The organism is candidate division KSB1 bacterium (assembly GCA_034506395.1).
GTDB lineage: Bacteria > Zhuqueibacterota > Zhuqueibacteria > Thermofontimicrobiales > Thermofontimicrobiaceae > Thermofontimicrobium.
In genome coordinates this window covers 57,672-115,342 of the sequence record JAPDPQ010000011.1, presented here as the reverse complement: position 1 = coordinate 115,342, position 57,671 = coordinate 57,672, and the positions used below count along the sequence as shown (strand labels likewise).

49 protein-coding genes (1 of these 49 only partly in view) are annotated in these 57,671 nt (G+C 43.8%); 40 read left to right on the top strand and 9 right to left on the bottom strand.

Annotated features, from left to right (window positions below; all coding sequences use genetic code 11):
- The 4 genes in view from ONB37_09320 to ONB37_09305 are tightly spaced (at most 42 nt apart) and all read left to right on the top strand, a layout consistent with a single transcriptional unit that may run on beyond the window.
- Positions 1 to 1,060, top strand: the final stretch of a protein-coding gene (locus ONB37_09320; protein ID MDZ7400349.1) for a GAF domain-containing sensor histidine kinase. The gene continues 1,673 nt to the left of window position 1, outside the view; 1,060 of the gene's 2,733 nt are visible here — the last part of the coding sequence; its start codon lies beyond the left edge, outside the window; the stop codon is at positions 1,058 to 1,060.
- Between the two features lie 15 nt (positions 1,061 to 1,075).
- Positions 1,076 to 1,456 carry a response regulator gene (locus ONB37_09315; GenBank protein ID MDZ7400348.1) on the top strand — a complete coding sequence of 127 codons (381 nt, stop codon included), beginning with the start codon at positions 1,076 to 1,078 and terminating at the stop codon, positions 1,454 to 1,456.
- Positions 1,457 to 1,498: 42 nt separating this feature from the next.
- Complete coding sequence (locus ONB37_09310) at positions 1,499 to 2,416, top strand: response regulator (protein MDZ7400347.1); 918 nt, start codon at positions 1,499 to 1,501, stop codon at positions 2,414 to 2,416.
- A gap of 4 nt (positions 2,417 to 2,420) precedes the next feature.
- Positions 2,421 to 3,788 carry a sigma-54 dependent transcriptional regulator gene (locus tag ONB37_09305; protein ID MDZ7400346.1) on the top strand — a complete coding sequence of 456 codons (1,368 nt, stop codon included), beginning with the start codon at positions 2,421 to 2,423 and terminating at the stop codon, positions 3,786 to 3,788.
- On the opposite strand, the gene ONB37_09300 is transcribed toward ONB37_09305, so the two are convergent.
- Complete coding sequence (locus ONB37_09300) at positions 3,772 to 4,578, bottom strand: radical SAM protein (GenBank protein ID MDZ7400345.1); 807 nt, start codon at positions 4,576 to 4,578, stop codon at positions 3,772 to 3,774. The genes ONB37_09305 and ONB37_09300 overlap by 17 nt on opposite strands.
- A gap of 191 nt (positions 4,579 to 4,769) precedes the next feature.
- The gene (locus tag ONB37_09295) at positions 4,770 to 5,711 is read right to left on the bottom strand and encodes a YitT family protein (protein MDZ7400344.1); all 942 of its coding nucleotides are present in this window, start codon (positions 5,709 to 5,711) and stop codon (positions 4,770 to 4,772) included.
- A gap of 490 nt (positions 5,712 to 6,201) precedes the next feature.
- Between ONB37_09295 and ONB37_09290 the strand changes: the two genes are divergently transcribed.
- The 23 genes from ONB37_09290 (at position 6,202) to ONB37_09180 (ending at position 31,996) form a co-directional block, all read left to right on the top strand.
- Complete coding sequence (locus tag ONB37_09290; GenBank protein MDZ7400343.1) at positions 6,202 to 6,411, top strand: hypothetical protein; 210 nt, start codon at positions 6,202 to 6,204, stop codon at positions 6,409 to 6,411.
- 39 nt (positions 6,412 to 6,450) lie between these two features.
- Complete coding sequence (locus tag ONB37_09285; protein ID MDZ7400342.1) at positions 6,451 to 8,160, top strand: TIGR04190 family B12-binding domain/radical SAM domain protein; 1,710 nt, start codon at positions 6,451 to 6,453, stop codon at positions 8,158 to 8,160.
- Between the two features lie 16 nt (positions 8,161 to 8,176).
- A complete protein-coding gene (gene menA, locus ONB37_09280) occupies positions 8,177 to 9,091 on the top strand; it encodes a 1,4-dihydroxy-2-naphthoate octaprenyltransferase (GenBank protein MDZ7400341.1) in 915 nt (304 codons plus the stop codon).
- A gap of 231 nt (positions 9,092 to 9,322) precedes the next feature.
- Positions 9,323 to 9,664 carry a hypothetical protein gene (locus ONB37_09275; protein ID MDZ7400340.1) on the top strand — a complete coding sequence of 114 codons (342 nt, stop codon included), beginning with the start codon at positions 9,323 to 9,325 and terminating at the stop codon, positions 9,662 to 9,664.
- A gap of 433 nt (positions 9,665 to 10,097) precedes the next feature.
- The gene (locus ONB37_09270) at positions 10,098 to 10,520 is read left to right on the top strand and encodes a hypothetical protein (GenBank protein MDZ7400339.1); all 423 of its coding nucleotides are present in this window, start codon (positions 10,098 to 10,100) and stop codon (positions 10,518 to 10,520) included.
- Positions 10,507 to 10,938 carry an RNA polymerase sigma factor gene (locus tag ONB37_09265; GenBank protein ID MDZ7400338.1) on the top strand — a complete coding sequence of 144 codons (432 nt, stop codon included), beginning with the start codon at positions 10,507 to 10,509 and terminating at the stop codon, positions 10,936 to 10,938. The genes ONB37_09270 and ONB37_09265 overlap by 14 nt, the downstream gene beginning before the upstream one ends.
- 22 nt (positions 10,939 to 10,960) lie before the next feature.
- Positions 10,961 to 11,776 carry a zf-HC2 domain-containing protein gene (locus tag ONB37_09260; protein MDZ7400337.1) on the top strand — a complete coding sequence of 272 codons (816 nt, stop codon included), beginning with the start codon at positions 10,961 to 10,963 and terminating at the stop codon, positions 11,774 to 11,776.
- Between the two features lie 798 nt (positions 11,777 to 12,574).
- On the top strand, positions 12,575 to 12,982 hold the full coding sequence (locus tag ONB37_09255; GenBank protein MDZ7400336.1) for a hypothetical protein: 408 nt from the start codon (positions 12,575 to 12,577) through the stop codon (positions 12,980 to 12,982).
- A 17-nt stretch (positions 12,983 to 12,999) separates the two neighbouring features.
- Complete coding sequence (locus ONB37_09250) at positions 13,000 to 14,253, top strand: divergent polysaccharide deacetylase family protein (GenBank protein MDZ7400335.1); 1,254 nt, start codon at positions 13,000 to 13,002, stop codon at positions 14,251 to 14,253.
- Positions 14,254 to 14,702: 449 nt separating this feature from the next.
- A complete protein-coding gene (locus ONB37_09245; GenBank protein ID MDZ7400334.1) occupies positions 14,703 to 15,416 on the top strand; it encodes a pyridoxine 5'-phosphate synthase in 714 nt (237 codons plus the stop codon).
- 84 nt (positions 15,417 to 15,500) lie between these two features.
- Positions 15,501 to 16,346, top strand: coding sequence for a hypothetical protein (locus ONB37_09240; GenBank protein MDZ7400333.1), 846 nt, complete (start codon positions 15,501 to 15,503; stop codon positions 16,344 to 16,346).
- A 618-nt stretch (positions 16,347 to 16,964) separates the two neighbouring features.
- Positions 16,965 to 17,528, top strand: a complete 564-nt coding sequence (locus ONB37_09235; protein ID MDZ7400332.1) for an HD domain-containing protein — start codon at positions 16,965 to 16,967, stop codon at positions 17,526 to 17,528.
- A 317-nt stretch (positions 17,529 to 17,845) separates the two neighbouring features.
- Entirely contained in the window at positions 17,846 to 18,526 is a 681-nt protein-coding gene (locus ONB37_09230) for an HAD family phosphatase (GenBank protein ID MDZ7400331.1), read from the top strand.
- A gap of 651 nt (positions 18,527 to 19,177) precedes the next feature.
- Positions 19,178 to 20,167: a hypothetical protein gene (locus tag ONB37_09225; GenBank protein ID MDZ7400330.1), complete on the top strand. Its 990-nt coding sequence runs from the start codon at positions 19,178 to 19,180 to the stop codon at positions 20,165 to 20,167.
- Positions 20,167 to 21,612, top strand: a complete 1,446-nt coding sequence (locus tag ONB37_09220; GenBank protein MDZ7400329.1) for a hypothetical protein — start codon at positions 20,167 to 20,169, stop codon at positions 21,610 to 21,612. Before ONB37_09225 ends, ONB37_09220 begins: the two co-directional genes overlap by 1 nt.
- A gap of 43 nt (positions 21,613 to 21,655) precedes the next feature.
- Positions 21,656 to 22,642 (top strand): hypothetical protein, encoded by a 987-nt coding sequence (locus ONB37_09215; protein ID MDZ7400328.1) that lies wholly within the window; start codon positions 21,656 to 21,658, stop codon positions 22,640 to 22,642.
- A 52-nt stretch (positions 22,643 to 22,694) separates the two neighbouring features.
- Positions 22,695 to 23,609, top strand: a complete 915-nt coding sequence (locus ONB37_09210; GenBank protein ID MDZ7400327.1) for a PorV/PorQ family protein — start codon at positions 22,695 to 22,697, stop codon at positions 23,607 to 23,609.
- A gap of 392 nt (positions 23,610 to 24,001) precedes the next feature.
- Entirely contained in the window at positions 24,002 to 24,772 is a 771-nt protein-coding gene (locus ONB37_09205; GenBank protein ID MDZ7400326.1) for a DUF3108 domain-containing protein, read from the top strand.
- A 59-nt stretch (positions 24,773 to 24,831) separates the two neighbouring features.
- Positions 24,832 to 25,878 (top strand): glycosyltransferase, encoded by a 1,047-nt coding sequence (locus ONB37_09200; GenBank protein MDZ7400325.1) that lies wholly within the window; start codon positions 24,832 to 24,834, stop codon positions 25,876 to 25,878.
- Positions 25,879 to 25,883: 5 nt separating this feature from the next.
- A complete protein-coding gene (locus ONB37_09195; protein MDZ7400324.1) occupies positions 25,884 to 26,858 on the top strand; it encodes a radical SAM protein in 975 nt (324 codons plus the stop codon).
- Between the two features lie 282 nt (positions 26,859 to 27,140).
- Positions 27,141 to 28,757 (top strand): CehA/McbA family metallohydrolase, encoded by a 1,617-nt coding sequence (locus ONB37_09190; protein ID MDZ7400323.1) that lies wholly within the window; start codon positions 27,141 to 27,143, stop codon positions 28,755 to 28,757.
- Between the two features lie 342 nt (positions 28,758 to 29,099).
- Positions 29,100 to 29,576, top strand: coding sequence for an SWIM zinc finger family protein (locus ONB37_09185; GenBank protein MDZ7400322.1), 477 nt, complete (start codon positions 29,100 to 29,102; stop codon positions 29,574 to 29,576).
- Positions 29,577 to 29,956: 380 nt separating this feature from the next.
- On the top strand, positions 29,957 to 31,996 hold the full coding sequence (locus tag ONB37_09180) for a LysM peptidoglycan-binding domain-containing protein (protein MDZ7400321.1): 2,040 nt from the start codon (positions 29,957 to 29,959) through the stop codon (positions 31,994 to 31,996).
- On the opposite strand, the gene ONB37_09175 is transcribed toward ONB37_09180, so the two are convergent.
- Positions 31,959 to 32,621 (bottom strand): endonuclease III, encoded by a 663-nt coding sequence (locus ONB37_09175; GenBank protein MDZ7400320.1) that lies wholly within the window; start codon positions 32,619 to 32,621, stop codon positions 31,959 to 31,961. The two genes, ONB37_09180 and ONB37_09175, sit on opposite strands and share 38 nt — an antisense overlap.
- A gap of 178 nt (positions 32,622 to 32,799) precedes the next feature.
- Here ONB37_09175 and ONB37_09170 point away from each other — a divergent pair, with 178 nt between their 5' ends.
- From ONB37_09170 to ONB37_09160, 3 genes are all read left to right on the top strand, one after another.
- On the top strand, positions 32,800 to 34,026 hold the full coding sequence (locus ONB37_09170; GenBank protein ID MDZ7400319.1) for an aldolase/citrate lyase family protein: 1,227 nt from the start codon (positions 32,800 to 32,802) through the stop codon (positions 34,024 to 34,026).
- The gene (locus ONB37_09165; GenBank protein ID MDZ7400318.1) at positions 34,019 to 35,578 is read left to right on the top strand and encodes a citrate lyase subunit alpha; all 1,560 of its coding nucleotides are present in this window, start codon (positions 34,019 to 34,021) and stop codon (positions 35,576 to 35,578) included. Before ONB37_09170 ends, ONB37_09165 begins: the two co-directional genes overlap by 8 nt.
- A gap of 572 nt (positions 35,579 to 36,150) precedes the next feature.
- Positions 36,151 to 36,426, top strand: a complete 276-nt coding sequence (locus ONB37_09160; protein ID MDZ7400317.1) for a hypothetical protein — start codon at positions 36,151 to 36,153, stop codon at positions 36,424 to 36,426.
- Between the two features lie 367 nt (positions 36,427 to 36,793).
- Here the strand turns inward: ONB37_09160 and ONB37_09155 are convergent, their stop codons facing one another.
- The 5 genes from ONB37_09155 to ONB37_09135 form a co-directional block, all read right to left on the bottom strand.
- Entirely contained in the window at positions 36,794 to 37,300 is a 507-nt protein-coding gene (locus tag ONB37_09155; GenBank protein ID MDZ7400316.1) for an SRPBCC family protein, read from the bottom strand.
- Between the two features lie 217 nt (positions 37,301 to 37,517).
- Positions 37,518 to 39,938, bottom strand: coding sequence for a DUF4397 domain-containing protein (locus ONB37_09150; protein ID MDZ7400315.1), 2,421 nt, complete (start codon positions 39,936 to 39,938; stop codon positions 37,518 to 37,520).
- Between the two features lie 428 nt (positions 39,939 to 40,366).
- The gene (locus tag ONB37_09145; GenBank protein ID MDZ7400314.1) at positions 40,367 to 41,236 is read right to left on the bottom strand and encodes a helix-turn-helix domain-containing protein; all 870 of its coding nucleotides are present in this window, start codon (positions 41,234 to 41,236) and stop codon (positions 40,367 to 40,369) included.
- A gap of 200 nt (positions 41,237 to 41,436) precedes the next feature.
- A complete protein-coding gene (locus ONB37_09140; GenBank protein MDZ7400313.1) occupies positions 41,437 to 41,919 on the bottom strand; it encodes a mitochondrial ATPase complex subunit ATP10 in 483 nt (160 codons plus the stop codon).
- 169 nt (positions 41,920 to 42,088) lie between these two features.
- Complete coding sequence (locus tag ONB37_09135) at positions 42,089 to 42,679, bottom strand: hypothetical protein (GenBank protein MDZ7400312.1); 591 nt, start codon at positions 42,677 to 42,679, stop codon at positions 42,089 to 42,091.
- 930 nt (positions 42,680 to 43,609) lie between these two features.
- Here ONB37_09135 and ONB37_09130 point away from each other — a divergent pair.
- The 6 genes from ONB37_09130 (at position 43,610) to ONB37_09105 (ending at position 52,102) form a co-directional block, all read left to right on the top strand.
- On the top strand, positions 43,610 to 44,896 hold the full coding sequence (locus ONB37_09130) for a double-cubane-cluster-containing anaerobic reductase (protein ID MDZ7400311.1): 1,287 nt from the start codon (positions 43,610 to 43,612) through the stop codon (positions 44,894 to 44,896).
- Positions 44,897 to 45,481: 585 nt separating this feature from the next.
- Entirely contained in the window at positions 45,482 to 46,222 is a 741-nt protein-coding gene (locus ONB37_09125; GenBank protein MDZ7400310.1) for an acyl-CoA dehydratase activase, read from the top strand.
- 298 nt (positions 46,223 to 46,520) lie between these two features.
- The gene (yedE, locus tag ONB37_09120; protein ID MDZ7400309.1) at positions 46,521 to 47,639 is read left to right on the top strand and encodes a YedE family putative selenium transporter; all 1,119 of its coding nucleotides are present in this window, start codon (positions 46,521 to 46,523) and stop codon (positions 47,637 to 47,639) included.
- Positions 47,640 to 47,917: 278 nt separating this feature from the next.
- A complete protein-coding gene (locus tag ONB37_09115; GenBank protein MDZ7400308.1) occupies positions 47,918 to 48,127 on the top strand; it encodes a sulfurtransferase TusA family protein in 210 nt (69 codons plus the stop codon).
- A gap of 1,265 nt (positions 48,128 to 49,392) precedes the next feature.
- Positions 49,393 to 51,726: a TonB-dependent receptor gene (locus tag ONB37_09110; protein MDZ7400307.1), complete on the top strand. Its 2,334-nt coding sequence runs from the start codon at positions 49,393 to 49,395 to the stop codon at positions 51,724 to 51,726.
- 139 nt (positions 51,727 to 51,865) lie between these two features.
- The gene (locus tag ONB37_09105; GenBank protein ID MDZ7400306.1) at positions 51,866 to 52,102 is read left to right on the top strand and encodes a hypothetical protein; all 237 of its coding nucleotides are present in this window, start codon (positions 51,866 to 51,868) and stop codon (positions 52,100 to 52,102) included.
- A 416-nt stretch (positions 52,103 to 52,518) separates the two neighbouring features.
- Here the strand turns inward: ONB37_09105 and ONB37_09100 are convergent, their stop codons facing one another.
- Positions 52,519 to 52,806 (bottom strand): helix-turn-helix transcriptional regulator, encoded by a 288-nt coding sequence (locus ONB37_09100; GenBank protein MDZ7400305.1) that lies wholly within the window; start codon positions 52,804 to 52,806, stop codon positions 52,519 to 52,521.
- Positions 52,807 to 53,083: 277 nt separating this feature from the next.
- On the opposite strand from ONB37_09100, the gene ONB37_09095 reads away from it, so the two are divergent.
- From ONB37_09095 to ONB37_09080, 4 genes are all read left to right on the top strand, one after another.
- On the top strand, positions 53,084 to 53,944 hold the full coding sequence (locus ONB37_09095; GenBank protein ID MDZ7400304.1) for a lysophospholipase: 861 nt from the start codon (positions 53,084 to 53,086) through the stop codon (positions 53,942 to 53,944).
- A gap of 296 nt (positions 53,945 to 54,240) precedes the next feature.
- On the top strand, positions 54,241 to 55,209 hold the full coding sequence (locus ONB37_09090; GenBank protein ID MDZ7400303.1) for an aldo/keto reductase: 969 nt from the start codon (positions 54,241 to 54,243) through the stop codon (positions 55,207 to 55,209).
- 211 nt (positions 55,210 to 55,420) lie between these two features.
- Positions 55,421 to 56,131, top strand: coding sequence for an SDR family oxidoreductase (locus ONB37_09085; protein MDZ7400302.1), 711 nt, complete (start codon positions 55,421 to 55,423; stop codon positions 56,129 to 56,131).
- 465 nt (positions 56,132 to 56,596) lie between these two features.
- Positions 56,597 to 57,025 (top strand): hypothetical protein, encoded by a 429-nt coding sequence (locus ONB37_09080; protein MDZ7400301.1) that lies wholly within the window; start codon positions 56,597 to 56,599, stop codon positions 57,023 to 57,025.
- Positions 57,026 to 57,671: the final 646 nt, after the last annotated feature.

Below are 57,671 nucleotides of genomic sequence, written 5' to 3'. Positions count from 1 at the left end.
TTATGATCAAAAAATGTTGATTGTGAAAGCCTTTGCAGGAGATGAGGCGTATCAAAAAGATTATCTGAATAGAAAAACTTCATTGGATGAAGGCATTTCGGGCGAAGTGGTGCGTACCCAGCGCCATTATCTGTGTGCCGATGTGAAAAACGATGATTATTATTTGGAGGTTAATCCGCATGTTCAATCGGAGCTTATTGTACCGATCATCTATGATAATCAGGTGACTGGTTTAATTAATGTCGAGAGTTTTAAAAAGAACGATTTCGGTCAATATGAGGTCCATCTGTTGCAGCAATTGGCCAATCATGCTGGGATCGCCATCGAGAATGCCCGGCTGAATGAAGAATTATCCGATATTCAATTCCAAGTTAGTGAAGCCGTTGGTTTGAGTGCAGTAACCGATGTCTTGTCTGGACTCACCCACGACATTCGAACCGCATCTTCATTGATCTCTGGTGAAGCGCAGTGGATTGAGTACCTACATGAGAACCAAAAATTGGAATCTTTCACAATTCTCGAATCGATGAAAAAAATTCAGGCGCAGGTGGATCGCATTGAGCGGATGACCACAGAGATCATGGAACGCTCGCGCTCGATGCCGATCGAATTTGAACGCGCCAACCTGGCTGATATTACACAAACCGTGATTTATCTTACCTCTGGTTTTTCGCGGCGTCATAAAGTCGAATTTCAGATTGATCGTGCCTCGCTAAATTTCACCGCTATGGTTGATCCGCATCGGCTCCATCGGGTTTTTATCAATATCATCAAAAATGCAATTGAAGCTATGCCCGATGGCGGAATTATCACTATCCGGGCTAAGCGTTTTAAAGATTATTTTGAAATCCATTTTCATGATTCTGGGAAGGGGATGGAAGAATCGGCGCGAAAAAAAGTATGGGATCCTTTCTTTTCCATGAAACAGGGGGGCTTTGGATTGGGACTTCCAATATGCAAGCGAATTATTGAACTTGAACATAATGGGAAAATCACATTGCGCAGCGTGAAAGATAAAGGTACTAATGTGAAAATCAGATTACGTTATGAACAAACATGAGAAGGAGTCATGATAATGGCAACAACACAGAAACGCATTTTAGTGGTAAATGATGAACGGGAAATGTTGGATCAAATTCATCGGTGGTTGACTTTAGCCGGATATGTGGTGAAATGTACCAATACAGCAGAGGATGGCATTCGGATATTTAGAGAAACTCATTTTGATCTCGTATTGTTAGATTATAATTTAAAGCAGGAACGCAATGGCGCCAGAACAGCAAAAACATTCATCCCAAGATTTAAACAGCTTAATCCGACTATTCCCATCATCATTATTTCCGCTACCGAATCCCGTCTGGATAAGGATGAACTGGGAGTCGCAGGTGTAATGATCTTGCATCAGGCGATTTGGAAAGAATTAGCCAACGAAATTGCAAAGATAATCCCCACTTAATCTTCTACCAAATTCATTTCGAATTGCAAGGGAGAAGCATAAATGTCCCGATCTAAGAAGATCTTGATCATTGATGACGAAGTTGGGTTTCATTCTTTGTTTACAAATTTGCTGACATCGCAAGGTTATGAGACGATTTCGGCCTATTCGGGTGAAGAGGCGATAGAGAGACTTCATACCCAGCATTTTGATTTAATAATTTTAGATTTGGTTCTACCGAATGGAATGTCTGGCATTGAAACGCTGGAGATGATCCGAAAAATGAACACTGAAACCTGTGTGATCATCACCAGCGCCCATGCCACGCTTGAGCAGGCCGTGGAGGCGGTTACTGAAAAGGGTGCCCAGGCATATCTCAAAAAGCCGTTTCGCTTCGAAAATATTATTCAAATGGTCAAGAGCGGTTTGAAATGGCGACCCGATTCAGTGCCAACTCCTGATCCAGAAGTGCATTCGGCGATTGAATTGCGACGCAAAGGCATCATGAAGCGGTGCTTTTTAACCGGTTCGCCTTTTTGCCCCTGGCCAATTGAAGAAGACGATAAAATGGTTTTTGTCGGGATGCCTTTTATCGATAAGGGTCAAATTTCATTCAGTCAAATCTATCGAAAGGGAATAAAAGCCGCTATTACTGCGCTAGGCATGATCGCTTGGCGAGCGGATGAGAAATTGAATAATGTGGCCATCATGTGCAAAATTTGTCGAGGCATTCAAGCATCGCGCTATGCGATTATTGATATCTCCGAGCGGAATTCCAATGTCATGTTTGAATATGGATTAGTATGTGGCCTGGGGAAGCGTGGAATTTTGTTGAAAAACACAGCTTGTGATGTGCCATCAGACCTGCGCGGTTTAGAATACATCAGTTATTCGGATAATTTGAATGAATTGAAAATGAAACTTATAGAACATTTGCAAAAATTGATCCATAAGAAAGATCCGCAAAATTTGAGGGATTAAAATTATGCCCAAAGCAAAAATCCTTATTGTGGATGATGATGCTGATGATCGAGAGCAGATTATTCGCTGGCTCGCAACCGACGATTACCAATTGGAGGAGGCGGCATCTGGAGAGGAAGCGCTCGAGAAAGTGAAGCAAAGCGATTTTGGTGTGGTACTGCTGGATTGGAAGCTGCCTCAAATGGATGGCTATAAAGTGCTGACGCAGCTGAGAAAGGAATATCCAGATATTTGCGTCATTGTCCTCACAGCTTATGGCGATGCGGAAATAACGAAAAAAGCGATGAACGCCGGTGCATTTGATTTTTTTGACAAACCGCTCAAATACCGGCTATTGCTACCACGAATTGAAAGTGCAGTGGAGCGATTTAAACTATCGCGGGAGCGGAAGTATCAGGCTGAGGAAGAACAACGGAAATTCACACTGGATAAAATCATCGGTAAAAGCCCGAAGATGCTGGCGATGCTGGAGCGAATTGAAAAAGTGGCTAAAACCGAAGCGCCGGTTCTCATTCTGGGCGAGAGCGGCACCGGCAAAGAACTGGTGGCAAAAGTCATCCATTACAATAGTCGGCGACAAGATAAGACCTTGATGATAGCAGATTGCTCGACCATCACCCCTTCGCTGATTGAAAGTGAATTATTCGGCCATGAGAAAGGTGCGTTTACTGGGGCGATCAAGCGGAAAAAGGGCAAATTCGAGCGCGCGCATGAAGGCACCCTGTTTATCGATGAGATCGGCGAGCTGGACCATCACTTGCAGATGAAGCTGCTGCGGTTTCTCCAGGAAGGAACTATCGAACGCGTGGGTGGCGAAGAAGTGATCAAAGTCGATGCCCGAATTTTAGCAGCCACAGCAGTGGATTTAAAAAAGGCGATCCAGGAAAATCGTTTCAGATCTGATCTCTATTATCGGTTAAATGTCGTCACCATAGAGATCCCGCCACTGCGGGAGCGAAAGGAGGACATTCCGCTGCTCGTAGAGCATTTCATCAAAATTTACAGTCGCAAAAATCTCAAGACGATCCGTTCGATCTCCGAACAAGCAATGAACCGTTTAATGAATTATGACTTTAGAGGTAACGTTCGAGAGTTGGAGAACATTATCCACCGCGCCATTGTGTTGAGCGATGGAGATGAAATTGGCCCAACAGAGATCGGATTTGATCTTATTGGTTCACAGCAATCGACGCTCGCTCAGTATTTCGATCTGTCGATCAAACAATTTTCTGATGCTTGTGAACGAGATTACATCCTTTTTCATCTTGACAAGCATCACTGGAACGTGAGCAAAACAGCCGAGGCAATTGGGATCGATCGATCGAATTTAATTATAAAAATGAAGAAATACGGCATCAGCAATCAGCGGTGAAAACCTGCTTCAGTGCCGACTGGCATTCTGCAACATAATCTGGCTGTAACGCATACTCCAAATGATGCTGATAATAGATGTTTCGGCTTTTGGCAACGTAATTCATCGGATCGATAAAATAAAAATCGATGAAATCTTTCACTTGACCGGCCAAACGATAGGGATCCATTGGCAAAATTGGACCTATAAAGACGTAAGTTTTAATCCCCCCATTATGTAATTTTTTCAGGGTCTCCATTCGAACCGCAATACTTGGGGCATTTGGTTCGAAAATTCTTCGAATGTCCTCCCGATCCGTTGTGATTGTCACACCGACCTCAATCTGCTGGAACTGTTTGATCAGATCGATATCTCGACATATCAGGGGCGATTTGGTCAAAATCGTCACTGGGATTTCATGGCGCAATAGGATCTCAAGACAGCGTCGCGTGAGTTGATATTTTTGCTCCACCGGTTGATAGGGATCGGTCACGGTGCTCAAGCTCACTAGTTTTTTATGCTCAAGATCGATTCCTTTATCATTCTTCAATGCAAAAAGTGATGGAATACAAATTTTTTTTTGGCTGGCTCGGTGCAACTCAATAGCTAACATTTTCGCAATATTGATCTTCACATCCACAAAGCTGCCCCACGGCTCATGATGACCGCTGAAACGTCGCATAAAATCGGCATAACAATAGCGGCATCCATGAGCACAGCCCCGATACGGGTTCAGGGCGAAGTCGATGCCTTCGATCCGCGAAGGCGTCAGCGCTGATTTCGCAAGAATTTCTCTAACGGTGATTGACATAAAATCAGAAGTTCTCTTTGCTGAAAAGGATGCCAACAGTTGAAAACCAAATTGAATAGCTCAAAAGTATTTTTACCGAATCGAATTCAATCCAAAGTATGACGCTTCTTAAAATTGACTAAACTGTCCGATTTCTTTCAAACATAAAACTGATTGTCATGAACGATTAGATTTCTAACGGACGATTTCAATCATATCCGTCTCCGAAAGCCATGACCCAATACTTCATGGACATTATTGATGATCACAAAGGCGTTCGGGTCGATGGCCTTAACAATTTCTGTCAATAAGCCGATTTCCTTTCGGGAGACAACAGTGTAAATGACATCGCGGTCCTGATTCGTGTAAAGTCCTCTCCCTTTGAGAGCTGTTGCGCCGCGGCTGAGATCATCCATAATGGCCGAGGCAATGTCCTCGCTTTTCGTCGAAATTATAATAGCGGCTTTGGCATAGTCCATCCCCTCGATAATGATATCGATTAACTTCGAAGAGATGAATAGCAATACAAATGCATATAAGGTCAGAGTAAGAGCTGGCTTGAAGGTTGATATCTTCATCCAATGAATGACCAACCCAGCAGTGGTGATGACCAAAGAATCGCTGACCAAAAAAGCTTGTCCTGGTTTCCACCCATGTTTTTTTTGCATGATTGCGGCCACGATGTCGGAGCCGCCAGTAGAGCCACGAAATTTGAAAATGACCCCCAATCCGACACCTAATAGGGTCGCCCCAAACATCACAGCCAAAATGAAATCATGGCGATAGAGGTCCTGGATCGCAGCAGAGTTTTGCAACTGGATAAATCCAAATCCTGGGACATTGCCGCGCAACAGATCGATGAAAAACGAACTCAGAGAAAATCCCACGAAAGTTCGAAAGCCAAATTGTTTACCCAGCTCTCTCAGTCCCCATAAATACAGCGGGATATTCAGCAACCACATGGTGAGCCCCACAGGAATTTTTCTCCCAGAGATGTAATGAATGACCATCGCCAGGCCGCTGACACCTCCAGGGACCACCTGTGCATCCGTTAAAAAGGCACCGATTCCGAGCGCCATGATAAAAGCTCCGATCGTGATGGCCCCATAGTCGCGGATTTGCCCGGTCAGAGACGGATGGAATTTAATATTCATAAAAATTTCCTTTCCAAAATTGTTTCGATGTTCAAGGTATTAAGCCAAAAGTCTCCTCAATCTGCCTTTTGTTTCCTAGGCTGAAAAAATCATAAGAATCCACAACCGATCATGATCTTGACTTTTCAAATCCTTTTTGCGAATGAAGATTCTAGTCGGTCCAAGCTGGCTCCAATAGAAATGAGAGTTTCATTAGTAATCACAATCCATCAGTTGCTGGTGTGTTCGTTAAGGCGAATCAAATTGGTCATCTCTATAGAAATTGTTTTTGAAATTTCTCAGGCAATTTAAAAGATTAGAGATTCAAAATCAATAGCAAAGATTTTGCTCACATTTAAGCGGTAACCTGTATCTTTAATCTTGCGGTTAGAAATATCCGATGTACTGACCATCTCATAATTTCTCAAAATCGCAGACAAAATGCTTGAAATTTTCAGTTATTAGAATTATATTAAAAACTTTGAAACAATTCAAATAGGGGGAGTTAGCTGTGCAACGGCGGCGTCGGCAACCCGTTCGGGAACAAAAACCGATTATTGGTGCGTTAGATGGTATCCAAGAACTCAGCAGTTTACTTGAATTTCGATTAAATTACCTCCAATTAAAGGCTGATCTCGATTTGATGAAAATTGATCAGCAATTGAGCCAACAAATTCAAATTTTGCAGCAGCGGCGATTGAAGCAACTGAATAATATATAAAGCTTCATGGATCTGTTCTGCACTGTTCTAAGGAGTGGCATGTTTAAAAAGCCTGATCTAATCCTATTACATGCACCTGCGATATACGATTTTCGGAAGCGTCCGAACCTTTTGGGGCCGATCAGCGATGTCGTGCCCTCGACCCCAATTTTCGAGATGTATCCAGTGGGATTTTCATCATTAGCGGAACATCTCGAACGCCATGGTATCGGTGTTCGCATCGTCAATTTGGCCTATCGGATGTTGAGCGATCCAAAATTCGACGCAGAGAAGATGATCGCCTCCATGCGCCCAGTGGCTTTTGGTATCGATTTGCACTGGCTCGTTCATGCGCAGGGCAGCCTGGAGGTCGCCGCCATTTGTAAAAAATATCATCCTCAAATTCCAGTCATTTTTGGAGGATACTCGTCAACCTATTTTCATGATCAGCTTATTCGGTATCCCCAGGTAGATTTTGTGGTGAAGGGGGATTCTACGGAAGAGCCAATGCTCCAGCTGATGATGGCGCTAAAGCAAGGTTTGGATTTTACTGCTATTCCTAATCTTACTTGGAAAAATCAGCAAGGCGAGATATTTTCTCATCCAATCACTTATTTGCCCGAAGACTTAAACAGCTTTACCAATAATTACAAAAAACTGTTCAAACTAGCAGTCAAATACTTTGATACCAAAAGCATGACTGCCATCCATGATTGGTGGCGCTATCCCATCACTGCTGTGATGACTTGTCGAGGCTGTATTCACAATTGCATCATCTGCGGTGGATCAAAATATGGGATGAAGTACTATTGTAATCGGCTCCGCCCATCATTTCGGGATGCCGAGCGGATCGTTGAAGATATTCGGGAGATCAGCCGTTTTACGAACGGTCCTATTTTTATCATCGGTGATTTGAATCAGCCTGGTTATGATTATGCTGATAAGGTTATCTCAGGGCTAAAGAAGTTAGATATTGAAAATCAATTGGTGTTTGAGCTATTTGAGCCAGCCCCAGAGAATTTCTTCGAGAAACTCGGTTCTGCGGTCGCCAATTTTAATATTGAATTCTCCCCAGAATCCCACGATTATGGCATTCGTCGCAAATGTGGCAAGAGATATACAAATGAAGCGATTGAACTCAATATTCAATGGGCATTACAGCGAGGTTGCAAAAAATTTGATCTGTTTTTTATGATCGGTTTACCCCATCAAACGGCAGAATCGGTGCTGGAAACCGTTTCATATTGTGGTGAGTTGCTCGAAAAGTTCGGCCCGCGAGTCGTGCCATTCATTGCTCCTTTAGCTCCATTTCTTGATCCTGGAAGTATTGCATTTGAAAATCCGGAAAAGTTTGGCTACAAGATATTCTATCATACGCTCGAGGATTATCGCCAGGCGCTTTTAAAGCCCAGTTGGAAATATTTTTTGAGCTATGAGACTTGCTGGCTAAGCCGGGACGATATCGTCTCCATTTCCTATGAAGCTGGCAAGCGGCTTTCAGAAATCAAATATCGGCATGGTCTGATCAGTGAAAAAGAATACCATGAAATCATCGCCCGAATTGATCGAGCGATCGATTTAATACATAAAATCGATGAGCTCTGCCCTGATCCAAATCAGGCGGATTGTTGGGAAAAAATTCGGTCGCTGGAATTGCGCATGGAACGGGACAGCATTGCCACGATCAATAAAAAAGCAGAAATTCAATGGCCAATTTTGAACGGCAAATTTAAACCACTGAACATCATCAAGGCGATTTTGTTTGAATAACTGGAGGAATGAGGAAATGCAAAAGGTGAAGTACTTCCTGCTGGAGGTTCGTGCTCCCTTCTTTAGCGCCACAATCGTGCCGATCGTGTTGGGTTCGGTCATTGCTTTTAATATGACACAACAGTTTCATTGGGTCCATTTCATCCTGGCGCTCATCGGCGGCATTTTTTTGCATGCTGGAGCCAATGTGATCAATGATTATTTCGACCACCTTTCGAGCAATGACGTGATCAATGAAGAGTACGTCCGACCTTTTACTGGAGGGAGTAGGCTAATTCAACAAGGCCTGCTTACCCCCAGAGAGGTGTTGGTAGAAGCGATGGTATGCCTATTTCTCGGCAGCTGCATTGGTTTATATCTTGCTTATAGACTTGGCTGGGTGATCCTAGCGATAGGTGTTTTTGGGGTTTTCTCTGCAATTTTTTACGTTTTCCCCCGCATCAACCTGGTAGGCCGCGGCGTGGGCGAGGCACTGATCGGAATAAATTTCGGTATCCTGATGACCTTTGGTGCATTTTATGTCCAAACCGGCATTTTTTCTTGGGTGCCGATCATTGCATCACTCCCTGTCGCCTTGCTAATAACTGCGGTGCTCTACATTAACGAATTTCAGGATGCCAAAGCTGATCAAGCGGTCGGCAAAAATCACCTTGTGGTTCGACTGGGAAAGAAGCAAGCGGTTTCTGGCTACATCTTAATCATGCTATTGACCTACGTGATTGTGGTCGTTGCTGTCGTTATAGATATACTTCCGCCAATTTCATTAATCGCCCTGCTCACCATGCCATTAGCCTTAAAGTCGATTCGAATAGCACAACAAAATTATAATAATAGTTTGAAATTGGTACCAGCTAATGCTGGAACTATCATGAATCATCTGTTCACCGGTTTGCTATTAATTATCAGCTTTTTCCTGGACCGGATCATCTAACAAGAATTTTTTAGCATTTCAAACCGATAGGTATCCATTTTCGATAGACCGGTCGTTTCTGAAAATAGCGATTTAACAGCACCAACGACCGGTCCGCCATTTTTTGGTTATATATTAGGTAGCACAACGCTCATTCAGTTCATTTCTTTTGAAGGTCGAATCAATTCTCGGATCGGACTTTCAAAACCGGACCGATCAAATTTCTAACTTAAGACAAATCGATTCACACAGATGTCTGACAATCAAAAAATCATTCTTGAGAGACTTGGGAAAAATCGCGATATCATCAAGATCAAATTTCTGCCACCGATCAATCATAAGCTCCTAACGCCCTATTTGACTGCGGCCTTTAGCAAATGTTTTAAGAATTGCTATTATAAAATTCTCCTTGATATGACCCATATTGAAGATCCTTCGCCAGATTTTATTGCCACAATTATCGAAGCAACTGCTAAAGTCCGTTCAAAGGATGGAGATGTGAAAATCATTAATGCATCCGACCGTGCCGTACAAGCCCTTGCTGGCTTCAATGCCTATGCTTATCTCACCATCGCGAAAGAAGGTGAAAATTGAGTCAAAAGCGTTCTTTTTTTTCATCCCAATTGACTGCTGAATGATTTCTCGGTCTGGATAACCTCTTTCTACAATTCGTACATTTGAACAAGTGGATGCTTTTAACGCTGGGGCAAATATTTTAGACAAAATGAGATTCAGAGAACACGAATAGTAAGAGACAATTTTCGATCTTGGTCGAAAATTTGACCGCAATTGGGCGCATCAATTCAGATTGCCAATTCATCATTTCAATTCGCTACATTCCACCAATAAGAACTCCACCAATCCATTGGTTTTCTGCTTTCTATTATCAATTGCTTGCTAATTTATTTGATTTTTTAATTGAGCAAATTGTCTCCGCTTATTAATTTTATCATCAAATTAACACCAGTGTGATTTCGCTTTCAAATATTTTTCTTGCTTTTTTGAATTTTTTTTGTAAAATACGAATATGTTAAATACAACAGAAATGAAACAACTTGTCAGTGCTGCTGTTGCGGGGGATGCCGAAGCGCAGAGAGAATTTTATCAAAAATTATCAGTAAGATTCTCTAAGTTAATCGCACTGGAGTTGCGGAAGTATCCGATATTGATCAATGAATTTGATCATGAAGAGATGACAGACGAAATATGTCGGTATGCTATCCAAGAAGTGCAGAAATGGTGTCCGCTCTGCAAGCCCAATTTTTCATTAGTCCAAGTCATGAATGTTCTTCATCACGTATTCGATACTTGCATCACTAATTGGTTGGCCGCTATTGCAAAACGAGGCAATAAAGAGGCAGAGCATTTGCTCCTGACGATTCTTCGAGACAAGCTGATCGAACGAGCTACCAAAAAAAGAGGAAAACACAGTCAATATGCGAACGAATGAGGATTACGTTCAAGAAGCTCTTATCATCATCTATGAAAAGTATCGTGGTATTGATTTTGAGAAAGGAATTTTGCCCTGGGCTTATGGGATTTTAGACCGGGTGATGAATGGAGATTATCGGACGAAAACTCGGCGACAAAATATTTTAGGTGAACATTTAAATGAGGTAATGAAACTGCATCAAACGGTTCATTCGACGGAAGAACAGGTAGCATCGGTGGAATTATCCTCAGAACTGTGGCGAGCTTTAAATGAATTAACTGATAAAGAAAAGGCAATTTTTCGATTAAAACTGGAAGGGTATACAGGAGAGGAGATCCAGAAAAAACTGGGTATCTCTCGCACGGCGCTCGATGTGACGGTGTTTCGGGGACGGAAGAAGCTACGAGAAAAACTGGAGAAACGAGGAGCCATTTAAGATGAAATGCAAAGATCCAAAAATGCGCCGATTGGTAAGTCTTTATCAATTCAATCTATTGGAAGAAGAAGAAAGATTTCGGGTTGAGGAACATCTCTTAGATTGTGATGCCTGTTTTGAAGAGGTCTATCGAATGAGCGAAGTCTCAGCATTGTTAGAGCAAGAACCTCATCTATTTTTAGATGCTGTGCAGTCAAGAGAATCAAATCTCACATTGGTTCGGAAAGCCTACAGCATAATTATAACGTCTCTAATGGAATTTTTAAAATACGTGTGCGAGCTGTTTCAAAATTGGATAAAAATTCCAGCGGTGCGGGTGTTAGTCCCAGTGACAGCAGCGGTGCTTTTCATTTTAATCGTCGCAAAACCATTTAAGAAAGATTTTTCGCGCTTAGCAATCATAGAAAGTGCATCCTATATCGGCGGAAAAGCGAGCGAATTTGCGGATGAATTCTCATCGGCACAAACATTATATGATCAAGGGATGAAATATTATCAAGAAAAGAATTATCAATTGGCAATTCAGAAATTGGATTCCTTTGTCCGAAGAAAGACAGATGATCCTTTCGGCCATTTCTATTTAGGGGTGAGCCACCTAATGCAGAACGACTTTAAAAATGGTGTCAGATATCTTGAAATTGCGGCAGATTTAAGCCAAGAACAAAATAACCAACTCTTGTTAGAAAAATCAAATTGGTATTTAGCAAATGCCTATCTGAAGATCAATGAGGCTGAAAAAGCGATCAAATTGCTAACAGATCTCTCGATGATTGAAGGAGAATATAAGGAGCAATCGAGAAATTTATTGATGAAATTATCGGAACTTAGAAATGAGTAAATTTTGTGCATTAAATTCCTAATAAAGTAAATCCCGCCTCAAATATAAATTAATCTCCTCGCATGGATGAAATGCCAGGAACCATCACCGGGGCCTGGCATTTTTATTTCAATTGAGCAACATAATTGCATTCAAGTGGATTCGCAACTTCAGACCAGACAAAGAGCCATTTGATAGAATTGGCGTTTGTTGGAGAATTGTTGTTGATGAGTATAGAAACAGAGATTCAGTCAACAGGCCAAGATTATCAAAAATGAAAGATTTGATAATTGTCAATTTTGTGCTTGCTAAAGTTATCGAATTATTTTATATTATTGAGCCGAAAAAATGCGATAATCAACTCGGATTACCCCAGGGAAAAATTGGGCGACACCATAAGGATTGTTCCATTGGTGAATTGATAGGGCGTTGTCAAATATTGTGAAACAGATGAGGGTCAAATTCATTGCGTCAGCTTTCCCATGAACATGAGGTTTGGCTAAGATTCGTGGGAGGAAATTTATAGTAACATCGAGCGACCTAAGATCGACTCTGTGCAAAAATCGAGAAATTGTGAATAAAACTTACTGAAGCGCCTCTTGCAGAATCAAATGGGGCTTTATGAAAAAGATAAGATTAGCTATATGGATAGTAATGTTTGGGTGTGGGGTTCTCATAATTTCATGCCAGAATCCATTTGCGACTCGAGAGGCTGAGCCTCCCACTCAAAGTCGATCGACTTGGCAGTTGCCGACGGATCCAATCATTGTGCTGCAAAATATGCGGACAGCGATTCAGGAGAGAAACGTTGAAAATTACATGAAATGTTTGGTCGATTCGGCAAGTTTATTTCGCTTTATCCCAGATCAGTATCAAGCCACAGTGAATGCAGGAATATTTGAACAATGGTCGCTCGCGCATGAGCAATCATACATCAATAAATTGCTCACCGCAATCCCAAACGATTCATTGCGCGCATTGACATTTTCCAATATTCAGCGCAATGAATTTCCAGATTCGGCAATGATTCGAGCGGATTATGTGTTAGAGGTTCATCATCAATATGCAGCAAGCTACCCGATGACTGCCCGAGGCCACGCCAATTTTGTCTTCATCAAACGTTATGGATATTGGATGATCAGTCGTTGGCACGATTTTGAAACTCAGATCGATCCATCCAGCGCGCGGATTCCGTCCTGGAGTACGATTAAGGCAAATTTCATTTAAGGACAAAGAGACAGCCGATGAGAAAGAAATATCCTGATCGACGAAAAATTAGTAAATCCACCGCACGGAAGCGAATCACCCGATTGGCGTCAAAGAAGCATCGTTCAGATCAAAAAGCAGCGCTTTTGGAGACAGTGGCTCGAGCCATCCGTTTACTGGTCATCATCGCGATCAGTGTTTTTATCATCTATCGTTTATTATGGCATCCTACCAAACGCGAGGCGCCCCCAGTTCAGCGGCCAAGTCGCAAGGTTGCCCCAGCCGATACTATTGCTATTATCCCGCAGCCTCCAGAGATAAAGCTCAATAAGCTTCCAACCGATCAAGCGCTTGACCAATTGCTGAAAGATGTATTTCGCTCGTTCAATCTCGAAAGCGGATGGATTAAAAAGTCGGGCAACACAACAACTGTTCAGCTTCCATCTGATGTTGCTGCTGTATCCGTCATTTGGGAGATCATCCAGCGGATCAAAAAGTTGAATCTTGAAGTGCTCAAGTCCGAGGAAGATTTGAAGGCAGAAAAAGCCACGATAGTGATCGGTCGGGGTGAAAAAGTGAATGCCACGGTTGTTTTCATGAAGAATCCCAGTTTGGAGCGAAAAGTGGGCAAAATAGCCATCATTATCGACGATTTTGGCTATTACGACAACAGTACCGTCGATCAATTTTTGAATTTGGATTATGATATCACTGTTTCAATCATCCCAGGGCAGAAGCATTCAAATAAGATAGTCGAATTGGCAAGAGCGCAGCAGAAGGCCTACATGATTCACCTTCCCATGGAAGCCGAAGAAGAAAAAGTCGAACAAGGCGATTTTACCATCTTGACCAGCCTGCCAGATACAGTCATCGCTGAGCGAGTAGAAAACGCCATTAATGCGATACCAGGAGCAGTGGCCATTAATAATCACATGGGGTCGCGTGCCACGGCAGACGCACGGGTGATGGGAGTCGTTCTAAAAAAAGTCAAAGACAACCAAAAGATTTTTATCGATAGCCACACTTCTGCTCATAGCGTGGTTCCGAAAATTGCGTCACAAAAAAATGTTAAATACGAAGTGAACAACGGCTTTTTGGAACGAAAAAGAGGGGAGGACAAGGATTATATAAGGGGGAAGCTTGCCGCTATTGCAAAGATTGCGCAAAAGCGAGGCAAGGCGATTGTGATTGGACATCCATATGAAGAGACGATTAAGGTGTTAAGTGAAGAGCTTCCCAAATTAGAAAAACAGGGTTTTAAAATTGTTCCAATTACTGAGGTGATCCAGTAAACTCGAACAATTGCTGAGCTAGCGGCTTAGTGCTAAAATTTTTAGTGGAAAATGAATCTATTTTAGATTTAGCCTTTTGCAAAGTGACAATGTTTTATCTATCGCTAATAACTCGTCCGCCATGGGATTTAAGAAATGGTTGAAAAAAGTAGCCCAGGATGTCACCACATGCGCAAATTAAACGAACTTTTGGTTCATAATCAATTCTTGATGCAGAAGCCTTTTAATATTTTTGATGATAATTAATTTTAAAAATTGATAGCATGAATTCGGCCGGGATAGGGTGGACAAGAAAAAAATGGTTTTCGAGCGCCTGCTGCGATTGGTGCTCTATCGCTCGCGGCAAATTGAATTAACCAGTTTTTTGCGTGGAAAATTGGATCCTCAACCCGAGCTAATTAAGTGGATTTGTTCAGCGATTATACCCGACCAAAATTTGGGAGGTAATTATGGTGCGATTAGGCGTGAATGTTGATCATGTTGCGACGATTCGAGAGGCGCGTCGGGGCCGAGAACCTGATCCTGTCGCTGCAGCAGTTTTGGCGGAATTGGCTGGAGCGGATGGGATTGTGTGTCATTTGAGAGAGGATCGCCGTCATATAAAGGATCGCGATTTATCATTACTGCGGCAAGTTGTGAAGACCCATTTAAATTTGGAGATGGCACCTACGGAGGAAATGGTGAAAAAAGCGATCTCGGTTTTGCCTGATATGGTCACCTTGGTACCAGAGCGCCGACAGGAGGTGACAACCGAAGGCGGTTTGGACATCACAGCCAACTTTGATCGGCTTGAGGAAGTCACCTCTACTTTGCGCGCCAACAATATTGTCGTGAGCTTTTTCATCGACCCGGACGTATCTCAAATCAAAGCAGCGGCCAAATTGGGAGCGGATTACGTCGAACTGCATACTGGTAATTATGCCAATGCGACCGACTTGAATCAGGTTGTCGAAGAATTGGAACGGATTCGTTCAATGGCCATGACCGCTGCCAAATTGGGACTGGGTGTCAGCGCGGGTCATGGATTGAACTATCAAAACGTGGTCGATATCGCCCGAATCAAGCAAATCGAAGAGCTTAATATCGGGCACTCCATCATTTCGCGGGCTGTATTGATCGGCATGGAGAAAGCGGTTCGGGATATGATCGCTCTGATTCGATAAAATAGAATTTGAAATTTAATGAATGGATTTGACGTTAGTATGAAGATATCCGAATGATGAACGAATAGGTGAGGAGACGGCAACATGGGAAATGCAACTTTGGCTATCGATGGACATGTTCATCTGTATGATGTATATGATTTGAAAACCTGTGTCGAGAAAGGGATCGAGAATTTAGCGAGTAATTCAATAAGCAGGAGTTCCTCTGTTATTCCAATCTGGCTATTGGTCGAACGTTCCGATGCAAATTTTTTTGACCGAATGTATCATTCCCCAGCGCGCTATAATTGTGATGGAATTCAATTCGAACCATCTCGAGATCGACTCACCATCATCGTGCGAAAAGACAACCAGCCCAGATTGTACCTTTTTGCTGGGCGTCAGTTGGTGACGAAAGAGGGGCTGGAGGTGCTTTCGCTGATCTCAAACTACAAGATCGCCGATCGAGAAAAAACAATGGATGAGGTGATAGAAGCGGTAAAGGCCACTGGTGGAATCCCTGCTTTAAATTGGGCGCCTGGCAAGTGGTTTTTTCAAAGAGGCAAGGTTATCGAGCAGCAATTGCAGCAACGGTCGGTCGAGGAGATCTTTATTGGGGAAACCTCGCTGCGTCACAATCTCTGGCCAGAACCGAAATTGATTCGATTTGCTCGGAAAAAAGGATTTTCCATTATTGCTGGGTCAGACCCGCTGCCGTTTCCTGGTGAAGAAAGAGGAATTGGCAGTTTTGGCTTTGTGATTCAAGGCGATTTCGATGAGAAAAATCCTGCAATTTCTCTAAAAGAGATCATGAAAAAAAATCGGCCTTCTATCCAAATAATCGGCCGGCGCAACGATATTTTTACTTTTGCCCGACGCCAGTTCAAAATCATGAACGAAAAAAGGACGAGACACTCAACAGGCGATCCGAAAAATGAAAAAACTGACTGATCGCTAACCTGTAAGAGCAGTCCAATTCGTTGAGATTTGATCCATAGTCAGTAGAGTTCGTTCGGAATTAGTGATTTTTCTAAAAAGTGCTCATTCCAAAGGAAGTGATGAATCTGGAAATCCCAGGTTTTCAGTCATTGATAGATTCCTCGCTTCGCTCGGAATGATGTTTTTATTAGAAATATTTAGCAGTCGGAGGGACTCTAATTCGTAAGCGACGGATCAGTGCCTATTTTCGGACATCCTTTAAATCGCGGTAACTCAGTTTCAATTCAAAATACCATCGTGGACTTGGTAATCGATTCCATAAGCGCTTTACAGCTCAACGAGGCTTGAGCGAGCGCGAACCATGCTGGGATTAGCCGATGTTGGTTCTTGCACATAAACATGGTTAATTTGAACTCCAATTTGGACTTCAGCAGCCTTTGCATCATTTGAAATTCTGATATTATGTTTACGGAGGCAAGCATGATTGCCCTTATCGTTTTATGAAATCAAGGAGACTTCTGTATCCGAAGGAGCGACCGCTATTCGTGCAATTGCTATTCGTTTTGCAGAAATCTAATTTAATTGAAATGGATAATGTAGCAAGATGTCTCAAAATAATGGGAGCTGAAGATGAAACAGGATCTCTTGAAGATATTGCCTGAATTCAATCTGATCAAAGATGAAGAGCTTCGGAATAAGACAGTGGCGGTGTGGGAAGATGCCATAAAAATAGGTGGATGGAATGTGGCAGATCTGGAAGAAATTCCATTCACACTCCTAATCGCAAATTGCCCGATCAATATTGTCGATCATACCAGAGGCGTCACTCAAGTGGCGATAGCAGCAGCACAGAAGCTTCGCCAGTTCAACAACAACAGCTATGAGATTGATGACGATATTTTGATTTCTGGTGGCCTCTTACATGATGTTGGCAAGATATTGGAGTACAAACACACGCCTGAAGGGGTGAAAAAAAGCGATACTGGAAAATTGCTGAGGCATCCATTTAGTGGTGCTGGCCTGGCGATGAAGCATGGGCTGCCAGATAAAGTGGTCCATATCATCGCAGTGCACGCCAAAGAAGGGGATGGCGGTTATCGTTGCCCCGAGGCCGTCATCGTCCATCATGCCGATTTTATGAATTTTGAACCAATCAAAGGAAAGGTGGATGGCAATTTAGGACCGCGATCATAAGCGATTCAAATTTTCTGGTGAACGGAATTTGAAAATCTGATTGCTGATGAACTCATATTACATGATCTTTTGGCCCACGCATATAATAATATCGATTTTGATTATCTTTCCAGCGATGGTGGGCAAATATGATCTCCCTAGGTTATTTCGTTTGATAAGGATTATCGATTGGATGCTCGATTGGTTGCTGAAAAAGCCTTCTACTCAAGTAGAAAGATGGGCTTGCTAAAAACCATGCAATGCTTCACTTCGGTCATAAAGAAATTTTTCATCTAAAAATTGTTTGCTTAACCAATAAAATTCAGGAGTCCGATTACTTGACGATCAAAGCAGTGCTATTTGATTTCGATGGTGTGATTGCGAATACGTTAATCTATCATGTGCAGGCCTGGCAACAGGTGTTTTGGAGCTATGGTGTAACTGTCGTTCCAGAAGATGTGTATTTGCTTGAGGGGCAGTTGGCGGAGCAAATTGGTCGGCAGTTGGCTCAGCAAAAGGGTTTGTCCCTGGATGAAAAGACTTTGACCGAGATGGTTCGAAAGAAGCGAGAGATATACAACCAAATCACTCAAGCGGTGATTTATCCAAATACCCAGAAAGCGATTGAATTTTTAAAGAAAAATCACGTGAAAATCGGCTTGGTAACTGGGGCAATTCTCAAAAATATCGAGCCAGTAACTGGAAGAGAATTTTTAGCTCTGTTCGATACAATCGTCACTGGTAATGAAGTTGCGAATACCAAACCACATCCTGAACCATATCTTACCGCAGCCAAAAAACTTGCAGTTGAGTCAAAAAATTGTTTGGTGATCGAGAATGCGCCCTTGGGGATTCGGGCAGCTAAATTAGCTGGAATGTTTTGTATCGCCCTGAAGACCACAATTCGCGATGAAAAATATCTAAAAGAAGCTGATCTGATCGTAGAAGATATTTCACAAGTTCACTGGGAACAATGGCTCCCCCCGGCTGAAAATGGTAAACCTGACTTTCATCGTTGAGCACTCGGTAGAGTCAACTATCGTTCATTGGATAAGTCGAAATGATGAAATGCTTTCTTTGTGCAAAATCATCTCCTGATTTTCAAGACGAATAATCTGTGAGCCGAATCAGAAGAATAAGAACTATTCCATCTTGGGATTAGCGCCATCAGATTATGTGGGTCATCAGGAGAAAGAGAGAGCAGGATGTTGACAAAATTTCATGGCGCAGTTGGTTATAATCGGGGAACTTTTGGGATGAGGCAAACATAAAACTTCTGAGTTATTAAATAATGCCTGAACGAAACCTCACCTCCCTATCATTTCGACCGCAGGGAGAGATCTTTAATAGAAATAGTCTCAGGATCACCAGATTCCTCACTTCGTTCGGAATGATATTTAGTTGAAAATTTAAAAGCTTTCGTTCAAGCTCTAAATTGAAAGATGCCTGCTGATTCGCCGAGTGGTCAGATGAAAAACAGCTCGGCTTTTCATTTAACTCAAGGGTGTACAAATTTGAGTTATTTAAGATATTCATGGATAATTTTCCTCCTTTTCATTTTTTGTGAATCGAATGGTCCTATCCAACCAGAGCAATTTTCTCCGACTTTATCAAACCTTTCGATTCCTGACACGGTGCTCACTGGGGTCGATCAGAGCTACATTTTTTCTGTGAAGTGTGAAGATCAGAATGGCCTTGAGGATATTGATAGCGTTCTATATCGCATCGTCGCGTCCGCAGGTGGGCAGGTGATTTCCGGAATGATGTTCGACGATGGGGACTATGCACTTCACGGCGATAATGTGCCCAAGGACGGGAAATATAGTGTTCGATTGAAATTCAGCATAGCGCCGGGTCAGTACGAGTTTATTGTTCAGGCCGTGGATCGGGCGCAACTTCGGAGCCAGATACTCGGCGGGCGATTCCATGCTCAAATTGGAGAAGTGAATCATGCGCCGATCATTGTCAAGCTTCGGATTCCCGATAGTGTATGTGTCGATCAAATTGTCCCATTTTCGTTGAGCGTGACAGTGATCGATCCCGATGTTCAGGACGCAGTGAGCCGGGTAGTCTATCAAATCTTAGAGCCAAACTTGACCAATATTGCTGAACAGGGGGAGATGAACGATCGGGGCATCAATGGCGATAGCCTGGCTGGTGATAGAATTTTTTCGATTGAGACGACAACCGCGTTCGCTAATTGGAAGTTTGGAAATTATTATGTGAACATTCAGGCGTTCGATAGTCGCAACAAGGCAAGTGACCCTGTCTATCAGATCATCTATTGGAAAAAAAATCAGCTCGGGCTGCCGCCGCAACTCCTCAGCATTGCAGCACCAGATACGATCCAACTTCCTGCCTCTGGCGATCGATCCTTTCTGTTGACTGCAAAGGTCAGCGATCCCGATGATAACCGCGACATCAAAGAGGTGTTTTTCAACACATTCAAACCGAATGGTTCCCCTTCAAGCGGCAATCCCTTTAAGATGTATGATGATGGTACCAGTGGTGATTTGGTAGCAAACGATTTTACTTACTCGCTGACGATCTTTATTACAGCTCAAAATTCACCTGGTGATTATCGTTTTGAATTTCAAGCCAAGGATTATTCCGATTTACTCAGTGAAAAAATTATTCACATAATTACGGTGATCAAGTGATGAAAAAAATCACTCTATTATTGTTGATCTTGAGTTGTTGGATTGGTCCAATTGTTGGGCAATCTCTGTTCAAAAACGCCTCGAGGTACCAGATGCTGCCCATCCCTGGGTTAAAAAGCAACAGCATAACCGATATTGCCATAGTCGATGAGAATACAATTTGGCTGGGTACCGGTAATGGGCTGGCCAAGACCGAAGATAGTGGCAAAACTTGGCGGACGTTTACTGAGAAAGACGGGATCGGCCGCGGGGGTGTCTCAGCACTTGCGGTGACCAAGGAGATCATTTGGGTGGCTACGGCATTCGATACCTTGATCCAGGGCGAACATCAAGCGGCTGGGGGAGGGCTGAGCTATTCTGTCGACAACGGCACCACATGGAATTACATCCCGCAACCATTTCCGCGCAGCAATTGGACAGTAATCAATAATGTGACTTATGATATTGCTCTGATCGATTCCATCGTCTGGATCGCTAGTTTCGGGGGCGGCTTGATGAAATCATCCGATCGAGGTAAGACTTGGGTGGTACAGCCGCCAGATAATTACAATTTCAACCCTGATCAATATCTAAACCATCGGGTCTTTTCGCTGTTAGCCGATGGAGATACTTTATGGGTGGGCACGGCCGAGGGCATCAACGTGTCTTATGATGCAGGAAAAACCTGGACCACTCAGTTTACCCACCAAAATCAACAGCAGCCGATCTCTGGCAATTTCGTGGTTTCACTCGCATTGCAAAAAATCGGTAATCGTCGTATCATCTGGGCTGGAACGGCCAATGCCGAGGACCCAAACGAGGTTCGCGGGACCTCCTGGAGCGCTGATGGTGGTCTGACCTGGAAAACTGGCTTGCAAGGCAAGTTCGCATGGAATTTTGCCTTTGATGGGGCGATCGTATATGCCTGTACCGATAGTGGCTTCTGGAAATCACCCGACGCTGGAGAGACCTGGGATGTATTCCCCCAGATCATCGACGAACAAACCAGGGAAAAATTTTACACCGTGGAATATTATTCGGCGGGGGTCGCCCCGAATAAACGGCTCTGGGTTGGTAGCGCTGATGGATTAGCATATAGCGATAATAACGGTTTTAGCTGGAACATCTTGCGGGCGTTCGTCCCCCCGGGTGAAGCTGGCGAGCCGCGCGTTTATGCCTATCCGAACCCATTCACCCCATTGCGACATAACCAGATCGGCGGAGATGGTTTTATCCGATTCCAATTTAGCACGAACATCCCCACGCGCGCTAAGGTGCGCATTTTCGATTTTGCAATGGATTTGATAACTACGATCGAGGGCGACCAAGCTTATCCGCCCGGGAACTGGTCTATCGCTTGGAACGGAAAGACAGCCGATGGGAAATTGCTGGCCAATGGGGTCTATTTTTACCAGTTGGAGCTTGATAATGGGAAGCACTGGGGAAAAATTTTGATCGTTGACTAATTTAGAAAACTTGTTCAGATCTGTTTAAAAAGGACGCTCATCGATGGTAACTAATTCGAAAAAAATAGCCCTGCTATTGGGAATAATTCTTATTGCTGGTGCTCGAAGCATTCATGCTGAAGATGGCATCCTCGCTGGTGCTTTCATGAGAATGGGCTTGGGAGCTCGTGCTAATGCCATGGGAAACGCATTTACCGGGGTCGCTGAAGGCAGCGTGGCCGCCTATTACAATCCTGCTGGAATCCCCTTCCTGGAATCCCGGCAGCTTTCATTGGAATATCGATTGCTGTCCCTGGATCGGAAATTCAATTATGTTGGTTTTGCCACTGGTATCCGTCCCAAAGTCGATGCGGCTTCTGGGGAGCAACCGCTGAATGCTGGGATAGCGATCAGTTGGATTCACGCTGGAGTGGATCATATCGATGGTCGGGATTTTGAAGGAAATCATTACCAGGACTTTTCGAATGCTGAGAACGCATTTGCGCTGTCGTTTGGCATCATGCCGATTCGAAACAAATTGGCTATTGGGTTGACAGGGAAGGTTCTCTACAATCGGATCCCCGACATCGGCGACAACAATGCAGCCATTTCTGATTTCGGTATGGGAGTGGACGTGGGATTGTTGGCTAAACCATGGACGTTTCTTTCGATTGGTATTTTGGCAAAGGATATCAATGCAAAATATGATTGGAAGACCGATAAAGTCTGGGAGAAAGATATTGACAAAACCGATCGATTTCCTACTACCATTCGATTGGGCATTGGGCTGCGCTATCCCTACCCATGGCTGCTATTTGCCTTTGATTTGGAAAAGAATGATCAACAGAATCTGAAATATTTTATCGGAACTGAGGCGGTGTTTCAAAACAAATTTGCTGGGCGAGTTGGGTTGAATAATGGCAGTCCGACTTTTGGAGCTGGCTACCAATTCGAACTGTTCAAGCGAGCTGTGCAGATTCAATATGCCTTTGTTTCCAAAAAATATGATGTCGCTCCTGAGCATATTTTTTCATGGGTATTCAATCTATAAATCTGGATGGACAAATTTTCGGCTTTTCCACCATCCACGAAAGGGATGAAAGATGAAAACAAAATTCTGGTATGTTTTTGTATTGATAATTACCCTATTTGCGGCTTCGGTCTTTGGCAGCACCAATCCAGCCAGCACGGGGCTATCATTTTTGAAAATCGGCGCTGGCAGCCGAGCCATAGCCATGGGCGAAGCTTATACGGCTGTTGCGAACGACCCAAGCGCCACATATTGGAACCCTGCAGGGCTTGCAGCTCTCAATAGAACCGAAGTGCTGTTCACGCACAATAAATGGATCCAAGACATTACCAATGAATTTGCAGCCTTGGGAATCCGATCGGGCAAAAATGGATTCGGGATCGGCGTTATGGTCAATACAATTCCCGGGATTGAGCGTCGCGTCATTCCCTCGAACGAGCCGTTGGATGTACTCACCGCCCATGATGTAATGTTCGGGTTCTCTTACGCCAGAAAGTTGACCGAACATATTCATGTCGGTGCCACCCTCAAATATCTGTATCAGAAAATTTATATCGAAGAATCTTCTGGTTTCGCTTGCGATTTTGGAATGCAATATGATACGCCACTGCAAGGAATGAAGGCTGGACTGGCGCTTCAGAATTTTGGTGCCATGTCCAAATTCAAGGAACAAGCCGCTCAATTGCCCCGGACCGTTCGATTGGGATTTGCATATCAATTGCCAGTTCAGATAATCAACTGGGATCTGTTGATTGCGGCTGATTGGATGAAAATTCTGCAAAGCACTTCACATCTGAATTTTGGTCTGGAGTCCAATTTCACTAAATATTTTGCACTCCGCATTGGTTATCAAACTGGATTTGCAGACAAAGGAATCCACACTGGATTCGGTATCCACTTCCATCGTTATCGATTAGATTATGCCTATGTGCCGTTTGCTTCCGATTTGGGAGACTCGCATCGGATTTCGCTGGGATTCGGATTTTGAAAGCTTTTTCTTTGAAAAAATGGCATTAGTTGAGTCAACTGAATTTCTCTATGAATTCATCGATTGAATAAATCCACCACTATCGGAATGCATTCTGAATGAGCGACCAATGATTAGAAATCACACCTCGATTCTCTCGCCCGGTTCAAAAAAATTTCTTGATATTTTAAAAATTAATTTCTATTTTGAAGGCGGCAGGTGTATGATTAATATTTAAAGTGGGCATTGCGAAATTCAGGCAGTGTGGAATAAATTTATCGCGGTTGCGAATGGAGGTAGCTCTATAGTGCCTGTGCAAACCAAATAAGCTGCCGCATTTGCAGAAACTGCGGTCTGATATCTATTCCTTCTTTGCTTTGCAGCACCATTTCACATTTTCAAATGAATTGAATATGAAAATCTTCTGTCTGATCTTTGCTCTTTTTGCGATAATGAATTTAGGACAGGATGAAGGAAAATTGCAATTGGATTTCCTTGGCGAAAAGTTATCCTTCAAAATGGAATATCTCAATCTGTCTGTTGCCAAGCTCGATTTTGATATATTGGATGCCGAATCCGGCAATTATCTCGTACGGGTCCATGCCAAATCCACTGGCTCAGCGAGCCTCATGTTTAAATTGGATAATGTATATGAGACCTATTTTGATCGGCAGAGTTGTTTGCCAAACAAAATAGTCAAAAAAATCGCTCAGAAGAACATCCAGCATGAGCTAAAATTTTTGTTCGATCATAAGAACGGAGTTGCTAATTTAGGTGATTCGATTTCTTGGAAAATTCCCGAGGACTGTTTCGATTATTTCTCCATGCTGTATTTTCTTCGAAGGCAACGGTTGCAACCTGGCGATATCGTTCGCTTTCACCTCGATTCTGAATATATTATCTCGAAAGTGGAGGCGAGGGTGCTTGCCGCTCAAGAATCTATCAAGGTGCCCGCTGGAAAATTCCGTGCGATTAAGCTGAATATAAAATTTACCAGGATCAGTCCGCACTCTCGTCCCTGGCGCACCGATCTGCTCACCAATCGGCTGGCTTCCCCTGGCTCTGAGCTCACGCTTTGGCTAAGCGATGACGATTCTCGCCTGCCGCTGAAAATCGCTTACCATCAATCGCAAATGAAAACTCAAGTCGTATTAGATGCATTTTCGCGAGGTCGGCGGCAGTGAGCATCCCCTGGATTTTGCTGCTTTCAATTCCATTCGTTCTTTATTTGATCAGCTCGATTATGCTTCGTTTTGGCCTAACTCGAAACTATAGCGAGGTTCCTGCTAAAAGTGTTTTTGTTTCAGTGATCGTAGCTGCCCGCAATGAAGCGGACACGATTCTTGATTGTCTCATCTCTTTGGCTCAATTAGATTATCCTGAAAATCTCATAGAAATCATCATTGTCAACGATCGGTCTGAAGATGCAACCGAAGCGATTATCGATCAGTTCATCGCTGAGAAAGCTTGCTTTAAAAACATTACGATCGCCGAGCCGGTCTCAACATTATCTGGAAAAGCCAGCGCCATTTCCCAGGCGGTTGAGCAAAGCCAGGGTGAGATCATCTTTGTCACAGATGCTGATTGTATCGTTCCAAGCGATTGGATCAAACAGATGAGTCGCTATTTTGCTGAGGATGTGGGGATGGTAGCTGGATTTACTTTGTTGAGAGATACCGTGGGGTGGTGGCATCTGATTCAGAATTTGGATTTAGCATATTTGCTTGGAGTCGCAGCCGGTGCAGCCAGGCTAGGTATCCCATTGACCTGTATGGGCAATAACTTCGCATTTCGCCGCTCGGCTTACCAACAGATAGGTGGTTATCGTGGGGTGGGTTTTAGCGTGACCGAAGATTTCGCCCTGCTTCGCTCGATGAGCCGAAAAACTGATTGGAAAATTCGATTCCTGGTCGATCGAAATAGCCTTGTAAAAACCCGACCAGTCATGAATTGGCGGGAATTTCTCAACCAGCGGAAGCGATGGGCAGTCGGCGGCCGAAACGTCCATTGGTTCGGCAAACTGCTCATTATGATCAACCTGATGTCAAGCGCCATTTTAGTCGCATTGATTTTCTTGGGAGAAAATTGGGGGCGCTTTTTCGGCTTTAGTGCGTTCATCTTCGCGGGGGATTACCTGCTATTAGCTGCAGTTGAAAAACGTCTCGATTCCCAATTAAATTTGGCCATGATCCCGCTCTATCGATTGTTCTTCATCGCATATTCAGTTATTTTAATTTTCAATCTTCTGCTTAATCGAAAAGTGACCTGGAAGGGTATTGAATATCGCTAAAAAATATGGCACCGATTGTCTGCAATTATTACATTACCTATCGTTGTAATGCTCGCTGCAAGTATTGTGATTTTTGGAAGAGAAGAAAGTTTCGGCAGGCCAACGATTGTTCTCCCTTTGATGTAGCGCAAAATTTATCTGCGCTTCGTAAAATTGGCATCCGATTTATCGATTTCACAGGCGGGGAGCCCTTATTGCATCCTGATTTGCCCGAACTTCTGAGGCTGGCGAAAGGTCATCGGTTTTGGACCTCGGTAACCACCAACTGCCTGCTCTATCCAGAGAGGGCACAGGAGCTAAGAGGTCTGGTCGATTTATTACATTTTTCGCTCGATTCGATAGATCCACATGTGCATGATGCTCTGCGGGGGTGCGAATCGTATGAAAGCGTTATGCAAAGCATCGAGATTGCCAGAAGTTTGGGAGAATCCCCTGATCTCCTTTTCACGGTTACCCCAGCGAATGTACATGCAATTGAAGCTTTGATAAGCTTTGCACAGAGCCAAAAATTGATCTTGATTGTGAACCCCATCTTTCGGTACAGCAATCAAGAGGTATTGGATTTCGAGGCATTGGATTATTTGGACCAGTTTTGTCATGAAAAGTATGTTTATATCAATCGTGCGTTTCATCGCTTGATCCGAAATGGCGGCAATCGAACATCACAGCCCAGATGTCGAGCGATGTCTGCCTCAGTCGTCATCTCCCCTGAAAATGAGCTTCTGCTGCCCTGCTTTCATCATGCGCAATGGGCAATCCCACTCAATAATGACCTAATTCAAATAGTTCAATCTCAAACCTATCGGAGTTTAATATGGCACCAAGGAACTTTTCCATTCTGTCAGGGTTGTACCATCAACTGCTATTTCGACCCGTCGTTTCTTTATAAGCTGGATCGCTATTTTTGGCTTAGCTTAATTTCAAAAACAAAATATGCGATTGACAAATATCTTGGTCGGGTATTGTCAAAAATTAAATGATTATCTCTGGCCTGAATGAGTTATCGTTCGAGATCCAGAAGACATAAAGACTTTTTCAAAATTTGTTCAATCTGCTGGATAAAAAAATTTTTAACTTCCAGAGATCCTTGCTAATGCTCTGCTGCGTTTGAATCTCTGAGCCTCATGAGCAACCATAGTGGAGGACGCAAGCAAAATTGGCATACAAAAACTAATCTTCTTCTTCGATCAATAATGCAGGACGAGATATATAGACTTGATCACTGCTTTTTGTTTACTGTTTACTAATTATTAGCTAAGCTTATGTTCGATTTGATCCATGTACCGATCGTGCCATTTTTTCTCTATGCTGAAACGCATTACAAATTCAAAGGGATTTACAGCCGATTATTTAAGAAACAGCCCGAAATCATCGCCGATGCGCCACTTCGCGTGGAGCCGGGGCAGGCGATCCCGATACTAATATTGGTCAAGGATGCCCATCGTTTCCCAATAGAAATTTTGGAAGTGATAATTGAGATCAAACAATTTGGCCGATTATTGACCAAACATTCATTTGTGTTGAACCTGTTGGTGGATCGAGATCCTTTCTGGCAGCGGATTTTCTATCTGGAAAGGCCAGCTGAGGCCTCTGGCCTAGTAGCGATCGATGTCCAGATCGTCATCAAATGGCATGGGAAGATATGCATATATCATAATGACAATTACCGGATTTCCTCTCATTTGCCGCTGGAAGTTTTTCTATCGGACCATGATTGGCCGAAATTTGACAATTGGTATTTTGGAGATTTCCATTATCACAGCAATTACACTGAGGATCAGGTGGAATTTGGCGCGCCGCTATCTGCAACTGTGGCAATGGCGCGCGCCTTAGGGTTGGATTTCGTGGCAGTGACCGATCACTCTTATGATTTGGATGATCATGAAGGGCTTTGGGTTCGTAATGATCCAGCATTGAATAAATGGCGAAAATTTCGCGCAGAAGTAGAGGCTTTCAATAGCAATAGGGAGGAGATAGTTGTTCTCCCAGGAGAAGAGGTTTCTGTCGGAAATAGCCGCCACCGCAATATCCATCTATTGGTGATCGATCATCCAGAGTTTCTTCCCGGGCAAGGTGATAGCGCTGAACGTTGGTTTCATACCTGGCCCGATCTCCCACTGACGACAATTCTGGAACGTTTACATCCGCAGGCTCTGGCAATTGCGGGGCATCCAGAGATGGCTACGCCTTTTTTGCAATGGCTCTTGATTCGTCGAGGCGATTGGGAGGTATCCGATCTCGGACTTTCCCGATTGGATGGGTTTCAAATCTGGAACGGGGAATTCGATCGTTCATTTCATCATGGCTCAGCAAAATGGGTGAAACTTTTATTGGCAGGCAGCAGATTGAGCCTGATTGCTGGCAACGATGCCCATGGGAACTTCAACCGGTTTCGACAAATTGGTTTTCCGTTTTTCACCTTTCGAGAAGGTAATTTTCAACGATTCGGTATGATGCGCACTGGAGTATGCATCGAGGGCGATGCGAATCGGTCAAGTATCATCCAGGCTGTCAAATCCCATCGAACGCTGGTAACTTCCGGGCCGATCATCGATATGATGGTTCATAATACCCAAAACGACAAGGCCACAATTGGCTCTGAAATTTCTGGTGAAGAATTGTTGCTTCATGTGCGTGCTAAATCAACGCCCGAATTCGGTCGACTGAAATCGTTGAAAATCTATCGAGGAGATTTGGTTGAGAAAAAGGAAAAACTTGAAATTCAATGCCAAAATTTCTTGAACAGTTACTCTTTGCAGTGGGAACAAAGGATCATCGAATCAAGTAACAGTAGCTACCTTCGGGCTGAGCTGGTGACCCAAACAAATGCTGGGGCAGAGCACCGCTGCTTAACAAGTCCGATATGGATCAGCAATTGATTTTCTTTTCATCAAAAAGAGATTATTGCAAGTATTTGACTTGTTCAATGATGCAGTGGAAGCGACAGGCGAAGCTAAATTGGCCGAATCTTGAGCAGATCTAGTTTTATCGATCTATGAGCCAGCTCTCTTTTCTCGTTAGGCCACCGGCAATTTAATCTGTTTTCATTTTTTTCATCCGATCGATCAAGGGCAAAAATTGTCAGCAAAAAGCTAAAAAATCCGTTGCTTTTTTGTTGAGCGACTTATATATTTTATATGGCACTCAAGGAGATTGCGATTGAATTGGGTGCTCAGTTATTTATGTGAAAAATTTGGATTCTAAAAATTGTGGTTACAAAAATGGCTTTTCAAGAAGAAACTTATGCGATTGCACCAGAATTGAAGGAAATCACAGAGCGCCAGATCGGAATTCTGGATCAGGAAAATACGAATGGTGAGGGATGGGATTATTATTGCAATGGTCAAATTGTTCGAGCTGCTGTTGCTGGCAATCGGATTTCTGGTACCGTTCGAGATTATCTCGAAGAATTTAATGTGATTGTACGAGTGGACGAGCACGAGATCACCACTTCATGCACATGTGGCAGCCGACAGGGGGTCTGTAAGCACATCGTCGCATTACTTTATTCCTGGATTCACGATCAGGCGGATTTCATCAATATCGGTGATCAGATCAAACGCTTGCATCAGATGAATAAGCAGCAACTTATCGATGTGATCACGCGGATCATTGAACATGATCCAATCAATATTCGTTTCTTTGAGGATCGTTCGATGGAACTTGATGGGGTGGATGTCGACGGGCTGTTAGAATAATCCCTTCGGCGTAATTATGCCGCATCAGAAGGCCTGATGATAATCCAGCTTTACCATCTTCCCGCTCTATTTCGAACAAATTGCGAAGCTAAAACGAGCGATTCAGCGAGAGTTGCATCGGCAGAAGGACTATTTGGGGGGTGGAATGGATTTTTTTGTTAGATTGTTGGTTCTAGCCTATGTGACTGAAGGTGCCCTCTCAGGTTTTGAGTAAACCTGTGAGTCGATTTTTTGTTATAGATATTAATATGGGGTTTGGAGGCTTTCAGATCGATGCCTGCTTGATGCTTGTGGCGTTGAAAGATGGCCTCCCAGGAAATGTCACGACGAGAAAATGATCTGGACCTTTTGCGTACTATAATTTTATGAGAAGGCTAGCTATGATCAGAAACTGGATAATACGTTATAAAGGCTGCATATTCGGATTATGGATGTTGCATTTGGCAGTCGGATTTGTTTTTGGTCAGGAGCTGAATCAAACCAGTGTGTTATTTCCAATTCCAGAAAACATTAAGCCGAACGTGGCGTTCTGGAAAAAAGTGTACACGCAATATAGCAGCAATCAGGTGATGATTCACGACATGAATGATTTGCGGATCATTTATGAAGTCGCGACTTTCGATGTCCCAATGAACGAATCTAGCCCGGCTCGATTGCCGTGGGGGGGAGTAGAGCAAATCAAAGAGAAATACCGGACCATCTTGAGGCGACTGGCCCAACTTGAGAAAATCGTTCCTGAGGCGCTGACACCAGAAGAGCGGGCTGTGTATCAATTGTTCGGTGATAAGGCAAGTCCTTCAGTATTTCTCAAAGCAGCGGAGAGTGTCCGCGCTCAACAGGGATTGCGAGATGAATTTCGACGCGGCTTGATCCGTTCGGGCAAATATGTGGATCACATCCTCAAGGTTCTGGATCAATACAATATCCCTCGCGAATTGGTGGCGCTACCCCATGTTGAATCGTCCTATAATTATCGCGCCTACTCGAAATTTGGCGCAGCCGGTATCTGGCAATTCACACGCGGCACTGGGCGTCGCTTTCTGACTATCGACTATTTAGTGGACGAGCGATTCGATCCGATTAAGTCGACCGAAGCTGCAGCCAAATTGTTACTGGAGAATTACCTTGAACTGGGCACTTGGCCATTGGCCATCAATGCTTACAACCATGGGGTAAATGGATTGAAGCGTGCAGTGGCACAATTAGGTACGACAGATATCGGTGTGATCATTGAAAAATATGAGAGCCGGAGCTACCAGTTCGCATCGCGAAATTTCTACGCTGAATTCCTCGCCGCGCTGGATGCCCGGAATAATTATCAAGCATATTTTGGTGACTTAACTTTCGATCAACCAGAGAACTTTATCGCTTTTAAGCTGCCCGATAACATCCGACTCTCCCTTTTAGCAGATCGAATGGGGTTCGATGTGAAGGAGATCGAGCGGTTGAATCCGAGTTTGCGAAGCACTGTACTCACTTCGAAGCGGCAGTTGCCAAAGGGTTTTGAAATCAGACTCCCGTGGCGAGAAAATTTCGATCCAGCCCTGGCGTTTGCGAAGATTCCTGCGGCCGAAAAACGACCCGAGCCCATTGCCACCGACTGGTATCAAGTGGAAAGCGGGGACAATCTTCAATCCATTGCACGACGCTTCAAAACCACCGTGTCTGAGCTGATGGAGCTCAATGATATCAATAATCCACATCAGATCTATGTTGGGCAAGTGATACGAATTCGGCAGGAAGTCCCAGTCGTCGCTCAAGCCACAGAACCCGCTCCAATTGAAGGCACCCCGACAATCCAACCTCAGCCATCAACGCCAGCTCTGACGAAACCCGAAATGACAGACCAGTCACCGCAGCGCACGATTTCCTCTGAGGACAAAATTGCCCAGCGAAGCGAAATGACTAAAAAGCCAGCTTCAACGCCAGTACCAGAGATTGAAAGTGAGGTGGTTTCCCCTAATGCCGAAGTGACGGTCCAGCGCCCAGCAAAGCCAACCTTCGGCAAGATCTTTGTCCGCCCTGAGGAAACGCTGGGCCATTATGCAGATTGGTTACGTGTTCCCACTCAAGTGATTCGTAACCTTAATAACCTTAGACCGAATCAGGATATCCAGTTGGGGCAGGAAATCAAGGTGGTGTTCAGCAATGTCACTGAGAAGGAATTCGAACGAAAAAGGATGGAATATCATCGTGGCATTGAAGAGGATTTTTTTGCCAGCTATACTATCGAGGGCGTTTCAATTCATAAGGTTAAAAGTGGCGAGAATATCTGGTATCTGTGCAATCAGGTCTATGAAATCCCCTATTGGTTGCTTCAAAAATACAATCCTAATAAGAATCTGGAACGGCTTTCGGCTGGGGATGAACTGGTCATCCCAATCATTGGGCAGCCAAATAATAATCGCAATGCTGGCTAATGGGACATTCTGAGCATCGCGGTTTACGGGCCAGGCAAATCGAGCGTCCCAAGTTCAGCAAATTGATATGAAAAGAGAAGGATTTCCCCGGCGGCACCACAGGCTGCATTAGCCAAAAAGTTTGTTCCGCGGACGCATTGGCTGGAACCAATCCCAGCCGGCGACAAATCCGATGTACATGGGTATCAACTGGAAAAATATCCACCCCGCATGAGAACATGAGCACAACGCTGATCGTTTTCACACCGATTCCTTTGAGCTGGCAAAAGGTATCGATTGCCTCTTCTGGGTCCATTGCGCATAGCGCATCCAAGTTCAGTGCCCCATAATGCTGATAAATCCACTCCAAAATTTTTTTAATTCGCAAGCTTTTTTGCTTCGCTAAGCCGCCGGGCCGAATGGCGGTTTCGATGGCTTCAACTGGGGCTTGCATGACTGCCTCCCAGGTGGGAAAAGCTGCCCTGAGGCGCTGGTACGCCCGATCGCGATTCTTATCATTAGTGTTCTGGGAGAGGACGGTAAGGATCAAGTTGCTTAATGGATCCAGTTCGGTATTCCGTTCAGGGACCCCGAAATGTTGCTCCAACGCTGCAACAATTTGCTCAACAGCGGCTGGTGTTGACATTTTTCCTTCGATTGAATGAATTATTCTCTTCCAAGTGAATTTATTTTTATCCAAATTTAAAGACTTTGCAATTGACTCGGCCAAATTTCTATTGAGTTGTATCGGTAAATTTTGTATATTTGAGCTCCAAATATATCAAAAACGCACGAGATTGTCAAATCATTTTTAAGGAGGTTATATGAGCTTAGCCGCCGAGGTCGGCAGAAAGGGTGCGGACGTCCGCTCCGATTGTTGGTTCCGCATTACACCAACAACATCTGGAGGCATTCAGCTTCAACTGAATAGCAAGGTGAAAACCATGTATGGCTCGGCGATCGAGACGTTGATCCGCCATGGCCTAAAATTTTTTCAAATTGATCATGCGATGGTGGAATTCGAGGATAGCGGAGCTCTCCCTTTCACGATCATGGCTCGACTGGAAACGGCAGTGCGCCGATTAGGTCTGGATCAGGGAAGACAATGGTTACCCGAGTTCAAAGCATTTTGTCAATATCCCACTAGTCGCGAGCGGTTTCGTCGGTCACGGCTCTATTTGCCTGGCAATGAACCCAAGTTTATGATCAATGCTGGTATTCATAAACCGGATGGTATTATTTTGGACCTGGAAGATAGTGTTGCCCCAACAGAGAAAGATGCTGCCCAAACTTTGGTGCGGAATGCCCTGTTGCAGATCGACTTTTACGGGGCAGAAAGAATGGTTCGGATCAATCAGCTTCCTCGTGGGCTGGATGATTTGGGATTTGTTGTGCCATACAATGTCCATGTGATTCTCATTCCGAAATGCGAAAGCGCCGAACACGTCAAAATGGTGGAGCAACGGGTTCATAGCATTCTTAATGATCGGGGTTTGGAGCAGCAGGTCTATTATATGCCGATCATCGAGAGTGCCCTTGGAGCGATCCGGGCCTTTGAAATTGCCACTGCCTCGCCCGATATCGTCGCGCTGACCATCGGTTTAGAGGATTATACCGCAGATATTGGCACTCAACGCACTTTAGAGGGAAGAGAGAGCTTCTGGGCGCGCAGCCAAGTGGTCAATGCGGCCCGGGCTGCTGGCATCCAGCCCATCGATACCGTGTTCTCGGATGTCACCGATATGGAGGGACTACGACAAAGTGTGCTGGAAGCGAAATCCTTGGGATTCGATGGCAAGGGTTGTATTCATCCCCGGCAGATCCAGGTGATCCATGAGGCATTTGCACCAACACCTGAGGAAATTGAGAGAGCCACCAAAATCGTATTGGCGTTTGAATCTGCTCAGAAAAGTGGACTGGGCGTAGTTGCCCTGGGCAGCAAGATGATCGATCCGCCAGTGGTAAAACGAGCCCAGCGAACCATTCGTCTTGCTATCGAAACTGGGAAACTTGCGGAAAATTGGCGACAAGGAGGAGAACAACATGGTTAAAAATATGGTAAAAAATGCTGCTGGTCGACTGGTCCCCACAATTGTGAATGATAAGCCAGCCATTCCATATCAGGGGGTTGGTAAATATCGACCTGGCGGAACAAAAGCGGCTCCGCCCATTGTGAGCTGTGCCGATTATCCTGCCGATGGGAATAAAGTCGTGCCAGATTTGAAGACTGCGCTCATCATCGCTGGGATCAAAGACGGGATGACAATTTCCACTCATCATCATTTTCGAAACGGTGATTTGGTGGCCAATCAGATCTTCGATGCAGCGGCCGAGATTGGAGTGAGAGATTTGGTGTGGTTTCCCAGTGCTTCGTTTCCATGCCATGCCCCGATCATCAAGCATCTGGAGAGCGGTGTAGTGCATCATATCGAAGGATCGATGAATGGCCCTTTGGGCGACTACTGCAGTGCCGGCAAGATGCGCGGGTTGGGAGTGCTTCGATCTCATGGTGGCCGTTATCAAGCGATCCAAGACGGTGAGGTTCACATCGATATTGCGGTGATCGCTGCGCCAACCGCCGACCCCTTCGGCAACGCCAATGGCCTCACAGGCCCATCCGCCTGCGGTCTCTTGGGCTTTGCTTTGGCCGATGCTCAGTATGCTGATAAGGTCATCGTAGTCACCGATAACCTGGTGGAGTTTCCCTGCGTCCCCTGGCAGATTCATGGCAATTATGTCGATCATGTAGTAGTGTTAGAGAAGATCGGGGAGCCAGAAAAGATTGTCTCTGGTACAACCGAAATCACCCGCAGTCCTGACCGGCTGCTGATTGCCGAGCTGGCCGCTAAATTTGTCAAAGAGGCTGGCATCCTGAAAAATGGCTTCTCCTTCCAAGCTGGTGCCGGTGGGACGACCCTGGCTTTCGTCATCTTCTTGAAAGAAATGATGAAAGAAATGGGGGTCAAGGCGCGTTTCGTTCGCGGCGGGAGCAATCAGTACCTGGTGCAGATGCTTGAGGAGGGCCTGACAGACTATATCCTTGATGGGCAGACCTTTGATCTTGAAGGTGTTCGCTCCCTGCGCGAAAACCCCCGTCATGTAGCTACCAGCCCCTTTACCAGCTATAATTATCATGGCAAAGGAAATTTCTCCTCCATGGTCGATGTTGTCGTTCTGGGCGCTACCGAAGTGGATGTCAACTTTAACGCGAATGTAGTCACCCATTCTGACGGCCGACTGCTGCATGGCATCGGTGGATGGCAAAATTGCCTTTTTTCCAAATGTACCATCCTGCCCATCCCCTCGTTCCGCGATCGAATTCCCGTCATTGTCGACGAAGTCACCACCCTATGCGGCCCAGGGGAACTCATCGACGTTGTGGTCACCGAACGCGGCATTGCCATCAATCCATTGCGACAGGATCTGATTGCTGCTACAAAAAAATCTTCGCTTCCCATACGGCCGATTGAGGAGATCAAAGAAGAGGTGGAAGCCATCTGCGGCGGTAAGCCAGAAAAGCCGAAATTAGGGGACAAAGTGGTCGCCGTCGTAAAATGGGTGGATGGAACTGTTTTGGATAGCATCTATCAGGTTTTAGAATAGGGTTGATGGATTAAACGACTCAATAGAGCCGTCTTTTTACGAATGATCTAAGCAATCTGCCCGACACAATGTCGGGCAATTTTTTTTGCCTTTCACGCTATAACAACAAGCATTTCTGTCAGCGTCTCTGATGCGCTGTTTCAAATCCCATTTTGTTCCAAAATTGCTGGCTAAATTTGCAGCGTCATCCATCCGAAGACAGATTTCTTTGTTTACAGATAGACTCAATTTCAAATTTGAAATTGAAAGCCACTAATTTTTGATTTTTGCTCTTTGAGTATTATAAAAAATTCATGAAACAAATCGAAATAAAAATTGAACCATATCAAAAATGTGCAGTTGAATAGAGCAAATAATCGACCATCTCTATATTAGCCATCTTTAAAGATTGGACATAATTTTTTATCTTAACAATTAAAAACTCGCTTGAGAAAATTGTTCTGGATATTTATATTTAAGCAAATCAGTTTGAGTTTTTCTTGGATTCAAGAATCAATTAACATTCATTATCTCGCCAAAATGCTCTGCTTCCAATATATCGCTCACGTAATTTAGAAAGTGAGGAATACGTTATGGAAAAGTTCATCAGATTTAAAGAAGAAATCGATATGGCTGCCCTGCAGCAGGCGCAGACCAACCCTCAAATCATCGTCTTGCGAAAATCCCAGGCCACTAATACCATTCAAATCAAAGTCCCAGAAGGAATGTCAGCGAAGCAAATCAAGCAGGCCTTTGGTTCGTTTCATGTGGAAAAAATTTATGATGAATTTCCCTACCCAATTGGAGGGTCCAGTTGGGTCAAATACATCATTGATCCATTCTTGCGTCTAATTCACAAGCTATTTTAATCCAGCTCAGGCTAAATTTCAATTGAGCTGAATCTGCAGAAGCTTCACGAAATATAAACTGCCAGGGCCTGACCATGTTCAAGCTTTTTAAAATCTTCCTCAGCCTCTAACGTTCCGAAATAGCATTGCATCCTGCCTTGCTTCGCCATCGCTCTGATTAGCTTAATGAAGCATCCTTCCTTCGGTGACACACATTGCAACTAACATGTAACCGAAAAGCAAAATCATTGAAATGTTCGTTCAGTTTCTATAAAATAAATTGAGCGATCATTCAGCTCAAATTTTTAAGAAAATGCTCTAAATATATAGTGATGTCAAAAGAGGCAAACGTGGTAGATTTTTTTCGAAAATGGGAAAAAGATAAAGATTAAGCTGAATGGGGCACAATCATATTCATTCCACCAGATCTCACCGGTCCATCACCTTTAAAAATTTCTAGAAATTTGCGCTCTCGATATCGAAAAATTTTTTCAAGGTCTGGTTGTACTAAAAGCAGATGAATGAGCGGTGCAAATATCCATCCAGGAATGGCATATTGCACTCGATCGGTCATTCTGGTTTGATTTCCTTCCGCAATGAAAAGATGTTCGTGTTTCCAAAAGCGATATGGTCCTTTTATCTGCACGTCGGTGAATTTTAAAGGAGGGTTCCATTCTGTAATTTTGGAGCGCCAGCGAATCGGAATACCGTGCAACTGCAATCGGTAATCCACAATCGTACCGATCTTCATTTCGATCGGCAGCGGCGTCAAAATTTCGAATTTCAACCATGGTGGAGTCACTCGATCGAGATTCTCGGCATTGGCGAAAAACGGAAATATGTCATCAATAGGGTTGTTCAGAATTGTTTTAGTTTCTAAAGTATAGATCTTCATAGAATCTGATAGCTAAACATTATCGCTTAATATCGAAATGCAAGTCCTTTCTACCTCTCAAATCGGAAAGATAATTTATGAGCTCAAACTATTATGAATCGCATGAGTTCAATCGGAGATTTTTGCAAATCGGAAATTTAAAATTTATGAATTTGATTGATAAGGCAAAACGAGAAAGGCTGGCATAATTACCAGCCTTTCTCTTCTCAGGTTAAAGCTAACGGATCAATACCAATCGTTTGGTCGAAGTGAAGTTACCTGCTTCGATTCGGTAGTAATAGATTCCCGATTTCAGATTGGAACCATCAAACAGCAGATTGTATTGACCAGCATTAAGCCTCTCATTGACAAGGGTTGCTACCTGCTGTCCCAGTGTGTTGTAAACGCTAAGCTTCACAAACTCAGAAGTCGGCAGAGAGAATGTAATCGTTGTAGTTGGATTAAACGGATTTGGATAATTCTGCTTTAATTCAAATTGGGTTGGAATTACTGAATCCACAAATCCATTCGCACTTGTTGGGGGATCTTTGAAGATAACAACCTGACCATTAGCGAGAACGCCGATCAACTGGAAAGATTCCCCACCTTGATTGCCAGTGTCCTTGCGAAATCCTGAGGCCAAGACGACAGCCGAGCTGCCAGCAAGATTGCTGAGATTGACGTCAAAAGCACCCAAAGTTGCCCCATCACGAGTTCGAATCAGACGAATGTCGTACGAGGCAGCAGGTACTGAAATGTAATCAGTAATATCACCATAAGAGGCACTCTCAACAAGCGTCGGCCCGTTTTTCACCATGACCTTCACAGCATCTACATCAGTGGCTCCATGAACGATGATGAAATCCACATTCGATCCAGTTCCTCTCTCTCGAGCCATGTCTTTCAACCAAATGGTGAATGCGGTATTCCTTCCATCAGGATTAGCGACAAATTTGCTTGGGTCCAGCACCCCATTGGCAATTGCCACATAAGATTCGCCTGCTAGGAGATTAACAGTGAAATTAGCAATAACATCGTTTGCTGAAGTGCTGGAATTAGGAGCGACGCCGATAGTAATATTTTGATTAGCAGGAGCATCGATAAAAGGAGTGGCAGCGCGGAAGGCAAAGTCATCCAGCAATTTGACTCCGTTCAGATAAATATCGACAAATTTGGCTGCAGGATCTGCCGCATTATGAATCACCTGCACTCGAGCGGTGGTGATAGCAGGCAGTTCGATGACAGTGCCATCAGGCAGAACTGCTAATATAGCAAAGGCTTTGCCGTTTTGGTTGGCTGCTGGATTCAGGAATCCTGAAGCAAGAACGAACGCAGCTCCATTAGCTAAGCCAGAAAGCGGAGCTCGAAAAGTGGCGATTGTTACCATACCAGATGCATCTTTGACATCAATAATATAATCGGCAGCAGGAACCGAAATGTAATCGGTTATCGCGGCGTAGGGTGCATCATCGACCAATGTCGCTACGCCACGAGCGACTATGTCCACAGTTGGGGCATCAGTCGAACCATGCATTATGGCGAATTCAACATTGCCACTGACCTTAGCTGACTCTTGGGCCATGTCTTTAACGAATATATTAAACGCAGTACTTTTTCCATCAGGATTTGGTGCGAAATTAATTGGGTTTAGTACACCATTTGCAACGGCAATATATTTTTCGCCAGCTAAGAGATTGAAAGTGAAGCTTGCAACTATATCACTGGATGATGAACTTGTTTTCGGCGCAACTCCTACCACAATGTTCTGATTTGCAGGAGCATTAATAAAAGGCGTTGCAGCACGAAACGCAAAATTATCCAATATTTTTGCTCCGTTCAAATAAATATCAACCGAGTCTGCCGCAGGATCTGCCGCGTTGTGAATCACTTGCAGACGTGCTGTTGTAATGCTAGGCAAGGCAATCACATCACCATTGGGTAAAGCTGCAAATATTCCAAATGCTGCTCCGTTTTGGTTGGCCGATGGGGTTAAAAAGCCAGAAGCAAATACAAATGCAGCACCGTTCGTTAAACCAGACAACGGAGCCCCAAAAGTGGCAACTACGACGGTACCAGAAGCATCTTTTACGTCAATGGTATAATCAGCAGCAGGAACCGAAATGTAATCGGTTATCGCTGCGTATGGTGCATTATCAACCAAGGTTGCTATACCCCGAGCTACGATATCTACGGTCGGCGCGTCGGTGGACCCATGCATGACAGCAAACTCGACATTGCCGCTGGTCATTGCGGATTCCTGAGCATTCTCCTTAATAAGCAGCTTAAAGGCGGTCTCTTTACCATCAGGATTCGAAGCGAATTTCGACGGGTCCAATACTCCACTCGCAATCGCAATGTACCTTCTGCCTTCTGCTAAAGTTACCTTAAAAGTGGCAATGATATCGCTTGGTGAGCTACTAGTGGCAGGAGCAACACCAATCGAAAGCTCTTGATTTGCAGGAGCATCGATAAAAGGCGTGGCTGCTCTGAACGCAAAATCATCTAACAATTTCGTGCCGTTTAAATAGATGTCCACTTTACTTGCAACAGGATCAGCAGAATTGTGAATGACTTGCAAACGAGCAGTCTGGGCATGAACTACAAATGAAGTGATGAAAATTGAAAGTAGTAACATGAAGAACATTTTCATTCGAGACATAACGACCTCCTAATAAATTAATAAATGACTGAAATGTGGTTTTCTCTAAATGAGCGATATGAACGAAATTAATATACAAAAAGAAAATTAAAAAGTCAAGCTTTTTTTAATCTAAAAACGCTCATAGCGATCAAAAATAATTTTAAAATCGATTAAATTGAAATTGATATAACTAAAAACGGCTTATAAAATATTTAATGAGCGTATTGAACGAATTATATACTTTAGATGTCAAATAGAAGAAAAGGATTCTCAATAAAGATTAAAACGCTCAATTGTAAAAATGTGCAAAGAAAAGGGAATTTCACAGATGTTCATTTTGGGCGTAAGTATAGCAAGATTGGAAAGTCAATGAGGAAAAATTAGAAGGCTTATGTTTGAAATTTTATCCTGAGACATCTTTGATATTTGTCAGCAAGTTTTAAAACCTAACTTAGAAAAACCTCTTCAAAATTATTCAATCTTTTTTCCACTGCTGGATGGGAGAAATCAATCTGATTGAATCCTTTTCCGCCGACAAATATTCTAGCACTATGTGCTTGGGCAATGTAACAGATCTTATCGAATTCAGCTTGGGTGAGATTGAGATCGGTGACGATGGTACTAGAGATGTAGACTCGATCGGGATGATAATGGTCAAAAATTTTTTCAATCTTCATCGATGGCGTCATCTGACCACTGAATAATACCTGGTAACCTTTTAACTCCAAGATATGATCTACCATTTTAATGGCAACATCATGCAACTCTTGAGACATAATAAGGCAAAAGGCGCTCCCGATCTTTTCCGCTGGAATTTGTATGATGCCCTGCAATCGAATCAAGCAATCACGTATGGTTTGAGTGGAAAAATGCTCCTCCACAATAGTAATTTGACCCTGTTCCCATAGATCGCCGTTTCTTTGTAATACGGGAGTTACCAGATAATCATAAATTTCGTGCAGCGGATGTTGCGCTAAATACAGACCATTGAAGACCCGTTGCACCCTGTCCCGATGGCACTGCCGAGACTGATCCGACACATAATCAATCAAAAAAGGAAAATCTGCCTTAAGAATTCGGGTGTTGATCTCCAGATCCTCTTCACTTTCGATGGGAAACAGGTTCGCACGAGTGGTCTTGGTCTTATGCTGCTCCAGAAATTTTGCCAAGTGCTGCATGGTGAACTTTCGATGCCCACCTGCTGTCTTGATGCATTCCAAGGTTCCATCCTCAGTCCAGCGTTTGATGGATGAAACGTTAACATTTAAAATTCGAGCGGCTTCTTCGCTGTTGAAATATTGGATTGATTGTTCCATCTTTTCCTTCAAGTTTCAAACCATTCGTTTCTTTTAAACCAGGAGAGCAAATTGACAATTTATCATGAACCCTAAATTTTGAGCTCTGAACTCAAATCGGCTACTTTTTGAAACGAGCGTCGATTTTTCGTTGATGATCAGCATTCCTAATGTGGACTTAGGCTCAACTTAAAAAATAACGCCATTCCATCACCCCAACTCTAAAAACTGTTTTTTAAAGTTTCAATTCGCTCAAAAAGTTCCTTCAATTTTTCTTGAGTAGCAAAACCATTCGAACGCCATTGAATCTTTCCCTCGGGATCTAACAAAAAGATATAAGCATCCGATTTATCTTTTATACCCAATTGCTCACAATACTTATCGACGTTACCGTAGAAAGTCGTGACATTGCCATGCTTCTGCTTCGGGATTCCAGATCGCATTCCTCCATCAATGATTGGCGACATCAACTTCCAGCCAGCCGACAGCATTGGAATTTCAAAGAATTGCACGCTAGTGTCAGCACTAAACACTTTGGAGAATGGTTCCAGCCAAGAATCGATCTTCAGCTGAGTTTCCCGTTTGAAGGCGATTAAAATGAGAGTGATCTTCCCCTGCAGATCATCAGGATATTTGATCTCGATCCCTGATAAGGTCTCAGCTTTTAATTCTGGGAACGGTTTGCCGATTTCTCTACTATCCATAGCGTTTTTTTCCTGACTCGTTAATGACGTTTAAATTATGGGAAGAAAAATGATAAACAAGATCTTTTTCATGGTAATTCCCTTTTTAAAATATCGCTTTTAATGAAACAAATCAAGGAATTCCTTTTTATCTGCTTGTGCTTATCAGTTGATAATCTGAAGAAAAAAATTAAAAATTCAAGCTGACACCGATTGAAGTAGACGCAAAACGTATGTGATCTAACAACTTTTTCATCAATTCATGATTTGCTGCGTGAATGAAATGAACCGTAATATCAAACAGCAATAGGAAACCGCCTTGCAACATCAGTGAATTGCCATAACCTTTTAATCGATCATAATGCTTCAGCGAATTCTTCGCTCGCTCTTTTAGATACAATCCCGTCATTATATAACCGACGTCCAGTCCTGCATTGAATAGCAAAATTTTTTCGATGTTAGCTTGTTGACGAATCGAATCGAACACCGTGAGATTCGTTTTCGAGTTCAGCGCCCCATACATCCCAAATCCTGCGATTGCCAGATTAACGGCATTCCAAGCGACGTTCATCTGATAAAAATATTTCTGATCTTTTTCTGCCGACCGATACAGCGCTCCATTCACTGCCATATTCCCAACAGCCCATGAGCCAAGGACGATCATGGCATATTGGTTGATTTGATTGCGTCGCGAATTGAATTGTTTAAAACTTATATCTTGTGCGAAGCAAATATTATAAAACAAAAAAATAGCTCCAAAGATCTGAATCATCTTTTTCATTGGTATGCCCTTTTAGTGAAGTTCAAAATCTCAAAAATATTTTTGAACTATTGGATGTCGTTTAAAAAGATTGGATTCTCCCTTTGCTGATTTTTCAACTGAGAATTACTGCGCTATGCTTAATGTGAAAGAAGTTCGATTAGTCAATCAGCCGCTAAACTTAACAATTGATATAATAATTTTCATTGCTTTTTGAGAATATTTTAATTTGTGCCTTATTGACATGCGAAAAATTTGCGTTTTTCTGCATTAGTTCTTGTGAGGGGCATTGAGTTGAGTCTGAACATTCAATAAAAATTCGATTCATTCGGTTAAATAATGATCGCAAAGATGCTTTGTTGGCATGCTGAGCAAAATATCTTCTCTATCATTTTCCACGCTTGGCCAAAGAATATCATAAAAAAATTGCTTGACATATATTATACTTTATGCTAAATTTGTATAAAATTCAAATTATTTTTTGTCGATGCTCATCTCAAGGGTTAGAGCCATGCATTTGGTAATGAAAACATATCACCCAATTACTTGATGCCAATCCTGGGAAGCCGTGCGTTTCCCGAATCTATTAGCTGCCGCAGTCTTCCTGCTATAAGACCGCTAACCTCCTGAAGTATGTCTGGTCGCAGGATCGGCTGCGCCCCATACGGAAGGAGGTGGATTATGTCTCCGTAAATCCACTCTATTTGATCAAATTTGTCACTTTTGATGTTATCAAAATTTTTGAACAATCATCAAAAGCACCAAATATCCAATAACAAATTTCAAATAATATCCAATTTTCAAGTGCCAATTTTCCAAACGGATTCATTCTTAGCTAAAAGAGTTTGGAATCTGAAATTTGAATTTTGAGATTTATTTGGGATTTGTGTTTTATCAGTTGGAATTCGACTTTTGAATTTAGGAAATATCATCAAATGGAGGAGAAACTGAATGGCAGCAGACTATCGACAGATGTGGACTGAGCTGGGATTAGATTTGCCAGCTCATGATGCATTACTGGACGTGCTGGGGCAGGCGTATGGGGATATTTATATGTCACAAAAAAACCGTCCTGAAGGGATGCAATATTTTGATTTTGTGATGAGCGAAGTGCATGGTTTGCGAATTAAGGAATTACGGGATGCCCAAGGTGACGGTCGAAAAGTGATCGGATCATTCTGTGTGTTCGTTCCCGAAGAATTGATCTTGGCGGTAGATGGAATTTCTGTGGGGCTGTGTGCTGGCGCTGAATTTGGCTTTGACAAAGCTGAGGAAGTTTTGCCTCGTAACATCTGCGCGTTAATCAAATCGGCATTCGGATTTAAATTAGGCAAAGTTTGTCCCTACGTTGAATCCAGCGACATGATTGTCGGAGAGAACACCTGCGACGGGAAAAAGAAGGCTTACGAACTATTGAAAGAATTGGTTAAAAATTTGTTCATTCTGGATCTGCCGCAGATGAAGAGCGAGGCGGGAAAAGCGCTGCTAAAGTCTGAATATCAGCGGTTTGCAAAGGCATTGGAGGAACTTTCTGGCAAAAAGATCACTGTACAATCATTGAGAAAAGGCATTGAACTGGTGAATCAAAAGCGGAAGGCGATCCATCGCTTGTCCGATTTGCGAAAGCACGAACCAGCCCCCATTTCGGGATTGGATGCACTATTGATCAACCAAGTATTCTTCTACGACGACCCTGCACGTTTTACAGCTTCGGTCAACAAGATTTGCGATGAATTGGAACAAAGGGTGAAAAGAGGGGTAGGAGTTCGTGGCAATGGAACGCCACGGATCGTGATCTCTGGCTCGCCTATGGCCGTACCAAACTGGAAAATTCCCTGGATCGTGGAGAGCAGCGGGGCCATCATTGTGGGCGAGGAATCCTGTGTCGGCGAACGAGGTACGCAGTGGCTCACCGATGAATCAGGCGATACGGTAGAGCAATTGATCGATAATCTAGTGGAGCGCTATTTCCAGATCGACTGCGCCATCTTTACGCCCAATCCCAGCCGATTGGAGCACATTAAGTCGATGGTGAAGAAATATAACGCGCAGGGAGTGATCCATTACAGTCTCCAGTTCTGCCAGCCCTATCAGATTGAGAGCGGACCTGTGGAAAAAGCGTTAGAGGCCGAGGGCATCCCTGTGCTGCGCATCGATACAGATTACAGCCAGGAAGATGCAGGTCAAATCAAAACCCGCGTAGAGGCATTTATCGAACGGATTGGGGATCATAAGTAGAATTGGACTGGTTACTATGTAATTGATCCAAGCATTTGAACATCTCCCTATTTCCCTCCCGATAAATCGGGATTTCGCAGGCTCAACCTTCAAAGGGGTATTTTCGAAATTCGCCCCTTTGAAGGGGGTATTTCCGAAATTCCCCCTTTTGAAGGGGAGCCAGGGGGGATGTTCATAACGTTCTTCAAAACAGTAAATTTTGCGTCAATGCGAGGAGCGAAGCGACGAAGCAATCTTGAGTATTCAAGAGTTATGAGATTCCTCGCTTCGCTCGGAATAAATGCTTTCCGCATTTTGCAATGGATAGGTATTTTGAACCGAACGATTGAACCCTTGCGAAGGTTCAGAACCTTCGCAAGGGTCATGTCATTAGCGTAATTAGATTCTATTGCAAAAATAAAAATCAAAAGAAACGATATCATTCCTGCGAATGCAGGAATCTCTTTCTAGCTGATGTTTAAGTCAACCAAAAAAATGAGATGCCTGCATGCGCAGGCATGACAATTTATCATGTTTTGATAATTTTGCAACAAGAACTAAATAGAAAAATTAGCAAAATTAGCGGTCACGAAAATTGGGCGTAAAATGAAATCAGCAGGCATCGACATCGGCTCTCGTACGGTGAAACTGGTCGTGCTTGACGGCGGAATTATCACTCATATCCGCAAGGGTGAAAATAGCTTTGATCCACTCAAAGTCTGCGCCGAGTTTCTGCGAGGCATTGACTACGATGTGATCACGGCCACTGGATATGGCCGACATCTGTTCAGCCAACACTACCGCTGCGAGGTGATCAGCGAAATCAAGGCGTTTGCCAACGGAGCGAGGCACCTGTTCCCGAACTGTCGCACCATTCTCGACATCGGCGGTCAGGACACCAAAGCGATTTCGTTAGCAGCAGACGGTAAGCTATTAAAATTCGAAATGAACGATAAATGCGCCGCAGGCACAGGCCGTTTTTTAGAAATCATGGCCATGGCACTAGGCTATTCGTTGACCGATTTTGGCCAGGCTGCCTGCCAGGCAAAACGGTCGGAAAAGATCAGCAGCCTTTGTACTGTGTTTGCCGAATCTGAGGTTATTTCTTTGGTCGCCAAAGGTGCTGTGCGTGAGGAGGTGGCACTGGGCATCCATCAGGGCATCGTAACCCGATCCATCGGCATGTTGCAGCGGGTTTCGGTTGAGGACGATGTCGTATTCGTGGGCGGCGTGGCATATAATCCGTGCATGAAGAATTTATTGCAAGAAAAGCTCGAACGAAGGGTCTTGATTCCTGATGATCCCCAGATTGTAGGAGCGCTGGGCTGTGCGCTGAACGTCGCTTGATGATGAACCATCAGGCTAAGATACGAAAGCATCCTCAAGGATGCGGTTGTACGAGATTAAAAAAATATCTCTGAAAGTTGATAGCCTGTGAAAAAATGATTTCCCCCCTTTGATAGATGGCAGGGGGATGTTATTAGTGAGAGCACCAGATAGCTTATATATTGGGGTCTTTTCGACCGAAGAGAGAAATCTTTAACCCTAAAAGTAACTTGAAAACCAGATTCATCATTACGTTCGAAATGACAATTCAAAAATTATTGAGCTTGATCAAAAATAAATAAAATCGGAGGAAGAATTCATGCGTCAAAAACTAACCCAATTCTTTGCTTCTCGTTGGGGAATTATTCTGGCTGGATCGGTGATCGGCATTCTGGCGCCACTGTTGCAGAAATTTGGCAATCCGCCCAACATGGGCATCTGCGTGGCCTGTTTCGAACGGGATATCGCGGGAGCATTGGGTTTGCATCGGGCCCCTGTTGTTCAATACATACGACCAGAAATCATTGGTTTTGTGCTTGGATCGCTGATGGCGGCCTTTTTATTTCGAGAGTTCAAAGCCCGTGCGGGCTCAGCGCCGATCGTGCGATTTCTACTAGGCGTCTTTGCCATGATCGGAGCTCTTGCTTTTCTGGGCTGTCCCTGGCGGGCGTTACTTCGTCTGGCTGGCGGCGACCTCAATGCAATTCTGGGATTAGCGGGATTAGCCGTTGGAATTGCAGTGGGCGTGCAATTTTTAAAAGCGGGCTTCAATTTGGGCCGAACTCAAAAAACCTATTCCTCAGTAGGCTGGATTCTACCAGGAATCATGATCGGCTTGCTACTGCTGCTGATCTTTCGGGTGCAATTCAGCGAGAACGGCCCAATCTTTTTCAGCGCCAAAGGACCTGGCTCCATGCATGCGCCGCTGTTGATCTCTCTTGTTGCTGGACTGATCATCGGCTTTTTTGCCCAGCGCACCCGTTTCTGCACCATGGGCGCATTGCGAGACGTGATTTTAATGCGGGATACCCATCTGCTCAGCGGCGTGGGAGCGCTGTTCGTCGTGGCTCTGATCATGAACCTGATTCTAGGCCAGACCAAATTGGGATTTGCGGCCCAGCCTGTCGCCCATAGCAGTCATTTGTGGAATTTTCTGGGCATGTCCCTGGCGGGAATGGCGTTTGCCCTGGCAGGGGGTTGCCCAGGCCGACAGCTCTTTTTGGCAGGCGAAGGCGATGGCGACTCCGCTATTTTCGTGATCGGCATGATCACAGGAGCTGCATTTTCCCATAATTTCAACCTCGCAGGTTCGCCCGATAAAGTCGTCGACGGAGTCGTTCAAGTTGGTGGACTTACAACAGCAGGAATGATCGCAGTCGTGTTGGGTTTGATCGTCTGCATCGCCATCGGTTTTACCATGAGAGAAAAAATCAAATAGATTATTTATAATTGAAGTTTGAAGTCATTGCGAGGCATTTACGTTGAATCAGTCCCAAAAATTTGGGAGGTTCCTCAGCGTCTACTGGCGCTTCGCAATAACAAATTTCAATTGAAAATAATGAAAAGATCTCCAAAATGCGGTAATCAGTCATTCCGAGCGTAGCGAGGAATCTTTAAATCCACCAAAGAAAGGTTCGCTTCGTCGCTTTGATTATTGAACTGACTCGGAATTCGATATATTGAACCAGTTTAAACAAAGAAAACAAAGGAGTCAATATGAGTCAAATAGTAGATGCCCGAGGGCTGTCCTGTCCCCAGCCCGTGCTGCTCACCAAAAAGGCAGTGGACAAAGGCGAATTCCCTATCGAAGTGATGGTAGATACCGTGACCTCACGAGAAAATGTGCGGCGCATGGCCGAAAATTGGGGCTGCAAAGTGCAGGTGGAGGATTTTGGGGAGGAGTTCAAATTGACTTTAACAAAATGATTGGGCGAGATCGCAGAATTCATTTATTTCATCTTTAAAAAGGCAAATTGGGACGGGCGAAGCTGAGCTTCACTTCTGTAACAAGATGTTGCTTGATGTATTTTGGTATTTTTTTATCGTGCGAATCTTAGTTTTGTGGTTCCGCTATAGCAGGTAAGGCATAAACATCTCACCCGCCCAGTTCTCCATCAAGTATGATATCATAAAAATACCTGAGAATGCGTTGTGCAGCAAATCAATTTGTTCAAACAGTCGTAATACATGCCCCGTGCGAAATATTACTTGTCCTCGTGTAATGCCAATGGTTTGACTTTTCGTATAAACGCCAATGGTATGGCACATGATGGTAGGACGATCCACCAGAAGAAAGAGAATAAATTTCGCAGATTCGCCATAGCTATTCAGAGCATTTGTTATGGTTATTCCGCTATTTCTAACTGATCAATGAGCAAATCCTGCAACGAAGCAGGAGCGGATAGATTTTGCAAGCGCTGCTCAACAGCTTGCTCATAACGCTATCAGCGATCCTGGTAAATCTCGTACCAGCCCGACCATTCCATATACTCCTGAATCTCGTTGGGGTCTTCATCACGCAATTTGCCCTGCTGATAGAGGTGATAAAAGGTTTTAGAAAGCAAACCATACTTCTGCTCGACCCAGCGCAGCGAAGATTCTTTTTAAAAAATAAATGTCTTGCAACAGCCTTTCTGCAATAACTATCTCTTTCTAAACTGGAAGCACCTCAAAATTTGACGGAGCATTTCAATTTTACCCCATTTTTTGCTTCTACCTGTGGCCCTCAACATTTATTTTTCAATTCTCCATTTGAAATTTTTGATTTGAGTTTTGAAAATTTTTTGGTATTTGCCTTTTGCAATTTGAGATTTAATTCATTATCCGTACAGTTCTATCATCCGTGGGAAAATAGGACTAATAAGTATTGATTACCAGAATCATCTGTTAGTTAAACAAGATCATGTATAGATTTTTGGCTATCGAGAGAAAAAGTTAATCCATTTTTTGGGACGAGAAAAAGTATCTATACTTTTTGACTGCAAGTGTTATTTTTGTGATAATGAAATGGAAAGGTTCAAAATCCAAATTTGCAGATTAACAGCTTCCATTCAAATCATAACATCCAATATTATAAAAAATGCCCGATTTCCCCGAAAAAAATGAATCCATTTCCCGATTAATTCATCTAATGAGACAAATAAATCGATCAAAACGGCCAATAGAATCTGTTAATATAGAAAGGATCATCTATGAAACGAATAATAAATTTGCTATTCATTTTGCTTATCTCTTTGCCCACCTACGCCCAACAAACAGGCACCATCACTGGCAAAGTGGTCGATGCGAAGACCAAGCAGCCGCTGGTGGGCGCTAATGTGGTCATTCTGGATACCGATCGAGGCGCAGCCACTGATTTGCAAGGAATTTACGTGATCAATAATGTGCCAGTGGGAACCTATCGCTTGAGATTCATGTACATCGGCTACAATAACGTTTTGAAAACAGACATCGTGGTCAAGACGGCGGCGCCAACTTATGTGAATGCCGAACTGGAAGAAACGGCGATCGAAGGCAGCGAGGTGACAGTGACGGCGGGCTATTTCGTTGAGGAGCAGAAAATCCAGCCCAGCACTATTGGGCTGAGCCGTGAAGAGATTCGGCGCTTCCCTGGCGGATTCGAGGATGTGGTGCGCACAGTTTCCACCCTGCCTGGCGTTGCCATCAATGCAGCGGGCGGCAGAAATGACCTGCTGGTGCGAGGCGGCGGGCCGTCGGAAAATTTGTACATCATCAATAACATCGAAGTGCCCAATATCAATCACTTCGGCTCCCAGGGCAATAGCAGCGGCAGCCTGAGCTTTGTCAATCTCGATTTTGTGGAAGATGTGAGCTTTTCCACAGGTGGATTTGGTGCTCAGTATGGCGATAAAATGTCGTCGGTGCTGTCGCTCAATCTGCTCAACAAAATCCCTGAAAATTTCGAGAGCAAGCTGACTATTTCCGCCACTCAATACGGCTTCAATTTTGAGAAACCGTTCAAAGACAATGGCAACCTGATTTTCTCAGCTCGAAAAAGCTATCTCGATCTGATCTTCAAGGCAGCGGGATTGGCATTTGTGCCTGTTTATACCGATTTCAATATCATTTTCAGCTATGATCTTTCGCCCAGGGACAAGCTATTTTTCCTGGGACTTTCGGCCATTAATAGCGTAGATCGGGATCAAAGCTCGCTGGAGAATCGGGTGCGCAATGCGGGCTTGCTGGACAATTCGCAATACCAGGGCATTTCAGGGTTGAACTATCGCCGCCTGCTGAACAGCGGTTTTCTCGATGTGACGCTCAGCTCCAACCTGTTCCGCTACCGTTTCAGCCAGATCGATGAGAACGAGCGAGAGTATTTCAAAAGCGATGCCGATGAATGGGAGTACAGCGCCAAGGTGCAGCACTCCTGGGTCGCATCGAATCGGCTGGGCGTGAAAAGCGGGCTTTCGGCCAAGTTTATCCGCAACGATAACACCACCAGTTTTGCCGATACCATTTACGACCGCAGCGGCAATCGCATCCCTGTGGCGCTGCTCGGCGTGGATCCGCTGATCCAGACCGATGCCAGGGCTCAGAAGTATGCCGCCTTCGTGGAGGCTGACTGGCTGGCGCATCCACGCTTGAATTTGAATTTCGGCGTGCGGGCTGATTATTATCAGTTTTTGAATGATGGGCTCTACCTGGCGCCCAGGGCTTCGTTGAAATATAAGCTGGCGGAAAAGCATTCGCTGCGAGCCAGCGGCGGCGTCTATTATCAATCGCCTTCGTATGTCTGGGTGGTCAATCCGTTCAATAAAAATTTGAAAGCGCTGCAGAATCGCATGGCTGTGGTTGGCTATGATTATCTGGTCCGAAATGATGTGCGGCTATCGCTGGAGGGCTATTACAAAAAGTACAGCCATCTGCCCAGCGGTATCGTGCCAGGCAAAACCGATTATATCGTGCTGACCAATACAGGCACAGGGTTTGGCGGCAGAGAGGATGATTTTCAATCCTTCGGCTATTACGACCTGACCTCGATGGCGACGGGACAGTCGTATGGCGCAGAATTGTTGCTGCAGAAGAAATTCTCTGATATTCCGCTGTACGGCATTTTCAGCCTTACCTACAGCAAGTCCAAAGTGACAGCAAATAATGGCATCACCTATCCTGGGCAGTATGACCAGCGGGTGATTCTCAATCTATCGGGCGGCTATATTTTCAACTCCAAATGGGAAGTGGCAACCAAGTTCCGCTATTACACAGGCGTGCCCTACACGCCCATCTACCGTCCCACTGAAAATCCAGGCAACCCAGGTTCGATCGTGAATCTGCCTGATGAATATTTATCCGCCCGATTGAGACCAGGCCATCACCTGGATCTTCGAGTCGATCGCTATTTCAACTTCCGCAACTGGACCTTGATCGTTTATCTCGATATTCAAAATATCTACAACTACAAAATCCCGCAGCGTCCGTCCTACGATTTCTGGGAGAACCGAATCAGAACCAGCAGCGATATTGGGATTTTGCCGTCGGTGGGGGTGAGTTTGGAGATATAGGTTGGATTTTTTTGAACCGCAAAGGGCAAAGACGCAAAGGAAATATTTATTGATTTATTGGTTCAAATATGTTATATTTAATCATAGAAAGTCTCGAAAATGACTCATCGTTAATCTTAAAAAACGACAGGTGCTAAATATGAGTACAGTAGCTGAAAATAATTTAACCATTCCCATCGATGAAATGATCGATAAATTAGAACCGCTGTTGCGGAGAGTCGTTCGGGAAGAACTCGAGCGAGTGATCGAAGAAAAAGGCAACATTTTTCATCTTGAGCCTGAAATGCCCCTTTACCAGGATATGGAGGAGATCCTTCTAAGAAAAAAAGCAGGTAAAATAGAATTATACTCTGAGGAAGAAGTCTGGAATGGGTGAGTATGAAGCGATTATATGAATTTATCTAGCCAATGCGTTTCCCCCACTTTTCTTTTTGGCGACTAATCCAACCTGTATGCCCCGCATCTCCAGCGAAACGCTGCACTTATTTTGCGCAAGCTAAAAAATCAATGAGAAACAGTAAAGCGAGTTTATTCAGTCATCATACCAATGCCAGACGCCGTGCAACCTGCGGCAAAATGAGGTTTATTATCGTATGTTGCTAATAATATAGCACCATTTTTTTTTTATGTGTTAAGGCATTTTTAAAATTGTTGTGAAATCGGAATGATTTTTTTCACCGCTGAGGCGCAAAGGCGCCAGGGAAATTACAAATAATAAATGCTCAAAATACAAACAAATTTCAATAGTCAATGATCAATTTCCAAATGAATCAGCATTATCTTTGATTGAGTTCAATTCTGAACAAGCCTGATTTCCAACCGATAGCCCAATACCTCCACATATTTCTTTAAAGTAGCTAACGAGGGCGAATCTTTGCCACTGGTCAGGGAAGACTCCAGACGAGCGATGGCAGGAGGTTTCGTGCTAATACGCTCGGCAATCTCTGCCTGAGTCAAACCTGCTTCTTTTCGAGCTGAAAGCAGAGCTTTTAGCAGGGTAAATTCAGGCTCAAGCGCTTCGTATTGAGCTTTAACGCTTGATCTATTCAATGCTGTTCTTTTTAATTCATCGTGAGTCATGTTTTTTTCTTCATTCTGGTGCTAATATGACAAATATGTGATGGTAAAGCAAAGAAAAAATTTTCTAAAATATATTGTTTGCTTGTGTCATTATTGACAGAAGATATCGGTTGATAAAATGAGCGAATTGGGCGAATCCAATTATAGGTTGCGGCATCTTAATTGTAGTAGCTGAAAGCCTTAAGTTCATTTTAAGTGTCTTTCATCTGAAATGCTTATAATGAACGAACTTTCAATTTTTCAACCGTGAGGGTTCATCAAAACAAAGGATCTATAAATGAGCAAAAAATTATTAGCTGTCGTTATCTTATTTTTGCTGTTCGGTTCTTGCACTACCATCAAATTGACGGAAAAAGAAGCATTTGATGTGAAGCGGACGATCAGCCCTGAATATTTCAAGGGCAGTCGCTTTGAATTGGAAGAGATTAAGATCCCAACCGCTGACAGTTTGAGTTTAAGCGGCTGGTTCATTCAAAATCCCAAGGCTAAGGGGATGGTGCTATACTTTGGCGGCAATGGGTTTGTGATGGTGACATCATTTCATATTATTAGGGCCATAATCGATCAAAACGTGAATTTATTGGTGTTCGATTATCGGGGTTATGGGCAGAATGATGGTATCCCGAGTGTGACGGGTCTAAAAATGGATGGGTTAGCAGCGTATGATTTTTTGGCTCGGGAGAAAAAGATTATGCCCGAAAATTTAATTATCCACGGCCATTCGCTGGGATCGTTCATTGCTGCATTCGTTGCCAATGAACGACCAGCGGCGGGATTGGTGCTGGAATGCCCTGTAACCGATGCGAAAGATTGGACAAGCAGGCTGGTGCCGTGGTTTCTAAAGCCTTTGGTAAGATTCGAAATCGAGCCTGCGCTGCTGGAAAATAGCAATGTGAAGCGTCTCGCTACTATTGAAACGCCGCTGCTGATCCTGGCAGGCGGGAACGATCAGATTACCCCCTCTGGAATGGCGGAAAAATTGTTCCAGATAGCGAAATCGAGCGATAAGCAGTTGAAGATCATCGCTGATGGCGGGCATAATAACCTGCCTCAGAAGGAGGAATATAAGGCGGCGTTAGCTGGATTTTACGAGAAGATTTTTGGGAAGGAAAAATGGGGTAGGGGAGTGATGGAGTAATGGAGTAGGGGAGTAATGGAGTAATGGAATGGTGGAATTCTTCAATAGCATCATTCCAAAGTATTATTGTTTGGTTGTTCTTAAAATAACTTGTATTTGCTTATCCTCATCTCGAACAATTTGTCATTCCGACCGAAGGGAGGAATCTTTCCCTATAAACTCGTGCGAATTTCGCAAGGCTTGGAGTTTTCAGATTTCTCGCTTCGCTTCGAAATGACAAAAAGATGGACTATGATAACAATTTTAACATAATCTTGAAACACTTGTACATTGTGAAAAAATGGGAGAAAATAAATATGAGCTTGGTAGCACTTGGGAAGTCAAATATAAAAATTACGCCCATTGGTCTGGGGTGCTGGCAATTTTCTGAAGGCAAGGGTTTTGCGGGCAAATATTGGGGTGCTGTTGAGGAGCAGACCATGATCGATATTGTGCGGGCGACGTTGGAAGGGGGTATCACCTGGTTCGACACGGCTGAGGCGTATGGCTGGGGCAGCAGTGAGGCGGCGCTGGCTCGTGCGTTGAAGGCGCTAGGCAAAGCCGATGGTGATGTGGTGATTGCGACGAAGTGGATGCCTGTTTTTCGCACGGCTCGCTCAATCATTCGAACCATTGATGATCGGTTGAAAAATCTGAATGGATTTCACATCGACCTGCATCAAATTCATGCGCAGTATGGCTCGTTTTCTTCGTTGCACAAACAACTTGATGCCATGGCGCAGTTGGTACGGGAAGGAAAAATTCGCACCATCGGAGTGAGCAATTTCTCCGCCAAGGCCATGCGCAAAAGCTACGAATATCTGGCTCAGCAAAATATTCCACTGGTCTCCAATCAAATGGAGTACAATTTGTTGAATCGGCGCATCGAATCGAACGGCGTGCTGGAGACGGCGAGGGAACTGGGCATCACCATTATCGCCTATTCGCCGCTGGCGCAGGGAATTTTATCTGGCAAATTTCACGAGAACCCCGACCTGATCAAAGCGAGCAAAGGTTGGCGGCGATTTCGACCCGAGTTTCAAAAACGAGGACTGGCAAAAACAGCGCCTGTGATCGAGGAATTGAAACGAATCGCTAGCAAACATAACGCTACTGCATCCCAGGTGGCGCTGCGCTGGTTGATCCAGTTTCATGGCGACACGGTGGTGGCCATTCCAGGTGCGACCAAAGTGAAACAGGCACAGGAGAATGCGAGCGTGCTGCACTTCCAGCTCGATCAGGAAGATTTGATGAAATTGGATGAGGTCTCTCGGTCATTCCTGTAAAAGAGATGAGCTTATGACTCAATTTTTGCAATATATTTTGGCAATATGATTATGATGTGAAAATTGTCTGTCACTTAAATCGAGGCAGGGTCTGTTGTTCCGTTTAGGTGGCAAAATTAAAGATGCCTGCATTCACAGGCATGACAGCGGCAATTGCAAGTAGTTTAATTTTGATGAAATAAATCATTTGAAATTTTTTGGAGGAATTGGATTGAATCAGAAACATTATTTGATCATTGGCGGCAGCTCGGGGATCGGGCTGGCTATCACTCAAAAATTGGCTGAGCAGGGGCATGAGGTTTATGTTGGCTCTCGAACCGCTGATAAAATTCCAGTTATCAAAAATATTCACCATTTTAAATTCGACGTTTTGAATGATCAATTACCTGAAGATCAACTCCCAGAGGTGCTGAACGGAGTTGTTTATTGCCCAGGCACTATCAACCTTCGACCGTTTCGACAATTGAAAGAAGAAGATTTTTTAACTGATTTTAAGATCAATGCGCTGGGTGCGGTGAAGACCATTCAAGGGACATTGAATCGCATGAAAAAAGTTGAGCAGACTGCATCAATCGTATTGTTCAGCACCGTGGCGGTACAGACAGGCATGTCGTATCATGCCTCGATCGCCAGCGCCAAAGGGGCAGTGGAGGGCTTGACCCGTTCGCTGGCCGCAGAATTGGCGCCGAAAATTCGGGTGAATTGCATCGCTCCTTCGCTCACCGATACACCGCTGGCAGCTCGTCTGTTAGGCAGTGAGGAAAAGCAACAAGCAGCGGCTGAACGCCATCCATTAAAAAGGTTCGGTCAGCCAGAGGACATCGCCAACCTGGCTTGCTTCTTATTAAGCGATGAGTCAAGCTGGATCACAGGGCAGGTGCTGCATGTCGATGGAGGCATGTCTTCGGTGAGGTTATTTTAGAAAGTTGATCCCTGTTATAGAGAATGGTTGGTGGTTTGTGAGGAAAATTAGTAACGAGAATTAAACTCGTTATTGGATATTTGAAATCGGATATTGAAGATTATGATCGAGCTATAAGAATTTAAGCCTAAGATGGGGGAGATGGTTTTGTAATTGGTGCCTGAACGGAAACCAGTAAAATTTGTCATTCCGATCGGAGGCGGGGAATCTGGATATCCCAATAAATTAGAGCATTACCCAGATTCCTCTCCACCAGTTGGCGGATCGGAATGAGAAAACTAGAGTTTTCGTTCAAACACTAATTAGATACTTTGTCATGCCTGCGAATGCAGGCACCCCACCCCATTTCGCAAGGGGGATTCCTGCATACGCAGGAATGACATGATGCTTTTGGAAATTCGCCAAAGAAATATTGATATGATATCTACTGTGCAATCTAAAGTCGATAATTCAGGAGAAAATGACATGAAATCCACTCCGTTCAATCCTGAAACCGATCTGGCGCCAATTCCATTTACGGAAGAGGTTTGTCTGGCGGCTAAAGAGATGAAAGAAAGGGGACTGAAATGGCAGCCGCATGTCGGTTGTTTTGTGTGGGATGAGAAACGGCTGATCGAGGTTTCGTCACCGTTTCCCAATCGCATCTATTTTATTTTGAATCTTGGTCATTTTTTAAAACGATTTGAAACCGTCGAAAATATTGCCGAGCAACTGGTCTGGTTGCCCACCTGGCAGCAGGCGCGGCTGATAGCCAACCAAATCGGTATTTCGAAGGAACAAATAATGCGACGAATAGAGGGATCTACATCAAATGAAGTTGGAAATGAATTAATTGAGCTATATAATCTAATTAGCGAGAAGTTATCGAGATCAGAGACACTTGAGAATAAATAAATTTTCATTTCATAACATTTGGCATCGGCTCTGGAATAATAATGAGCATCGCTCAGTTGATGGAATTCAGAAATGCTGATTTTCTTTGCTAGCAGCTAACGCGTTTATTGACCTAATATTGGAAAGACCAAAAAGATTTTCAGGCGTCAAGTTTCTGAAGGGCGGAGGGCTGCTTTTTCGTCGATATTCTGGCAGTGGATCCCTAAAACCTGAAAAGCAGCTTTTCAATCCCTTAAGTCAATAATCCACACTTTATGCTCGAAGCAAAAATAGGTCTTTCTAATTTTGATAGAAAAGTGAGGAATCTAACCATTTCAAAGCTCGTTTCCCCTGTTAATATCCATCCTATTGTGATGAATTGTTCTTATGTGATTAGCATTTAAATTTTATCAATAGCTCCTCAAATCGCATGAGATAGATGTGCGGCTCCTTTTCCCACGTAATATGAAATCCGAAGCTATCAAAAATGATTGAGACATATCTATTTTTTCATTCGATCATGGGATTTAAAAATTATAATTTATAATAATAGTCGCTTCATGTGCTCAACCGATTGAAAAATTTTGATTGAATTTTTATCAAATAATTCATATTATCCCTGAAAAATGTTTTCAAATTTAGATTCTTGAGAGGTAACTTCTTATTT

What these genes read in the sequence shown, in the direction of transcription:
- ONB37_09315 (MDZ7400348.1), top strand. Translation starts at nt 1,076, where the DNA reads ATGGCAACAACACAGAAACGCATTTTAGTGGTAAATGATGAACGGGAA.
- ONB37_09310 (MDZ7400347.1), top strand. Translation starts at nt 1,499, where the DNA reads ATGTCCCGATCTAAGAAGATCTTGATCATTGATGACGAAGTTGGGTTT.
- ONB37_09305 (MDZ7400346.1), top strand. Translation starts at nt 2,421, where the DNA reads ATGCCCAAAGCAAAAATCCTTATTGTGGATGATGATGCTGATGATCGA.
- ONB37_09300 (MDZ7400345.1), bottom strand. Translation starts at nt 4,578, where the DNA reads ATGTCAATCACCGTTAGAGAAATTCTTGCGAAATCAGCGCTGACGCCT.
- ONB37_09295 (MDZ7400344.1), bottom strand. Translation starts at nt 5,711, where the DNA reads ATGAATATTAAATTCCATCCGTCTCTGACCGGGCAAATCCGCGACTAT.
- ONB37_09285 (MDZ7400342.1), top strand. Translation starts at nt 6,451, where the DNA reads ATGTTTAAAAAGCCTGATCTAATCCTATTACATGCACCTGCGATATAC.
- menA (MDZ7400341.1), top strand. Translation starts at nt 8,177, where the DNA reads ATGCAAAAGGTGAAGTACTTCCTGCTGGAGGTTCGTGCTCCCTTCTTT.
- ONB37_09275 (MDZ7400340.1), top strand. Translation starts at nt 9,323, where the DNA reads ATGTCTGACAATCAAAAAATCATTCTTGAGAGACTTGGGAAAAATCGC.
- ONB37_09270 (MDZ7400339.1), top strand. Translation starts at nt 10,098, where the DNA reads ATGTTAAATACAACAGAAATGAAACAACTTGTCAGTGCTGCTGTTGCG.
- ONB37_09265 (MDZ7400338.1), top strand. Translation starts at nt 10,507, where the DNA reads ATGCGAACGAATGAGGATTACGTTCAAGAAGCTCTTATCATCATCTAT.
- ONB37_09260 (MDZ7400337.1), top strand. Translation starts at nt 10,961, where the DNA reads ATGCGCCGATTGGTAAGTCTTTATCAATTCAATCTATTGGAAGAAGAA.
- ONB37_09255 (MDZ7400336.1), top strand. Translation starts at nt 12,575, where the DNA reads ATGAAATGTTTGGTCGATTCGGCAAGTTTATTTCGCTTTATCCCAGAT.
- ONB37_09250 (MDZ7400335.1), top strand. Translation starts at nt 13,000, where the DNA reads ATGAGAAAGAAATATCCTGATCGACGAAAAATTAGTAAATCCACCGCA.
- ONB37_09245 (MDZ7400334.1), top strand. Translation starts at nt 14,703, where the DNA reads ATGGTGCGATTAGGCGTGAATGTTGATCATGTTGCGACGATTCGAGAG.
- ONB37_09240 (MDZ7400333.1), top strand. Translation starts at nt 15,501, where the DNA reads ATGGGAAATGCAACTTTGGCTATCGATGGACATGTTCATCTGTATGAT.
- ONB37_09235 (MDZ7400332.1), top strand. Translation starts at nt 16,965, where the DNA reads ATGAAACAGGATCTCTTGAAGATATTGCCTGAATTCAATCTGATCAAA.
- ONB37_09220 (MDZ7400329.1), top strand. Translation starts at nt 20,167, where the DNA reads ATGAAAAAAATCACTCTATTATTGTTGATCTTGAGTTGTTGGATTGGT.
- ONB37_09215 (MDZ7400328.1), top strand. Translation starts at nt 21,656, where the DNA reads ATGGTAACTAATTCGAAAAAAATAGCCCTGCTATTGGGAATAATTCTT.
- ONB37_09210 (MDZ7400327.1), top strand. Translation starts at nt 22,695, where the DNA reads ATGAAAACAAAATTCTGGTATGTTTTTGTATTGATAATTACCCTATTT.
- ONB37_09205 (MDZ7400326.1), top strand. Translation starts at nt 24,002, where the DNA reads ATGAAAATCTTCTGTCTGATCTTTGCTCTTTTTGCGATAATGAATTTA.
- ONB37_09200 (MDZ7400325.1), top strand. Translation starts at nt 24,832, where the DNA reads ATGCTTCGTTTTGGCCTAACTCGAAACTATAGCGAGGTTCCTGCTAAA.
- ONB37_09195 (MDZ7400324.1), top strand. Translation starts at nt 25,884, where the DNA reads ATGGCACCGATTGTCTGCAATTATTACATTACCTATCGTTGTAATGCT.
- ONB37_09190 (MDZ7400323.1), top strand. Translation starts at nt 27,141, where the DNA reads ATGTTCGATTTGATCCATGTACCGATCGTGCCATTTTTTCTCTATGCT.
- ONB37_09185 (MDZ7400322.1), top strand. Translation starts at nt 29,100, where the DNA reads ATGGCTTTTCAAGAAGAAACTTATGCGATTGCACCAGAATTGAAGGAA.
- ONB37_09180 (MDZ7400321.1), top strand. Translation starts at nt 29,957, where the DNA reads ATGATCAGAAACTGGATAATACGTTATAAAGGCTGCATATTCGGATTA.
- ONB37_09175 (MDZ7400320.1), bottom strand. Translation starts at nt 32,621, where the DNA reads ATGTCAACACCAGCCGCTGTTGAGCAAATTGTTGCAGCGTTGGAGCAA.
- ONB37_09170 (MDZ7400319.1), top strand. Translation starts at nt 32,800, where the DNA reads ATGAGCTTAGCCGCCGAGGTCGGCAGAAAGGGTGCGGACGTCCGCTCC.
- ONB37_09165 (MDZ7400318.1), top strand. Translation starts at nt 34,019, where the DNA reads ATGGTTAAAAATATGGTAAAAAATGCTGCTGGTCGACTGGTCCCCACA.
- ONB37_09160 (MDZ7400317.1), top strand. Translation starts at nt 36,151, where the DNA reads ATGGAAAAGTTCATCAGATTTAAAGAAGAAATCGATATGGCTGCCCTG.
- ONB37_09155 (MDZ7400316.1), bottom strand. Translation starts at nt 37,300, where the DNA reads ATGAAGATCTATACTTTAGAAACTAAAACAATTCTGAACAACCCTATT.
- ONB37_09150 (MDZ7400315.1), bottom strand. Translation starts at nt 39,938, where the DNA reads ATGTCTCGAATGAAAATGTTCTTCATGTTACTACTTTCAATTTTCATC.
- ONB37_09145 (MDZ7400314.1), bottom strand. Translation starts at nt 41,236, where the DNA reads ATGGAACAATCAATCCAATATTTCAACAGCGAAGAAGCCGCTCGAATT.
- ONB37_09140 (MDZ7400313.1), bottom strand. Translation starts at nt 41,919, where the DNA reads ATGGATAGTAGAGAAATCGGCAAACCGTTCCCAGAATTAAAAGCTGAG.
- ONB37_09135 (MDZ7400312.1), bottom strand. Translation starts at nt 42,679, where the DNA reads ATGAAAAAGATGATTCAGATCTTTGGAGCTATTTTTTTGTTTTATAAT.
- ONB37_09130 (MDZ7400311.1), top strand. Translation starts at nt 43,610, where the DNA reads ATGGCAGCAGACTATCGACAGATGTGGACTGAGCTGGGATTAGATTTG.
- ONB37_09125 (MDZ7400310.1), top strand. Translation starts at nt 45,482, where the DNA reads ATGAAATCAGCAGGCATCGACATCGGCTCTCGTACGGTGAAACTGGTC.
- yedE (MDZ7400309.1), top strand. Translation starts at nt 46,521, where the DNA reads ATGCGTCAAAAACTAACCCAATTCTTTGCTTCTCGTTGGGGAATTATT.
- ONB37_09115 (MDZ7400308.1), top strand. Translation starts at nt 47,918, where the DNA reads ATGAGTCAAATAGTAGATGCCCGAGGGCTGTCCTGTCCCCAGCCCGTG.
- ONB37_09110 (MDZ7400307.1), top strand. Translation starts at nt 49,393, where the DNA reads ATGAAACGAATAATAAATTTGCTATTCATTTTGCTTATCTCTTTGCCC.
- ONB37_09105 (MDZ7400306.1), top strand. Translation starts at nt 51,866, where the DNA reads ATGAGTACAGTAGCTGAAAATAATTTAACCATTCCCATCGATGAAATG.
- ONB37_09100 (MDZ7400305.1), bottom strand. Translation starts at nt 52,806, where the DNA reads ATGACTCACGATGAATTAAAAAGAACAGCATTGAATAGATCAAGCGTT.
- ONB37_09095 (MDZ7400304.1), top strand. Translation starts at nt 53,084, where the DNA reads ATGAGCAAAAAATTATTAGCTGTCGTTATCTTATTTTTGCTGTTCGGT.
- ONB37_09090 (MDZ7400303.1), top strand. Translation starts at nt 54,241, where the DNA reads ATGAGCTTGGTAGCACTTGGGAAGTCAAATATAAAAATTACGCCCATT.
- ONB37_09080 (MDZ7400301.1), top strand. Translation starts at nt 56,597, where the DNA reads ATGAAATCCACTCCGTTCAATCCTGAAACCGATCTGGCGCCAATTCCA.